Genomic DNA, 56,775 nt, shown 5'->3' with positions numbered 1-56,775 from the left:
CGCCTGCATCAGGGCGTACTCGATGCCGTTGTGGACCATCTTCGCGTAGTGGCCGGCGCCGACCTCGCCGACGTGGACGAAGCCCTCCTCGCGGGGGCCCTCGGGGCGCAGCGCGTCGAAGACGGGCATGGCGTACTCGACGAGCTCCTTCGGGCCGCCGACCATCAGGCCGTAGCCGTTCTGGAGTCCCCAGACGCCGCCGGAGACGCCCGCGTCGATGTAGTGGATGCCCTTGGGCTTCAGCAGCGCGTCGTGCTTGAAGTCCTCGGTGAAGCGGGAGTTGCCGCCGTCGATGACGAGGTCGCCCTCGCTGAGCTTCTCCGACAGGTCCTTGACGACCGCGTCGGTGATCTCGCCGGCCGGCACCATCACCCAGACGATGCGGGGCGAGGGGAGTGCGGCGATCATCTCGTCGAGAGAGGCCGCGTCCGAGACGTCGGGATTGCGGTCGTAGCCGGTGACCTCGAGCCCCTTGGAGCGGAGGCGGGAGCGCATGTTGTCGCCCATCTTGCCGAGGCCGACGAGTCCGATGTGCATGGTGAACCTTCCTGGATTCGTTGTCCGGCGGGCGGGCGCTCGTCGGGAGCGGGGCGGTCGCGGCTCTGCGATCCGGGGAGTGGTCAGCGCAGCAGCAGGTTGGGCTGGAGCAGGTAGCGGTAGCTGTCGCTGCCGGGCTGCTCCCGCGAGGTCTGCGCGGTGATCAGGACGGGGCCGGGCTTGTTGGGGTTCTCGGTCTTCGTGAACGCGATGCGCACGAACTCCGAGTGGACGGCGGCGAGGCCGTCGAGCAGGAACTGCGGCTTGAGCGAGACGACCACGTCGTCGCCGGTCACGATCGCGTCGATGCTCTCGGACGCCTGCGCCTGCTCGGAGCCGATGGCCTCGAGGGTGAGGCCGTCGCTGCTGAAGCTGAAGCGGAGGGCCGCCTCGCGCTCGAGCACGAGCGAGACGCGGCGGGTGGCCTCGATGAGGTCGCTGGTCGACATGACCGCGTAGTTCTCGACGGAGGCGGGGAAGAGGCGCTTCACGGGCGGGAAGTTGCCCTTGATCAGCAGCGACGTGACGGTCTTGCGGTCCGCTGTGAAGGCGATCAGCTCGCGCTCGTCGCGGTTGGTGATCGCGACGGAGACGGTGCCGGAGTGGCCGAAGGTCTTGCCGACCTCCTGCAGCGTGCGCGCGGGCACGAGGGCGGTGAGCGGCTGGGTGGGCGCGGGGTTGTCCCCGTTGTCCCAGTCGATCTCGCGGACGGCGACGCGGTAGCGGTCCGTCGCGACGAGGCCGATCGTGTTCTCGGTGATCTCGAGCTGCACGCCGGTGATGACGGGGGTCACGTCGTCGCGGGAGGCGGCGACCGCCACCTGCGAGACGGCGGCCGCGAAGGCGTCGGCCGGGACGAGGCCGGTGGAGGCGTCGATCTCGGGGATGCTCGGGTACTCCTCCACGGGCATCTGCAGGAGCGTGAAGTGCGCCGAGCCGGCCGAGACCGAGACGCGCGACTCCTCCGTGGCGATGCGTACGGGAGCGTTGGGGAGGCGGTTCGCGATGTCGGCGAGCAGACGGCCCGAGACGAGCACGGTCCCCGTCTCCTCCACATCGGCCGCGATCTGCGTCTGCGCGGACACCTCGTAGTCGAAGGAGGACAGCGTCAGACCCTCGGCGGTCGCCTCGATGAGGACTCCGGAGAGGATCGGCAGGGTCGTGCGCTGCGGAAGCAGCTTGACCGCGAAGGACACCGCCTCGCTGAAGACATCGCGGTTGGCTTGGAACCTCACGAGTACACCCCTGACGAGTCGCGGACGAAGACCGTCGCCCATCGTACCCGCCGGGCTCGGCGAGCTCGGAAGGGGGTGGACCGCCGAGCACTCCCGAGCCGCTGTGGAGAGGTTGCCGGTCGAGGCTTCATTGAAGAGAGAACTGCGTTAACAGTGTTAACACGTGTGGAAACTGTGGAAAACACTTCGGACCCCTTCTCCTGGGTGGGATCGGAGGGACCCGCCCCTGTGGAGGGAGTGTGAGCGGGGCCGTGGACGCCCTGTGGAGGGATCCGAGCCGACCGGTCGCCCTCCACAGGCGGGCTCTCCCGGCGCACAGTCCCGAGGCGGTTGTCCACAGTTATCCACAGGTTCCTCACACTGTGGAAATCGGCCCTCCGGGGCGCGCGAGGCGGCGTGTCCGAGGCGCGCGCGGCAGGTCCGAGGAGTCCGTCGACGACTTCTCCGGTCACGACGGAGACCGTCGAGGGCAGCTGCCGCCGTCCGAGCGGCCCGGAAGACAGTGCGCGCTCCCTCTCCCCCGCGTTGCCCTCCGGGCCAACGCACGGCGGATCGACACCGTCCGATCGCACGCCGGCCGCTCAGCCGCTCACCCGGACCCCTTGAGCACGTGCATTCATGCTGGTCGAGTAGCCGCAGCGCGGCGTATCGAGACCCCCGCCGGCTCCTTCGCCCGATCTCGACGCGCGGCGACACCGACGTCCTGCTGCTCGCGCCGCGACCCCCGTCGCCTCCGCCTCCCCTCACGCGAGGAAGGAGAGCGACTACCCGACCACCGCGCACGGACGCCGATGGACCCCGGGGCACGCCACCCGGGACAGGCGGTCCCGGGGACCGCACGACTGCCGGCTAGCGGTTCGTCTTGATGCGGGTGGTCAGCTCGGTGACCTGGTTGTAGATGCTGCGGCGCTCCTTCATGAGCTCCGAGATCTTCTTGTTCGCGTACATGACCGTGGTGTGGTCGCGGTTGCCGAACAGCTGGCCGATCTTGGGCAGCGAGAGGTTCGTCAGCTCGCGGCACAGGTACATGGCGATCTGGCGCGCGGTGGCGACGGCCTGCGAGCGCGACGAGCCGTAGAGGTCGTCGACCGTGAGCTTGAAGTAGTCCGCGGTGTGGTTGATGATGTCGACCGGCGAGATGACGTTGTCCTCGTCGAGCGTGATCAGGTCCTTCAGCACGGTCTGCACGAGCGACATGTCGACCGGCGTCCGGTTCAGGCTCGCGAACGCGGTGACGCGGATGAGCGTCCCCTCGAGCTCGCGGATGTTGCTCGACACCTTCGACGCCATGAACTCGAGGATGTCGTCGGGCACGAGCAGCTTCTCGCTGACCGCCTTCTTGCGGAGGATCGCGATGCGGGTCTCGAGGTCGGGAGCCTGCACATCGGTGATGAGGCCCCACTCGAAGCGCGAGCGCATCCGGTCCTCGAAGCCCGTCAGTGCCTTCGGCGGCAGATCGGACGTGATCACGACCTGCTTGTTGTGGTCGTGCAGCTGGTTGAAGGTGTGGAAGAACGCCTCCTGCGTCTCCGCCTTCCCCTGCAGGAACTGGATGTCGTCGATCAGGAGGATGTCGACGTTGCGGTAACGGCCGTGGAAGGCGTTGCCCCGGTTGTTCGCGATCGAGTTGATGAAGTCGTTCGTGAACTCCTCGCTCGAGACGTACCGCACGCGGATCCCCGGGTAGAGGCTCATCGCGTAGTGGCCGATGGCGTGGAGGAGGTGCGTCTTGCCGAGCCCGGAGTCGCCGTAGACGAAGAGCGGGTTGTAGGCCTTGGCGGGAGCCTCGGCGACCGCGACGGCCGCGGCGTGCGCGAACCGGTTGGAGCCTCCGATGACGAAGTTGTCGAAGCTGTACTTCGGGTTCAGCCGGGTGTCGGTCGCCGGCACGGTCCGCAGCTCCTCGACCCCGCGGGTCGGCGCGACCGTCGCCGAGGAGGCGGTGATCGGCTCGAACGGGTTCATCGACTCCTGCGACGACGGGGAGCTGAGGGGCTCGTGCTCGATGTCGGGGTTCACCACGAAGGCGAACGTCGTGACGCCGAAGGAGTCGTCGAGCGTCCCGATCGCGCTGAGCAGGGGCACGCGCACGCGCTGCTCGAGCATCCCGCGGGTGAACTCGTTCGGGACCTCCAGGTAGAAGGTGCCCGCCATGATGCCCTTGGGCTCCACGAGCGAGACGAACCCGTAGAGGGGAGCGGTGATCCGCTCGTCCTGGGACAGTGCGCCGAGGATCACGTTCCACGCGTCGACCATCGACGTGTCGTCTGCCATCTGTCTCCGGTCCTGGGTGCTGTCGCTGTGAAGTCGCTGCGGGATCGCCGTCTCCGCCGGACCCGTCGCCGCCCGCTGCAGGGGCGTCGCGGACCGGGCGCGGAGCCGGGTCTCGAGTGCCGCTCTCTCCACAGGGTTGTCCACCGGCCTCGAGCGATGCCTGTGCGGGCGCGGGAGGACGCGGATCCCACCTGTGGATAACTGCGGCTCAACACCGTAACGAACGGAGCCGACGGGAGACAAATCCACCACAGCGACACCCGCGTGTCAATGCGCGGAACCCCGTGTCCCGTGTGCATGATCGAGATTTTGCGCCGTCCACATTTGACCGGTGGCGGAACAGGCCGTAGTTTAAATCAGTTGACGCCTGCCCGGTGTCGTCCGTGCGGCCCTCGCAGGCCGAGCGGATTCCGCAGCCGGGCACCCCTTCTTCCCGGAGGATCCGAGTCTCCGCCCGAGCGGGTGGTGCCGGTTCGCGCCGCGGAACACGTACGTGGAGATCTGATTATGAGCAAGCGAACCTTCCAGCCGAACAACCGTCGTCGCGCCAAGGTGCACGGCTTCCGTCTGCGCATGCGCACCCGTGCCGGCCGCGGCATCCTCAGCGCGCGCCGCGCCAAGGGGCGCACCGAGCTCTCCGCCTAGCAGCGAGCGGTACCGACCAGCGGTGCTGGCCAGAGCCAATCGCATCGTCCACGGAGGCGAGTACCGGACAGTCGTCCGTCGCGGTGTGCGGTCCACAGGACCGCACACCGTCACGTATGTCCGCCGGTCCTCCGCGGGCGATCCGGCGCGGTTCGGGTTCATCGTCGCCAAGACGGTCGGCACCGCGGTGACGCGCAACACCGTCCGCCGCCGGCTCAAGGCCGTGGCGTTCGAGCTCGTCCCCGAGATCGACCCCGGCACCCAGGTCGTCGTCCGCGCGCTGCCCGGCAGCGCCGACGCCCCCTGGTCGGAGCTGCGCTCCGAGGTGTGGTCCGCGATGGCGCGAGCCGCGCGGAAGAGCGGGGCGCCCTCGTGACCGCAGTGCTCCCCCGCCGCGAGGCGACGCTCGCCCGGCTCGGGTGGGCGATCCTCCTGCTGCCGCGGAACATCGGCGTCCTGCTCCTGATCGTCTACCGGGCGGTCGTGTCCCCTCTCTACGGGGACGTCTGCCGTTACTACCCCTCGTGCTCCGCGTACGCGCTCCAGGCGGTCCAGCTCCACGGGCTCGTCCTCGGCTCCGTCCTCGCGGCCCGCCGTCTGCTCCGCTGCCACCCGTGGGCGGCCGGCGGCATCGACGACGTCCCGACCTCGATCCCCCTGCACCGACCGGCTTCCGGCCGGACCCGCTTCGCCGTGACGCGAGCCGGGTTCGTCGTGGGCCCTCGAAAGGACTGACCCCACTCCATGGACCTCCTCGGCACGATCCTCTGGCCCCTCAAGTGGGTGGTCGAGCTGCTCCTCGTCGCCTTCCACCAGCTGCTGACCTTCACCGGCATGGAGGCGGCCGCGGGAATCACCTGGGTCCTCTCGATCGTCGGCCTGGTCATCGTCATCCGCGCCGCGCTCATCCCGATCTTCGTCAAGCAGATCAAGAGCCAGCGCCGGATGCTCGAGGTCGCGCCCCAGCTCAAGAAGATCCAGGACAAGTACAAGGGCAAGCGCGACCAGCTGTCCCGCGAGGCGATGTCCCGCGAGACCATGGAGCTCTACAAGAAGACGGGCACCAACCCGCTCGCCTCCTGCCTGCCCCTGCTGATCCAGATGCCGATCTTCTTCAGCCTGTTCTCGGTGCTGAACGCGGCGCAGCACAGCCAGAAGGGCGTGGGCCCGCTCGACGAGACGCTCGCCCGCCAGTTCGGCGAGGCGAACCTCTTCGGCGTCGCACCGCTGCACCAGTCGATCCAGGGCGCACTCGCCGAGGGCGGCCAGGAGCCGGTCATCATCATCGCGGTGATCATGGTCGTCCTGATGACGGCGTCGCAGTTCATCACGCAGCTGCAGATCGTGTCGAAGAACATGTCGCCCGAGGCGAAGGCCTCGCCGACGTTCAAGCAGCAGCGGATCCTGCTCTACATCCTCCCCCTCGTCTTCGCCTTCTCGGGCTTCGCGTTCCCCCTCGGCGTCATGTTCTACTGGCTGACCTCGAACATCTGGACGATGATCCAGCAGTTCATCGTCATCCGGAACATGCCGACCCCGGGCAGCGAGGCCGCCAAGGCCCGCGAGGAGCGCCTGCGCCGCAAGGGCAAGCTGGTCGAGGAGACCACGGCCGCCGGCGACGTCACCCTCGTCGAGAAGAAGGCCGTGCAGCGCACGCAGCCCGTGAGCAAGAACCGCTCCAAGAAGCAAGCCGGAAAGAAGTAGAGCCGCCATGACCGATCCGATGCAGACCATCACCGAGGACGCGTTCGCACCCGTGGACGTGGACGCGTCCGCCGTCGACGAGGCGCCCGAGTCCACGCTCTCTCAGCTCGAGGACGAGGGCGACGTCGCCGCCGACTACATCGAGGAGTTCCTCGACATCTGCGACCTCGACGGCGACATCGACATCGAGGTCCGCAACGGCCGCGCCTACCTCTCGGTCACCGCCTCCGGCGACACGAACCTCCGGGTGCTCTCCCGCCCCGACGCCGTCCAGGCACTGCAGGAGCTGACGCGCCTGGCGGTCCAGACGAAGACCGGCGCGTTCTCCCGCCTCATCCTCGACATCGGCGGCTCCCGCGACGCCCGCGAGGCTGAGCTCGCCCAGCTGGTCGACCGCGCGATCGAGCGGATCGAGGACGGCGCCACGTCGGCCTCGCTCCCGCCCATGTCGTCGTACGAGCGCAAGCTGGTCCACGACATGGTGGGCGAGCGCGGCTTCGTGTCGGAGTCGCGCGGCGAGGCGCGCGAGCGCCACACCGTCATCACCCGCGGCTGAACGGCGTGGAGTCGACCCTCGAGGCCGAGCCCGCAGCCGCTGCGGCGATCGCCGGCGACCGCCTGCCCCTCCTGCGGCGGTTCACGGAGGCTCTCGCCGACCAGGGTGAGGAGCGCGGCCTGATCGGGCCCTTGGAGCTCCCCCGGCTCTGGACGCGGCACGTGCTCAACAGCGCCCTGGTGGCCCCTCTCCTGCGTCCGGGACTGGTGGGTGATGTCGGCAGTGGCGCGGGCCTTCCCGGGCTCGTCCTGGCCATCGTGCGGCCCGACGTCCGCTTCGTGCTCATCGAGCCGATGGAGCGTCGCGTCGTCTGGCTTCAGGAGCAGGTGGACGGACTCGGACTCGAGAATGTCTCAGTTCTTCGAGCCCGTGCTGAAGAGGCGGAGCTCGCGGAGCCTCTCGACCAGGTGACCGCTCGGGCGGTCAGCGCCCTCTCGAAGCTGATCCCGCTGACCGCGCCGCTGCTGCGGCCCGGAGGCGAGCTGGTCCTGCTGAAGGGCATCAACGCCGAGAAGGAGATCGAGGCGGCGGCCAAGCAGATCCGTCGTTTCCGGCTCTCCCCGCCCGAGGTCGTCGTGCTCGGCGACGGCGTGCTCTCCGAGGTGACGAGGGTCGTCCGGGCTACAGTGGGTTGATCGCCACGACGCCGCAGTGAGCCCCCGACTCCTCGTCCGTCGACTCCTCGGTGCTGATGTCCGTCCCACTCGCTGAGCGAAGGTTTCACGTGAAACAAACCGATTCCGCCGGTCTGACCGGAGGCTTCGATTCCTCGACTCCCCTGGCCCGGGAGATCGCGGATATGACCCGTCGGCGCGCACTGCTGAACGCCCAGCCGCTGCCCAAGCCCGAGTCGACGCGCGTCATCACGATCTCGAACCAGAAGGGCGGCGTCGGCAAGACGACGACGACCGTCAACCTCGCCGCCGGGCTCGCCCGCGGTGAGGCGAAGGTGCTCGTCATCGACCTCGATCCGCAGGGCAACGCGTCGACGGCCCTGGGCATCGAGCACCGCGCCGAGACGGCCAGCGTGTACGACGTGATCGTCAACGACACTCCCCTCGCGGACGTCGTGCAGAAGAGCCCGGAGTTCGCCTCGCTCTACGGTGTGCCGGCGACCATCCACCTGGCCGGCGCCGAGATCGAGCTGGTCTCGCTCGTCGCACGCGAGCAGCGTCTCCGTCGTGCGCTCGACCGCATGCTCGACACCATGGACGAGCCGTTCGACTACGTCTTCATCGACTGCCCGCCGTCGCTCGGTCTGCTGACCATCAACGCGTTCGTCGCCGCTCGCGAGGTGCTCATCCCGATCCAGTGCGAGTACTACGCGCTCGAGGGGCTCAGCCAGCTGCTCAAGAACATCGACTTGATCGAGCGGCACCTCAATCCGAACCTCGGTGTCTCGACGATCCTCCTGACGATGTACGACGGCCGCACGAACCTCTCCCAGCAGGTGGCAGCGGATGTCCGAGAGCACTTCCCGAAGGAGGTGCTGCGCGCGGTGATCCCGCGCAACGTGAGGATCTCGGAGGCGCCGAGCTACGGACAGAGCGTGATCAGCTACGACCCGCAGTCGTCCGGTTCGCTGGCGTATCTGGAGGCGGCCGCGGAGATCGCACGACGCGGAGCCCGGAAGACACCCGAGACGGCACACGAAGGAGAGGCACGCTGATGGCGACCAAGCGCACGGGACTCGGCCGGGGGATCGGCTCGCTCATCCCGACCAGCGACGAGTCGCGCTCCCGGCCTGTCGACGTCTTCTTCCCTGATCAGGTCGGCGATTCGGCCCGTGCCGAGGAGCTCCTCGAGGTCCCCGGAGCGCGCTTGGCGCGACTCCCCCTCGCCGACATCACGCCCAACACGGCGCAGCCGCGGTCGGTGTTCGACGAGGACGACCTCGCGGAACTCGTCCACAGCATCCGCGAGTTCGGAGTGCTGCAGCCGATCGTCGTCCGGCCCGTGACGGCTCGCGGCGGAGCGAAGTACGAGCTCGTCATGGGTGAGCGCCGGTTCCGCGCATCGAAGGCCGCGGGACTGACCACCATCCCCGCGGTCGTCAAGGACACGGCCGACGAGAACATGCTCCGCGACGCGCTGCTGGAGAACCTGCACCGCGCCGACCTCAACCCGCTCGAGGAGGCGTCCGCCTACCAGCAGCTCCTCAGCGACTTCGGGATCACACAGGAGGCCCTGGCGACGCGGCTCGGACGCTCGCGGCCGCAGATCTCGAACACACTCCGTCTTCTGCGCCTCCCGGCTGACGTGCAGGCCCGTGTCGCTGCCGGCGTCCTGACCGCGGGACACGCGCGTGCGGTTCTGTCGCTCGACGACGTCGAGATGATGCGCCGCCTGGCCGACAAGATCGTCAACGAGGACCTGTCTGTCCGCGCCGCCGAGGCTGCCGCCGCGCAGATGAAGGCGCCGCGGACGACCACGCGTCCCGTGGTGGAGGAGCAGGGCGGGCACTCCGGACACCTCTCGTCGATCGCGGATCACCTCGGCGACCGGTTGAACACGCGCGTCAAGGTCACCCTGGGCGCACGTAAGGGCCAGATGGTCATCGACTTCGCCACCATCCAGGACTTGAACCGCATCCTCGCCGAGATCGGGGAGCCGACCGAGGTGTCACTCGCTCCGTAGAGGGTCGGCCTAGCGGCCGCTACTGATCAACCGTGGGGTGGCGAGGGCGCACTCTCGCTGTGGTGTTGGCAGTAATCGCCGATGAGGCGGTATCTGCTCCCCTCGTCAGCATCACGATCACAGAGATCAGCACGCTTGAGGTGACCTACGAGCTGCCGTGTGAGCTCGGCACTCTCGGTCGTCACCATTTCTCTGATTGATAAGCCCTTATGACCGGTACAGCCTGATGAGGTGGCCCCAGGATCTGCGAGGCCCTGCTGACTCCGGGCCTGGTCGCGAATACGGCTGGTATAGCCGAACGGCGACGATCGCCGGGTATCTGGGGCATCGATCTCTGGATAGAGCAGCTTACGATGCGCCTATATGGCGGTTGAGTAGTCGTGGAGCGCCGGATCTAGGGTTGGCTGAGTTCAGACCTCGTTGACCTCCGGAGTTCATGTCGCTTTCGGTGACTCGCTGGCGGGCGCAGGACGGGTGCCTGGGCGGGTCGTACTCGGTGGCGCTCTCCGCTGCCCAGGGCGACGTCATGGTCGCCGATATTCCCGTGCGGAGTGTTTCACGTGAAACATTCCTACGTTGGCCGCTGAGATGAGGATCCCCTCGGCTCTCCGTGCATCCCAAGTCGCCGGTGAGGAGTGCTTCCTGAGCCTCCATAAATTGGCCGGCGGGGGGGGCAAGTTAAGACGGAATGCAGTATCGCTTCGTTCTCGCGGATCGACGCGGATGTGATGAGTGGGTTCGCCGAGGTTTGACGGAGGACCCAGTCGGCGGTCGCCCCCGGAGAGCACTGAAAGAGACGATGGAAGGGCCGTTTCACGTGGAACGGTGCGCTCTAGGGCGGCCTAGCCATTGAAGAGCTACGAGCTTGTCATGTAGGAGGTGAGGCCCTCATCGGCTCGACTCGCTCCAACGGACGCAACATTTCGGATTGAAGTTCCTCAACGGCTGCGGAAGCGTTTCACGTGAAACGCCCCTGCCGAAAACATTGGACGCCCATGCGGATCATCGTGGGACCGACTTCGACCGCAATGCTCGAAAGAGATTGCTCGCCTGACCCGCGGTATAGAGACACCACGCCCCCCCGAGGCGGAGTTGAGGTCGGAGAACCAAGCGAAAAGGGTCCCTTCGGGCCGTGGGTCTCGATACCTCGCGTTGTGGCTACTCGACCAGCATGGCGACGGGTGCCTGGTGTCGATCAGCGTCGATCGACCATGTTGTGTCTCCCCAGAGATGGCGCGGAAGGCGATCGTGGTGAGCCTCGATTCGACGCACTACTGCTCTTCACCGGTATGTCTGCGGATATGGCTAGACAGTTGGCGTGGATACACCGCTCCAGGCAACGCTAACCAGGTACCCACTGGGGGTGGCCAGGTCTCGATACGCGGCAATGGGTCTACTCGACCAGCATGACGACGAGGACCAGGTGGCGATGGTTGCCCGTGGGCCTGGTGAAAAGGTGGCGGCGGGGGCGGGATGTACCACGCTGATCTGCGGATAATCGACCGGCGCGGCGACAGAAGTCCAATGTTGGTGGGAGTCGATACGCGGCCTCGGGTTCTTCCCCGGGTTGGCACTACTGGTCTGCTGATGAGCCGTGGACCCGTTATTGAGCGGCTACTCGACCCGCATTGTAGGGAGAAGGCGGCGATAGAGGGTCCTGATCGGCCGCGACGCAATTACTCATCTGGCATGGATTCGAGCACTCGTTTAGAACTCAGCAGCCACGTGATCAGGAGCGTACGCGCAGCGGACCGTTTCACGTGAAACGGTGAAGGTCAGGAGGCGGCGAGCTTCGCGAGAGTGGAGTAGACGTCGCCGAGGTAGCGGCCGGATGCCTCGATGGCCTGGGGAACGAGTGAGGTCTCGGTCATTCCGGGAAGGACGTTCGCGTCGAAGAACCAGGGGAGTCCGGCGTCGTCGATGATGAAGTCGAGCCGCGACAGGTGGCGGAGTCCCAGCAGTTCGTGGATCGCAACGGCCACGCGGGACACCTCCTCCGTGATCTCCGGCGGGATCCGTGCCGGCGTGTAGAAGTGCGTCTCCCCCGCGTTGTAGCGCGCCTCGAAGGTGTACTGGCCCGCGACGGGTGCGATCTCGACAGGCGGCAGGGCGAAAGCTCCGTCACCGAGGTCGAGAACACCGACGGAGACCTCGGTCCCCTGGATCTGCTGCTCGATGAGCACGACGTCGCCGTAGGTGTACGCCTCCACCATCGCTCGCGGGAGCTGCGACGACTCCGTCACGATGCTGACACCCTGGGCCGAACCGCCCTGGGCGGGCTTCACCACGAGGGAGCCCGGCAGGTGCGCCTCGACCTGCTCCAGGATCCCGGCGGCTCCGAGCTCGCGGAAGGTCTCGCGGGGGAGGGTGACGGAGCGCGGGGTCGGGAAGCCGGCGCGAGCGACGAGCGTCTTCGCGGTCGGCTTGAACCAGGCCAGGCGCGCCGCGTCCGTCCGCGAGCCGACGTAGGCGAAGCCCGCCGCCTCGAGGAGCCCGAGGAGCGCACCGTCCTCACCGCTCGCCCCGTGCACCGCGGGCCAGACGACGTCGGGACGCTTCTGCAGGAGCGTCGAGAGGAGGCTGGCGTCCGGTTCGTGCAGGGAGACGCGGTGGCCCATCGCGGAGAGACGATCCGCCACGCGTCGGCCCGACCGCAGGGAGACGTCGCGCTCGTGGCTGATGCCACCGCTGATGACGACGATGTCGAGAGTACGGTCGAGCACAGAGAAATCGGTCATGACCAGGGCTTTCTTATCGAAGGAGCGGTGTCAGGAGACGTTCGGCGGCAGGACGGCGTCGCGCTTGCTCGCGTCGGCGCTGCTCAGCCGGCCCGTGCCCGCGAAGGTCGACAGCAGATCGAGCTCCCCGTTGATGACCGTGGCGAGGCGGCGGATGCCGTCACCGATGCGCTCCGGCGTCGGGTAGCAGAACGAGAGGCGGATGTTCTGACGTCCGTCTCCGTTGCCGTAGAACGCGGTACCCGGCGTGTACGCGACGAGCTCCTTCACTGCGCGCGGCAGCATCGCCTTGGAGTCGAGCTCCTCGGGCAGCGTGACCCAGACGTAGAAGCCGCCGTTCGGGTTCGTCCAGCTGAGGCCGGGCAGATGGGTCTGCAGGCCCTTCAGCATCGCCTCCTTCCGCTCGCGGTAGACGCCACGGAAGGTGTCGATCTGTCCGCGCCAGTCGGCTGTCTCGAGGTACTTCGAGATGACCAGCTGGCTGAAGGACGACGGACTGAGGACGGCCGCCTCGTTGGCGAGGATCAGCCGCTCGCGGATCGCATGCGGAGCGAGAGCCCAGCCCACTCGGAAGCCGGGAGCGAGCGTCTTCGAGAACGTGCCGAGATAGATCACTCCGTCCTCCTCCAGCGAGCGCATCGCCTTCGGCGGGACGTCCTCGAAGTAGAGGAGGCCGTACGGGTTGTCCTCGAGCACGAGGATTCCCTCGGACTTGCAGATCTCGAGGATCTCGACGCGGCGCTCCCAACTGAGGGTCACGCCCGCGGGGTTGTGGAAGGTGGGGATCGTGTACAGGAACTTGATCGTCTTGCCGGCGGCGCGCACGCGGGCGATGTGCTCGCGGAGGGCGGCGGGGATGAGCCCGTGCTCGTCCATCGGGACGTGCTCGACCTCGGCCTGGTACGACCGGAAGATGACCATCGCCGTGACGTAGCTGGGGCCCTCGGAGAGGACGACGTCCCCCGGGTCCAGGAACAGCTTCGAGACGAGCTCCAGGGCGTGCTGAGAGCCCGTGGTGACCACGATGTCGTCCGCACTGGCGGAGATGCCCTCGAGGGCCATGACGTCGAGGATCTGCTCGCGCAGGACGGGGACGCCCTGGCCCGACCCGTACTGCAGCGCGACGGGTCCCTGCTCCCGCATCACGGTGTCGATGGCGCCGGTCACCAGGTCCTGGGGGAGCGCGGACACGAACGGCATGCCGCCGGCGAGCGAGACCACTTCGGGGCGTGACGCGACGGCGAACAGGGCTCGGACCTCGCTGGCGGCCAGACCGGCCGTGCGCTCCGCATAGGAGTTGTACCAGGGGTCGAGGTTGGTGCCGCGGTTGGTCACGATGGTTCCGCTTCGCTCGGTGGACAGGGTCTCTCCGGCCGGAGCCGGGTGGATCCACAGTACCGGCCGGTCCTGTGCTGCGGCGGGGCGGTCGGTCGCCACCGCAGGGATCGTGGCCTGCGCCCCGGCGGGGCTGTTTCACGTGAAACAGCCTCGGGAACGAGGAGAGCCCCCGTCACGACGTGACAGGGGCTCTCGGAGACCGCAGAGGGCGGTCAGGAGTGCGAACTCAGAGGAACGCGGCCAGGTCGGCCTCGAGGGCCGGCTTCGGCTTGGCGCCGATGACGGTCTTCACGACCTCGCCCTTCTGGTAGACCTTCATCGCCGGGATCGACGTGATCTGGTACTTCGCGGCGGTCTGCGGGTTCTCGTCGACGTTCAGCTTGACGATCTCGATCTTGTCGCCGTGCTCGGCCGAGATCTGGTCGAGGATCGGTGCGACCATGCGGCAGGGGCCGCACCACTCGGCCCAGAAGTCGACCAGGACGGTCTTCTCGGAGTCGAGGACGTCGGACTGGAACGATGCGTCGGTGACGCTCTTCGCGGTGGACATGGTGTTCTCTCCTTCACGAGTCGGCGGGCTGCCGGCTCCGATGTGCGATGACCGGACGGTCAGCGGGTGATGAGCTCGGCCCGGGGTGAGCCTTCGGTGTGGGCGGTGCCATCGGCGAGCGAAGCGAGGTAGTGCTCCGCGTCGAGGGCGGCGACCGTTCCGGATGCCGCGGCGGTGACGGCCTGACGGTAGGTCGGGTCGATCACGTCGCCGGCGGCGAAGACGCCGGGAACGGAGGTCTGGGAGGAGCGGCCGACCACCGAGATGGTGCCCTCGGTGGTGAGGTCGAGCTTGCCGTGCACGACGTGCGTGCGCGGGTCGTTGCCGATCGCGATGAACAGGCCGTCGAGGTCGAGGTGGGACTCGGTGCCGTCGACCGTGTCGCGCAGCTTCACGCCGTCGACGTGGTTCTCACCGGTGATGCCGGTGACCTCGGCGTTCCAGATGAACTCGATCCTCTCGTTGTCGAAGGCGCGCTTCTGCATGACCTTCGAGGCGCGGAGAGAGTCCTTGCGGTGGATCACATAGACCTTCGCGGCGTGCTTGGTGAGGAAGGTCGCCTCCTCCATGGCGGAGTCGCCTCCGCCGACGACGGCGATGGTCTTCCCCTTGAAGAAGAAGCCGTCGCAGGTGGCACACCACGAGACACCGTGTCCCGACAGGCGGTCCTCATCGTGGAGGCCCAGCTTGCGGTAGGCGGATCCGGTCGCGACGACGACGGTCTTCGCCTCGATGCTCTCGCCGGAGCCGAGGTGGACGGTCTTGACCTCGCCCTCGAGATCGAGGGAGGTGACGTCGTCGTAGAAGGTCTCGGCGCCGAACTTCTCGGCCTGCGCCTGCATCGAGGTCATCAGCTCGGGGCCGAGGACGCCGTCGGGGAAGCCGGGGAAGTTCTCGACGTCCGTCGTGTTCATCAGGTCGCCGCCGATCTCGACCGACGAGGCCACGACCACCGGGTGCAGCTCGGCGCGCGCCGCGTAGATGGCGGCGGTCCAGCCGGCGGGGCCGGATCCGATGATGACGATGTCGCGCACGGCAACTCCTCGGGGTCTGTACGAGCGGTGACGGGTGGGGCGGGAGCCGAGCACCCGGAGCCGGTCGCTCGAATCGTTCCGCGGCTCCGTGGGCTACAACACATCCTAGGCGGGCACTATTCCGCGGGCCCGGGAGTGCCGGTGGTGCCACGCGCCGCTCTATGCAGCAGCCCAGGAAATGCGATCTGACCAGGCTTTTACCGGAGCAGCATCAGCGGCCCAGTCGGCGGAGCACCGGAGCGAGGACGGCGCGCAGCTCCGGCACCCGGAGGAACCAGAGGACCGCGAAGTAGACGAGCGCCATCACGGTGCCGATCGCGGCCATCGAGAGCAGCGGCTCCACGTAGTTCGAGACGGCGAAACCGCCCGCGCGCGTGCCGCCGAGGGCGACCAGGACGCCGTAGCCGGCGGCGGCGGAGGGCAGCGCGGCGAGGACGAACTGCGCGAGCCTGACGAGGATCCGCCTGCCTCCGCGGCCGCCGAGCCGGCGGCGCAGGAGGAGGGCCGCCACGAGGGCCTGCACGCAGATGCCGAGCGAGGTCGCAGCGGCGATGCCGACGGCGGTGCGGTCGGCGGGGAGCCGGAGCACGATCAGGTACCCGGCGACCGCCACGACGACCTGCACCAGGGTGAACAGGAACGGCCGCGCTCCGTCGCTCAGGGCGTAGAACGCGCGCTGCATGATGGCGATCGAGGAGAACAGCGGCAGGGCGATCACGTAGGCCATGGCGATCGCTCCGATGGCCTGCGCGTCCGCGAACGAGTCGGTGAAGACGGAGCCGAACGGCACCGCGACCACGACGATCGCGGCGGCGGCGAAGACGAGCATCATCAGCACCAGGCGGAGCGAGGTGGAGACGTCCGAGCGGAACTCCTTCATCTCCCCCCGCGCGGTGTGGCCGCTCATCTTGGTGAAGTACGCCATGGCGATCGAGATCGCGATGACCGAGTGGGGCAGCATGAAGATCAGCCACGCCTTCTGCAGCGCCGCGGCCGAGGGCCCCTCGCCGGACGCGGTGGAGGAGACCTGGCTCTCGACGATGCCGGCGACGATGGTCAGCAGCACCGTGGCGAACGACCACAGCGACATCCGCCCGGCCGTGCCGAGACCGACGCCCCGGAAGCGGAAGTCGGGGCGGTAGCTGAGGCCGACCCTCCGCCAGAAGAGCATCAGGAACAGCGACTGGACGACGATGCCCAGTGTCGCGCTCCCGCCGAGGAGGGTGACCATCGCCGGGGACCACGAGTCGACCGGACGGTTCCCCTCCGGATCGGCGCCGAACAGCACCATGAAGGCGACGAGCCCGGCGATCACCACGACGTTGTTCAGCACGGGCGCCCAGGTGAAGGGGCCGAACGAGCCGCGGGCGTTGAGCACCTCGCCGAGGATCGTGAAGAGGCCGTAGAAGAAGACCTGCGGCAGGCACCAGAACGCGAAGGCGACGGCCAGCTGGTACTGCTCCGGTCCGTAGCCGGGCGCGTAGAGGCGCACGAGCAGGGGAGCGAGGACCGTGGCGGCGATCGTGGTCACCAGGAGCAGGCCGAGCGCCAGGGTCAGCAGGCGGTTGATGTAGCCGCGGCCGCCGTCGGCGTCGAGGCCCGCCCGCACGATCTGCGGGACGAGGACGGCGTTCAGAGCGCCGCCCGCGATGATCGAGTAGATCGTGTTGGGCAGCAGGTTCGCCGTCGTGAAGGCGTCCGCGCCCGGCGCGACCGCGGCTCCGATCGTGTTCGCCATGACGATCGACATGACGAAGCCGAGGATCCTCGAGACCATCGTGCCGGAGGCGAGGACGGCGCTCGCGCGTCCGAGGGAGAAGCTAGCCACGCGGGTCCGATCGCTGGTCGTCGAGGTCGGGCTGGACCTCGAGCACGGCGTTCGGGTCCTCCTCGTCCTCAGGGGTGTCGCCTCGACGGCGACGGCGGATGTTGCGGAGGATGCCGGCTCCGAAGACGACGACGAGCGCGATCCCGATGACCAGGGTGCCGACGGTCTCCCAGTCGGCGCGGACGCTGGTCGTCATGCCCGTGGGGGTGCCGATGGGGACGCCCTGCGCCGAGGTCAGCTGCAGGCCGAGGCTCGTCTCGCCGTTGCCGACCCGGGCCTTCACGGGGATGAGGACGCGGCCCTGCGAGCGGGCGTCGATCTCGGTGGTCTCGATCGCCTCCTCGTCGATGTCGAGGACGGCGTTCGAGGTCGAGGCCTGGATGCGGACGGCGATCGGCCAGGGGAGCTCGTTGCGGACGTACACGGGGATGCTCGAGTCGCGGGAGACCTGCAGGATGCTGCCGGTCGCGTCGATCGACACCAGCGAGAGCGTCCGGTCGGCCTCGGTCATGGCCGCGCCGACGGCGTCGCCCCAGCCGCTGCCGTCTCCGCGCCAGGTCACCGAGAGCAGCGCCAGCACGTCGTTGCGGCTCTTGCCCGACAGCAGCTCCGGCTCCTGCAGCACGGAGGAGAACGCCTCGACCTCGGAGCCGGCGTCGAGCAGGTCGCGCACCCGGTCGAGCCGCGACTCCGACTCCGGCGAGTCGACGACGCTCGCGCCCTCGGTCGCGGGGACGGCGAGGGCGGTGGAGAGGGCGACTCCGCGGGCCCAGGGCAGCGACTCGATCGCGTCGAGGGTCTCGGAGAGGCGCGCGGCGCCGATCGCCGAGCCGCGGCCGAGGGTGAGCACGACGTCCGGCGCGGTCCCCTCCTCCTGCACCTCGGCGAGATCGGTGGCGATCTCGGACATGCGGGCGCGCCACTCGGTGTCGTCGGTGGCGGTGGCGGCCGCGTCGAACGCCTCGGTGAGGCGCGAGTCGGCCACGACCAGGTCCGAGTCGCCGACGGTGGCGCGCGAGGTCGTGGTCACCTCCTCCGGCAGCAGGAGACCGGAGGAGGGGACGACCGTGCGGTTCATGCCGCTGGCCGCGTAGACGTCGAGGTCCGACCCGCGGAGGGTGCCCTCGTCGGGCCAGGCGACGCTGCCGAGGGAGGTGCTCCAGTCGGAGGCGAGCAGCGACTCGGTGCTCGGACGCGCCGGCAGGTCCTCGGCCGGCTGGTCGGAGTCGACGGCGACCGTGGGCGCCGGGCTGGCGGTGCCGGGGACCGCGGCGAAGCGGGTGTCGTCGATCGCGTACTCGAAGGAGGTGGGAGAGAGGAGCGCGGAGAGCCCGGCCTGCGCCTGGGCCGAGACGTCGGCGTCGGCGTACGGCAGGGCGAAGCGCTCGTTCGGCACGGACTGCAGCCGGTCGAGCCAGCCGAGGGCGGACTCCGGAGCGGCGCTGCCGAGAATGCGGATCGAAGCGAGGATGCGCGGGTCGACCCCGATCGTGACGCCCTTCCCCGCGACCGCGTCGAGCTGCCGGGTGAGGGTCCCCGTGCCGTCGGTGTAGTCGGCGAGGGCCTCGGCCGAGAGCAGGCCGTCGGCCGTGTCCGGGACGGTGAGCGGGACGAGGACGCTGACGCCGGTCTCGCGCTCCGGGGCCACCGCGTCGTCGGTCAGCTCGACGGCGGTGCGAGCGGTCGAGACGACACCACCCGGACCGGTGACCGTGACGAGGACGGCGTGGGTGCCGAGCGCGGTCCGGTCGTTGGAGAAGGGGATCTGGTCGACCGGCACGGTGAGGCCGGCCTCGGCGGTGCTGGAGGGCAGCAGGCGCAGCTGGGCGGTCGCACGGACCGGGTCGGTGTCGTTGTCGGCCTCGGCGTCGAGCCAGTCGTGCAGCTCCGCGCGGGTGTCGAGGGTGGCGTAAGAGAGGGCGACCGTCACGTCGGCGCTGTCGATCGCCTCGGTGGTGCCGTTGCGCACGGCGATCGAGAGCTCGAGGTCCTGGCCGGGCCGCAGGACGCCGTCACTGCCGGCCCCGGCGGTCGTGGTGACGGTGCCGGGAGCGGGCGTCGAGGTCGCCGTCGCGGCGGTGACCGGGGCCGCGAGGGCGGGGGAGGCCACGCCGGTCAGGCCGAGCGCGAGGGCGGCAGCACCTGCCGAGCGGAGCAGGAGGAGGGCCGCCCGCGAGCGGCGGGAGCGGAGGGAGGGGTCGCGCCGATGCATCGGACTCACTCGGCCTCCATGCGAGTGATTCTACGGGCAGCCCTCCTCGGGGCAGGCGGTGCGTCCGCTGTGCAGGCGGTTCCCCCGCGTAACCCCCTGGCACGGTCACCCGCTGCCGGGACACCCCCCGCCACTAGGATCGTGCGAATGCACAGCGTCCAGACCGCTCTCGAGACCCTCCGCGCGCTCGCGGGGACGCCCACGGTGGCGCGGCTGGCGGAGGCGTTCGCAGCCCAGGGCCACGAGCTCGCGCTGGTCGGCGGCCCGGTCCGCGACGCCTTCCTCGGCCACGGCGTGCACGACCTCGACTTCACCACCTCCGCACGCCCCGACGACATCGTGCGGATCGTCGCTCCGATCGCCGAGGCGCACTGGGACATCGGCCGGGCCTTCGGCACGATCGGCGCTCGCGTGGCCGGCGAGACGGTCGAGATCACGACCTACCGCAGCGACAGCTACGACGGGGTGAGCCGCAAGCCCGAGGTCGAGTTCGGCGACTCGCTCGAGGGCGACCTGGTGCGGCGCGACTTCACGGTCAACGCGATGGCGCTGCGGCTCCCGGAGGTCGTCCTCGTCGATCCCTCGGGAGGAGTGGAGGACCTGCTCGCCGGCCGGCTGCGCACCCCCTCCCCCGCCGACCTCTCCTTCGGCGACGATCCGCTCCGGATGCTCCGCGGCGCGCGCTTCACCTCGCAGCTCGGCTTCCGCACCACCGACGAGGTCGAGTGGGCGATGGCCGAGCTCGCCGGCCGGATCGACGACGTCTCGGCGGAGCGCGTGCAGGAGGAGCTGCGGAAGCTCCTCGCGACCGCCTCGCCCCGAGCCGGCCTGGAGCTGCTCGTCGACACCGGTCTGGCCGGTCGCTTCCTCCCGGAGCTGCCCGCGCTGCGCCTGGAGCAGGACGAGCACCACCACCACAAGGACGTCTACACCCACAGCCTCACCGTGCTGGAGCAGGCGATCGCGCTGGAGGAGTCGCGGCACCCCGGAGCCGCGCCCGACGTGGTGCTGCGGCTCGCCGCCCTCCTGCACGACATCGGGAAGCCGGCCACGCGGCGGCTCGAGCCGGGCGGAGCGGTGAGCTTCCACCACCACGACCTGGTCGGCTCCAAGCTCGCGATCAAGCGGTTGCGCGCGCTCAAGTTCGACAACCAGACGACGAAGGACGTGGCCCGCCTCATCGAGCTGCACCTGCGCTTCTTCGGGTACACGGACGGCGCGTGGACCGACTCCGCGGTGCGCCGCTACGTGACCGACGCCGGGCCCCTGCTCGAGCGGCTGCACATCCTCACCCGCGCCGACGTGACCACGCGCAACCGCCGCAAGGCCGACCGGCTCGCGCACGCCTACGACGACCTCGAGGCGCGCATCGCGGAGCTCGCCGAGAAGGAGGAGCTCGCCTCCAAGCGCCCCGACCTCGACGGCACGCGGATCATGGAGATCCTCGGCCTCGCCCCGGGCCCCGAGGTCGGACAGGCGTACCGGTTCCTGCTGGAGCTGCGGCTCGAGGAGGGGCCGCTCGGCGAGGAGGTCGCGACGCAGCGGCTCCGCGAGTGGTGGGCGTCTCGCTGAGGCGCTGAGCCGGGCCGCGTGCCCGCCCCGCCCTGCACCCGGGTTGGTGCGCCTCGAGCGGATCCGTCCGGCGCGTCGCGGCGGTCCTGTTGTAGTCTGTACAGGTTGTCCACGACCAGACGCACTCGCGTCCGCGGGAGTGGGCAGATGCTACATACCCTCCTGTCACGGAAATACCGTGGCCGTTCAGTCCGAAGGAGGTGGGTTAGTGACGCATCAGTACGAGATCATGGTCATCCTGGACCCCGAGATCGATGAGCGCACCGTCGCTCCGAGTCTCGACAAGTTCCTCAACGTCATCCGCACCGATGGTGGATCCATCGACAAGGTCGACGTCTGGGGCCGCCGTCGTCTGGCGTACGAGATCAACAAGAAGTCCGAGGGCATCTACGCCGTCGTCGACTTCACGTCGACCTCCGCCGCAGCGAACGAGCTCGACCGTCAGCTGAAGCTGTCCGAGGCCGTCATGCGCACCAAGGTGCTGCGGGCCGAAGAGGGCATCGCCCAGGTCGCGGCCGCCGCGAAGCTCGCCGACGAGAAGGCCGCCCGCAAGGCTGCCAAGGCCTCGGCCGCTCCCAAGGCGTAGCGCTCATGGCCGGCGAGACGATCATCACCGTGGTGGGGAACCTCACCGCCGACCCCGAGCTGCGCTACACGCAGGGCGGGCTCGCGGTCGCGAACTTCACCATCGCCTCCACGCCGCGCACCTTCGACCGTCAGGCGAACGACTGGAAGGACGGCGAAGCGCTGTTCCTCCGCGCCTCCGTCTGGCGCGAGTTCGCCGAGAACGTCGCAGGAACGCTGACCAAGGGCAGCCGCGTCATCGCGACCGGCCGCCTGAAGCAGCGCTCCTACGAGACGAAGGAAGGCGAGAAGCGCACCAGCATCGAGCTCGAGATCGACGAGATCGGGCCCTCGCTGCGCTACGCGACCGCGCAGGTCACGCGCGCCTCCGGTGGAGGCGGACGCGGCCAGGCCGGTGGCGGCCAGGGCAACGGCGGTCAGATCGGCGGCGGCCAGGGCGGCTTCGGCGGCGGCGGTCAGGGGGGCTCCGGCAACGCCGGCGGCAACCGTGGCGGTCAGGCCGAGGAGCCGTGGGCGCCGAGCGCTCCCGCCGGTGGCGACGTGTGGAGCACGCCGGGCAGCTACAACGACGAGACGCCGTTCTGAGCCTCGGCTCGGACGCTCTCCTCACCTGAATCACGCCTCCCCCGCACCGCGATCGCTCGCGGCGGGGCAGGGGCGAACCAGAATCTAAGGAAACCACTATGGCTGGAAAGAGCAGCGGCGACCGCCGCAAGCCGATCCGCGGCAAGGGCGCGAAGAACGCGGCCCCCGCGAAGTCGGTCCGCGTGGGTGTCATCGACTACAAGGACGTCGCGACCCTCCGCAAGTTCATCTCGGAGCGCGGGAAGATCCGCGCCCGTCGTATCACCGGCGTCTCCGTTCAGGAGCAGCGCCTCATCGCCCGTGCCGTCAAGAACGCCCGCGAGATGGCGCTCCTGCCCTACGCCGGCAGCGGAAGGTAGGTAACGGTATGTCCAAGGTCATCCTGACCCACGAGGTCGACGGACTCGGCTCGGCCGGCGACGTCGTCGACGTGAAGAACGGGTTCGCCCGCAACTACCTCATCCCGCAGGGCTTCGGCGTCGCGTGGACCCGCGGTGGCGAGAAGCAGGTCGAGCAGATCAAGTCGGCGCGAGCCGCTCGTGAGCACAAGACCATCGAAGAGGCCCAGCACACCAAGCAGGTCCTCGAGGCCAACCGCGTGAAGCTGACGGTCAAGGCCGGCAAGGACGGCCGCCTGTTCGGCTCGGTGAAGACCTCCGACATCGCGAACGCGGTGGCGGCGGCCGGATTCGGCGAGCTCGACAAGCGCAAGATCGTCATCTCGAACGCGATCAAGCACGTCGGCGAGCACGAGGCCGTGGTGCGTCTGCGTGACGACATCCAGGCCACTGTGAAGCTGCAGGTGGTCGCGGCCAAGTAAGGCCGCGAGAACGCCGCGGAGGGCGGTGCGACGGGACTTCCGAGTCCCCTCGCACCGCCCTTCGTCGTTCCCGTTCTCCACAGCTCCATCCACATACACCCTCCAGCGGGACCAACCTTCACTGTGGTCTTGAGACTCTTTTCCCCACACACCTGTGGAAAGCAGGAAATGCCTGGTCAGGAGCCGGAAAAAACTTACTGAGAGCCGCTGATCCCACAGGGTTGTCCACATGTTGCCCACAGTGGGCCCGGCGTTTCCCCGCGGTTCTGCACAGCTCTCTCCACAGGGCGGTTTGCGTGCCGCGGGCGGCGGTCCGTAGGGTGGCGCAGCGCCCCGCGAGGGGTGCGGGCAGGCGCCCGTGCGCCGCTGTCGGAGGTCGCTGGTAGACCGGATCCCGGCACCGCGCGACCGGACGCGCAGCACCCGACAGGAGGAGGCGAAGGCATGACGATCGCGCACCTGGCGGTACCCGGCTCGGACGGACGGGACGGTCGCGGAGACCGCGGCGAGTCGCGCGGGAACGAGCGGACCCCTCCGCACGACCTCCTCGCCGAGCAGTCGGCGCTGGGCGGCATGCTGCTCTCGAAGGACGCGGTCGCCGACGTCGTCGAGAGCGTCAAGGGCACCGACTTCTACATCCCCAAGCACGAGATCGTCTTCGACGCGATCCTCGCCCTCTACTCGCACGGCGAGCCGACCGACGTCATCGCGGTCACCGACGAGCTCACGAAGCAGGGCGAGCTGCAGCGGGCCGGCGGCGCCGACTACCTGCACACGCTCACCTCGATGGTCCCCACCGCGGCCAACGCCGGCTACTACGCCTCCATCGTCGCCGAGCGCGCTCTGCTGCGCCGCCTCGTCGAGGCGGGCACCCGCATCGCGCAGATGGGCTACCAGGGCGAGGGCGAGGTGCTCGACCTGGTCAACACGGCGCAGGCCGAGATCTACAACGTCACCGGCTCCGAGACGGCGGAGGACTACGTCCCGCTGACCGACGCGGTGACCGTCGCGATCGACGAGATCGAGGCGGCCGCTCACAAGGACGGCAGCTTCACCGGCGTCCCCACCGGCTTCGCCGACCTCGACGACCTGACCAACGGCTTCCACGCCGGGCAGATGATCATCGTCGCCGCGCGCCCCGCGCTCGGAAAGTCGACGCTGGCGCTCGATTTCGCCCGCGCCGCCGCGATCAAGCACAACATGGCCACGATCTTCTTCTCCCTCGAGATGGGGCGCAGCGAGATCGCGATGCGCCTCCTCTCGGCCGAGGCGTCCGTGCCGCTGCAGCACATGCGCAAGGGCACGGTCGACCAGCGCGACTGGACGACCATCGCCTCCACCCGCGGCCGGATCAACGACGCGCCGCTCTACATCGACGACTCGCCCAACATGACCCTCGTCGAGATCCGGGCGAAGTGCCGCCGGCTCAAGCAGCGGGTCGGGCTCAAGATGGTCGTCATCGACTACCTGCAGCTGATGACCTCCGGCAAGAAGGTCGAGAGCCGCCAGCAGGAGGTCTCGGAGTTCTCGCGTGCCCTCAAGCTCCTCGCGAAGGAGCTGCAGGTGCCGGTCATCGCGCTCTCGCAGCTGAACCGAGGCCCCGAGCAGCGCGCCGACAAGCTCCCCGCGATCTCGGACCTCCGCGAGTCCGGCTCGATCGAGCAGGACGCCGACATGGTGATCCTCCTGCACCGCGAGAGCGCCTACGAGAAGGACAACCCGCGCGCGGGCGAGGCCGACCTCATCGTCGCCAAGCACCGCAACGGCCCGACCCGCACGGTCACCGTGGGCTTCCACGGCCACTTCTCGCGCTTCGCCGACATCCCGGCGGTCTGACGTGTGCTACCGACAGGGGCGAATCCCGGTCATGATCTTCCCAATTTGACCTACTCAGTGCGAGGTGCATGTAAGGGCACCGAGGCAAGACCGAACTGCGGCTGGAACCGTACTGTTCAGCGTACAGTGCAATAGCATCGATGACGGCAGACTGCTTCCGATCGCGTCCGAATACAATCGGCGTCGGATCGATCTCGGCCACTCCCCACACTTGCCGGTGAGCCAATTGCCGAAGCGCTCTCCTTGCATCGAAATTGTCGGCGCTCCTCAGCGGGAATGCCATCATCGGACACGCCGCCTCACCGGAACAGCAGGTGAACGCCAGCCGCGCCGTGCTCTGAACGGATCCGAACCGGTTGTCGAGAATCCGAGATGTCGCGTCACTCGATCAATAGGTCAAGGGCGCTCCTGGCAACATCGATGAACTTCGATCGATAGAGCTCCAGTGGGTCACCGGGTTGTTCGGATACGCCCAGGGCAACCACGGAATAGACGGCACCGTCGCTCCCCACGGCAACCAGCGTGACCGCCACGACGCCTGGCGAGCTTCCGATCTTCTCCGAGAGTGTCACCAACCCGCGTTCTACAAACGGCGAAGAAGACGCGATCTCGGGTGACCGGAGGATCTGCGACATGCGCGGATCGTCGCGTCCCAGCTCCACGACCGCCCGGTGCGCACTCGCCACGTCTTCAGCGTTCGCGAACCAATCGATGTCGCGTGGCCAGAACGGCGCGCGCTCGATCCATGCCGGGTCCACTGTCAGCGGCTGACTGCTCAACTTCTCAAGAATGCCATGGCGAGCCGCGCTGGATGCCTCGTTCCAGTCGTTCGCGAGCGACGTGTCGCCGCCGAGCGTCAACTGGAACATTTTCCTCGTCGTCGGGAACGGTTCGAGGAGGTCAGGTTGGTGATGCCCGAGATCGCGCACCGCGGCCGACAACCGCTGGGCTCCGACAGCGTCCATGAGAACGTCGGCTGCTGTGTTGTCGCTGATCTGCATCATCAAACGTGAGAGCTCGAACACGCTAATTTCTGTTCCGTCCGGCTCGAGGTGCAGCCGACCGGTTGGGAGACTCTTCTTCCTATCGTCGATCATGAGCACGTCCTCCCAGGAGAGATCCCCTTCTTTGATCGCTTCCACTACAGCTGCCAGAACGTACAGCTTCATCACCGATCCAACCGGACGGAGAACGTCGTGCGCCCGCTCGTGAACCGACTCCGTGTGCGACCCGCGTGTCACCTGCATGAGCAGTGATGACGCAGGAACGAGCGCTTCGAGACGAGCCGCTGCTTCGGCAAAGGATGCAATCGATGGTGATGCAGTGGCAACCGCCGCGTTCACGACGAGCGCTCTGAGCTCTCCGTTCGCGTTCGCGGTGATCTGCAGATCGAGGAGAATGCCAAGCCGATTGCGGACGACAGCAAGAGCTCCCTCGGGTCGAAGTTCGAAGGACTTCACCGTGTATGGGCCCAGGGGCCGAAGGCTCGAATTCACCATGGTGACCAAATGCGCGGTGGACTCCGAGTCGAACGCACCCGCGTCCGATTTCGACTCGACAGCCTCAGTGGTCAAGTCCTCCTCTGCGTTCAGCCGTTCGACCGCCCACAGCATCAGATCTTGGGTCCGGAGTTCCTTAGCGGTCAGGTCTGTGCCCGCTGTCGGAACAGTTTCTCTGAGATTCAGGCTGCATCCGACCAGCACCGAGCACAGGAGGAGCGGAACGGCGAGCTTGCGCCAGTAGGCGTGATCCGTGCGGACTGCGCGCCGGACGCAACCACCCGTGCTCGGCGCCTCACGCCTTTGCCGCGGCCTGGCCGACCGGAGGAATCGCAGCATCACAACACCTCCGATCGCCGAACGGCATCGTCGTCTCCGAGGATCGATGGAGAGTCGTCCTCGTCACTCGCAGAACCGGGCGAAGCGGAGGGCGGGACGAGCTTCATCGTCGCGATCCCGACGGTTGCGATCATGATGATCCCGAAACTCCACAGCCCGATGCTGAGGATGATCCCGACGTGCAATGCGACCGCCATAATGAACGCGATCCGTCGACCGAAGTCAATGGTCACAACGAGAATTCCGATGCAGATCTCTGCGACGATGACACCCCAGGTGATGACGGCTAAGAGGAGCGGGACTGACGTCGCCCAGTGCAGCACATCTGCGATGAGGCCGCTTGCGCCAAACATGTACCCGCGAGAGATGTAGTACTCGGCCGATCCGTTGGACCAGTCATCGACGTTGAACTTCTCAAATGCACTATTGAGATAGATCAAGGTCACCTGGAGTCGCAGGGCATAGATCCCAGCGAGTGCAACACCTCGACCGACTGGTCCGACGGGCCGGCGCTCCTTGGACCATGCCCATCTCCGATCATCCGCAGCCATGATGAAGATGATGATCACCGAGACGATCGCGGCCACAGAATCGCCGCCATCGGGCAATGAGATTCCGGTGGAGATGGAGATGGCGATCCAGGCATGAACGAACGCCATCACCCTCGGCAGGAACCCGACGAGCACGAGGCCCAGCAAAACAATCATGACGATGACCCGCACGATCGAGGGCACCTCTGGACCACCGATGCAGAAGGCGGAGATGATCCGCGCCCCAGCACAGTAAGGCGCCGGTTCGGCTCCTCCGACCGTTTGCATCAGTGCGCTGAACGGCGTGAAAACGAGGATGGAGATCTGGGCGGCCGCCAGAGCGCCGCGGCCGAGCGTGAAGGCACGCTGCCGAACCTCCAACGATTGCAAGGCGATCTGGAGCCGTAGCGCTGGCCCGGGTCGCTCGTGCATCAGCACACCGCGTCCACGGTCGTGAAGGTCTCGATGGAGTGCATGGGGAGATCGAATTCTCGGTATTCGAAGGGCGTGAACGTCTCTGTGGTCAGAATGATCGGGCCGCAAAGCGTACGGTGAGCGAGGTTCACGGTGATCTTCTGTGGCTGCAATGAACTGGCCTCGGCGAGGCAGTGTTCGCGGGTCTGGCCAGTTTCACACTCGTGCCACTGCCCGACGGCTTCGGAGAGCTGTGCGAGCTCGGGCCCCTGCGCCCGCTGCGCCCTGCTGAGGCCGAAGAGATTCTCCACCCGCCCTTGAGGTGCAAGCATCAACGACGCCATCGTCTCCGCGTCATATGCGGCGATCTCAGTCGCCTGTGGTGCGTTCGTGAAGAACCCCCACCCCTGTGGGGAGACCGTTGTGAATGCCAGCTGCAGGTTCTTGTGCACGTCCGACTCACTTGACAGAACATTGGGCGGGAGCACGAAGTACACGCTTGCCCCGATCCAAACAGCGAGCACGGCCAAGGCTGCCCCGAAGAACCAGACAGCCTTGTCCGCGATCACTCCCCTCTCCCTCGAGCGCGGAGGCAGCCTCACCTACTTGCCGAGAGCCGCAGCGAACTGGGCCGCGCGCTTCTCATGCGAGATCGGGCTCTGCTCAGTGCTCGTCCCCCAGAAATCGATGGTGTTCCAGACCCATCGCACGTTCCCCGCCCCGGCGACCGTCGCCACGGCCGCTCCGGCGACAGCAGCCACGACGACGACGAAGACGATCGATCGCGCCGAGACGAACTCCTCCTTGTCGGGCACGTTGAGCCCCATGACCTCCGCTACGCCGTAGGAGATCTCGGAGAAGTTCTCGAGAGCAACGTCGACGAGACGAGGATCACCGGACTGCAGCGGCACGGTAACGAGCTCGTTGAAGTTCGGTTCGACACCCATGAACAGGGCGTACATCTCGTCTCGTGCTTCGACGGTGACGCTATCCACTTCCGGCGCATACGGCGAGAGTGCCTTGTGGTCCTCGTAGACCGGACCCGAGCCGAGCACCAGGAAGCTGATGATGTCGTGGTCCGTGTACGACGTCGTCGTCGCCGCCTCGTGCTGTGCAACAAGGCTCGCGCCGGAGGGCGCCGCAACCGCAGGCAGGTTCCCCGCGAGTACCAACGCTGCCGCACACAGCACCGAGACAGCCGACTTCATCCTGATAGCCAATGTTCCCCCAAGAGTGATGGCCTCGAGCGCCAGGGACGGGCTCGTGGACCAGTGGAGCGGAGGCGAGTTGCCAGCGCCACATCGCGAGCTGCACTTCGCAGACTCGTCGAATCAAACCAAACATGTACGGTGCTTTGTTTCTGGGCGCGAAAATTGGCGCGACGACCGACGGCGCGAACGACGACATACAACCGTGCATGTATGTTTGGTTCATGGTTTTCGGAGTGCTCATCCTCGTGTTCGCTGCTGCTGCCGTCGTCGCAGCCGTCGAATGCGCCGCCCGAGGGCGACTCGGCCCGAACAACCTGGTCGGGATCAGAGCAGCCTCGGTCATGGCTTCCGATGAAGCCTGGCAGCGGGGCCATCAGGCAGCCCGACCCTGCGTGTGGATCGGCGCATTCTTGGCGGTCACGGGGGGCTCGCTCAGCCTCGTGGTCGACCCCACGCACTCGAACGCGTTCGTGCTCGCAGGCCTGTCGGCGTTTCTGATCTTCGTGCTGCTCGGAAGCGCGATCGCCGTGCGCGCGGCACGCCAGGTCCCCCCGCCGGGCGTCGACGACGACCGGCGAGCAGCGCCCCTCCCCTAGCGTCCAGCACGATGCACTCCGGGAGAGCACCATCCCTGTCGATCCGGTGACACCTTGCCTGATCTACGGCACGGGCTCGGTTGCAGCGGAACTCGCGATGCAGGCAAGGCGCCGGGGCATGCCGTTCCTCCTCGCCGGGCGCGACGGCGCGAGTCTCGACATGCTGGCTGACCGGTACGGCGTCGCGAGGATGCAGCTCGACCTCCGGCAGCGTGCGAGCTCCCTGACGCAACACCTCGACGGCGTCAGCGGGGTGATCAACGCAGCCGGACCATAGTCCTCCACCGCGAAGCCGCTCATGGAGGCCAGCGCGGAAGGTTGCGTCTCCTACGCTGACCTGTCGAATGAGGGCCGCACTCACGAGTACGCGTGGAAACGGGATGCCCACTGGCGAGAATGCGGCATCGCCGTGGTAACCGGCGCGGGGTTCGGCACGTATCTGGCCGAAGTGCTCGCCGAGCATGCGCTCCGAACGATAGACCAGCCGCAGAAGGTCAGCCTGACGAGCCTCGCGAGTGGCAGGACTTCGAAGTCACCAGGCGTCACAGCTTCGTCGCAGGCAGTTCTCGCTTCAGGAAGCTGGCGCTTCCGGTCCGGGACGCTGGTCAGGCTGAGAGTTGGAAGAGCAGTTGAGACCTCTGAGACGAGCTCTCACCTGACACTGCACACCGGCGACCTGTTCGCTCTGCGGAGGACGACGGCGGCGACCGACATCCAGGTGTTCGCCGAGCTCGGGTTGCCTCGCGGCCAGCTCCTCCTGCTACTCCCGCTCCTGCGAGTGCTGTCTTCGCTGCACGGAGTTCGCCCTCTCAGGCTTCCATCACATCGGCGAACGCGGCCTCGGATGCTCACGTCGACCGCGAGCACCATCATCAAGCCTCGTCTCCGAGTCACCGTGGAAGGCAGCGCCGGCGATCGTGCATCGTTCGTTCTGACTGCTGGGTCTGGAACAGCCTTTGCGGCTGCGATCTACCTGGAAGTACCGGCAGCCCTCGCAGCCGAGGCACGGTCCGGGTGCATGACGCCGCTCGAGATCCTGGGATCGAATCCGGCGAGACACCTTCCAGGCGTGCACATATCACCAGACCGATCAGAAGATCCGAAGGGACGAGATGCACCACTTTGATGGGCGGCCATTAAAGGAGATACTCGGCAAGGAGTCCGGCCGATACTTCGGTTCGGGTCATCGACACATCAGGCATACCGTCAGCCAGGTGGCCGAACACGTCGACGGTGACAGGATCCGACTTTCGGCGGTTAAGCAGGCGGTCTATCCGCGCCGCTGGTCGCTGGACGCGGCAGGAGATCCCCGCGAGGTGCATCTCAGTTCTATCGATGCGATCAGCCTGGCGCTGAAGACCATCAGCTTGTGTGAGAACACGAATCGCGGCGCTTGGTGGGAAGGGCCGTTCGATGTCACAGGGTTCTCAGTCGTCGCCGGACGTGTGGCGACAACTGATGTGGGCTCTGTCCCCATCGGCATCACGACCGATCACGGCGGACCGCTCGTCAGCACCAAGTCATTGCGGGCTTGTATCGGCGGACTGGACGTCGACTTGGAGTGCGCCCCGAGCCGAGCCCGACCGGGCGCAGCCGAGGCGGCACCCGGCCTCACCCATGCGGCAGCAGGCGACTCGAACCAGATGTCGTCCCACGTCGATCGCGTGGACCTCGTCGATGGACACCTCGAGACGTCCCATTCCGTCACATCATCCCAGGCAGGGTACTCAGCCGCCCCGCCCCGCCTTGACGCCGTCGATGAACTCGTCATGTTCGGTCAGTTGGCGCAAGTCCTCATCTACGCCGTCAATGACACCAGCCGCTCCGCTGTACCGAACCTCTGGCTCAGGCGCGCCTCCGTCTCTCGGACGCCCGCTCCGTCCGGCGGCCAGGCTCGATTCTCCGCTCGCACGTCCGTGCGCAGGAACGCCGAGGTCGTCATCGGCGGCCGAACCCTCCGCGACGTGAGGTTGGTCTCGACATCCGAGCACGGTGCGAGCGCCAGCGCGGCGTTCGGCTACTCAGCGTGAACCCTCCCGAACGGGGACCAGACGGCAGAGACGCTGAACCATGGGCCGATAGAGTGGCTTTGGGATCAGTCGGAGGTGCGCGTGGCACAACAGGAACGCGGGATCGCCACACGAGAGGCGATTATTCTCGGTGGGGCGAAGGTGTTTGCGCGCCTGCACTACTCGACCGCTCGCGTCGCCGATATCCTAGAAGCAGCATCCGTCACGCAGGGTGGTTTCTACTTTCATTTCCGCAGGGGCAAGATCGAGGTGGCGGAGGAGATCATCCGCCGCCAGGACCAGGGCTTCATCCTCCTCCGGGATTCGATTCTGGAGTCGGGCGACGACGGCCTCGCTTCACTGCTCACGCTGTCCCGGTCCCTCGCGAGAGCAGTGCAGCACGATCCAACGGCGCAAGCAGGCCTGCGTCTCGTCGCACAAGCCTCATCTGAATTCCCCGGCGTTGCGAAGTTGCCGGATCCAGTCTGGCTCGACGCGATAGCGTTGTTTCTCGAACAGGCACGAGCTGAAGGCAATCTTCGCGCCGAGGTCGATATCCCGACTGCCGCTCGAGCCGTCGTCTATATGTTCACCGGCGCGCAGACGAGCTCGTTCGTCTCGAACGGTTGGCGACACCTGGAGGCGAGCCTCGAGGCGACACATTGGTTCTCCATGCAAGCGCTCGCCACGCCGGAGTACCTGGCGACCACGAAGAACACCCTCTAGTGCTTCGCCCGCAGGCATGCATGCGAAACAGCCGCACCGACATCGCCCTGACGCCTCGCTTGTTGCGGCTGTTCCGGCAGCCAGCCCGTTCGAGCAGGCCGCGCAGGGCGGCAGCTCCGACGCCGACCGCGACGCCGAGGAAGGCTTCGTGGAGACTGAACCCGAAGTCTGTGCCAACCCGACCTCGTATGGCCGCCGGGCACTTCCTGCGCGGCGAGGGGCCACCGAATGACCCCATCGAGGCCTCAGATCCGCGGAATCACGCGGGCATGTTCGGAGCGACACGTTGTGCTGGAAACTGCGGCGACACTTACGTGGGAAACCCGCTGATCCAGGGGGCCTGCGGCGACATTTCGCGGGCGCGTTCACAGACGTGAAGGGCGCCGCTGCCGTCCCCGAGCCCGTCGACGTCCCGCTGGGCGGCGGGTCGATCCGTCTGGGCCAGTTCCTCAAGTTCGCGGGGATCCTCTCGGGCGGCGAGGCCAAGGAGGCGGTCGCCGAGGGGATGGTGACCGTCAACGGCGAAGTGGATCTGCGCCGCGGGCGCCAGCTCGCCGTCGGCGACGTCGTCGGGTTCGATCGGAACCGCTTCCGCGTCTGCGAGTGAGGGCGGCCGCCCCTCGGCGGGTGCGATCGGCCGAGACGGCGCGGAACCGATGAGACGCCGCTCAGAGGCGGACGCGTCGGCGTGTTGAGCGGTGGCTCGGCGCACACTGGCTCCTGGACATCCCGGGACGACAGGAGACGCGCGTGCAGCTCGGCATTCACTTCATGGACTTCACCCTTCCAGGCGGGAGCGCGGGGATCGCGCCGATCCTCGGAGCGACCGCGCGGACGGCCGAGGACGTCGGCTGCGCGTGGTTCACGCTGATGGACCACTACTTCCAGATGGAGCACTTCGCGACGAGCGAGGATCCGATGCTCGAGGGCTACACCTCGCTCGGCTTCGTCGCCGGCCGGACGGAGCGGATGCGGCTGGGGCTCCTCGTCACCGGCGTGACGTACCGCCATCCGGGACTGCTCGCGAAGATCGTCACCACCCTCGACGTGCTCTCCGGCGGGCGCGCGATGCTCGGCATCGGGGCCGCCTGGTACGAGCGCGAGCACCTCGGGCTCGGCGTGCCGTACCCGCCGCTGAAGGAGCGGTTCGAGCGGCTGGAGGAGACGCTGCGGATCTGCCGTCAGATGTGGAGCGACGACGACGGGCCGTTCGAGGGGACGCACTACCGGCTCGCCGAGACGCTGAACCACCCGGCGCCGATCCAGCAGCCCGGCCCGCCCATCCTCATCGGCGGCGGCGGAGAGAGGAAGACGCTGCGGCTGGTCGCGCAGTACGGCGACGCCTGCAACCTGTTCGGCACCGGCGCGGACGACGTGGCGCACAAGCTCGACGTGCTGAAGCGGCACTGCGACGACCTCGGGCGCGACTACGCGACGATCACGAAGACCATCACCGGGGGCGGCGATCCGATCGGCGACCCCGACGGCTTCGTCCGCGCGATGGAGGAGTACGCGGCGCTGGGGATCGACCACGTGCAGCTGGCGCCGGCCGGGCCGGATCCGGAGGGGTACGTCGCCCGGCTGGGCGAGGGCGTGATCGAGCGGGTGGCGGCTCTCGGCTGAGGGCTCCCGGGACGCACAGCACTCCGACCGGTTCGGGTGCCGCGGGCGTCACCGCTGATCCGCTCCGCCGGCCGGGTCCGCCGTCACCGGCGCGAAGACTCCGGTGGCGGGCATGTCCCGGGTCGGGGGACGCCGTCGGCGGATCCTGCCCCCCGTCAGGGTCGCGGCGTAGACGCGGGCGAGGAGCGCGACCCACGGTTCGAGCCTCCCACCTCGGGTTATTGAGCTCACGCTGACGTGGGCAGATCGCTGGCCTCATTGCCGCACGTGTCCTCTCGTACCTCGCTCCGCCGTCATCGGCAGAACCGCAGAAGAGGGGCGATCGGGACGGGTGTCGTCCTCGCCGTCGTCGGCGCCGCGCTCTTCGCCGGCGTCTCGGCGCACGCGGCCACTGCTCCCGACCTCGGCACGGCGGAGGACTACTCGGTCCTGGCCGCGTCGACCGTGACGAACACGGGGTCGAGCGTCCTGGACCAGAGCGTCGGGGTCAGCCCGCTGACCGCCGTCACCGGGTTCCCGCCCGGACGGACGGACGGAGTGATCCACCGCGGAGACGCGGAGGCGGCTCAGGCCCAGGCCGACGTGGGCACCGCCTACGGACAGCTCGCCTAGCAGGCGACGACCGCGCAGATCGACGCCGAGATCGGCGGCAGGACGCTGAAGCCCGGGGTCTACACCGCGGCCGGACCGGTCGGAGTGACGGGGACGCTCACGCTCGACGCCGAGGGCGTCAACGAGGCGGTCTTCGTGATCCGCGCCGCGTCGACGCTGACGACGGCGTCGTCGAGCACGGTGGCCCTGATCAACGGAGCGCAGGCCTGCAACGTCTACTGGCAGATCGGCAGCTCCGCGACGCTCGGCACCGACTCGGACTTCGTGGGCTCCGTGCTCGCCTCGGTCTCGATCACGGTGACGACGGGCGTCTCCGTCGAGGGCCGCGCACTGGCCCGCACGGGAGCGGTCACGCTCGATTCCAACGACTTCACCGAGCCGGGCTGCGAGCCCACCGACGGCGGATCGTCGCCGACGGCGACTCCGACCGTGACGCCGACGGTCACGCCGCCCGTGACGCCGACCGTGACTCCGACGGTCACGCCGACCGTGACGCCGACCGTGACTCCGACGGTCACTCCGACCGTGACGCCGACGGTCACTCCGACGGTGACCCCGACCGTCACGCCGACCGTGACTCCCACGGTCACGCCGACCGTGACGCCCACGGTCACGCCGACAGTGACCCCGACCATCACTCCGACCGTGACCCCGACGGTGACCCCCTCCGTCACGCCGACCGTCACGCCGACCGTGACTCCCACCGTCACCCCGACGGTGACTCCCACCGTCGTGCCGACTGTGACGCCGACTGTGACGCCGACGGTGACTCCCACCGTCACCCCGACGGTGACTCCGACTGTCACGCCCACCGTCACTCCGACGGTGACTCCGACGATCGCGCCCACCGTGGCTCCGACGGTCACGCCGACGACCACGCCGACGGCGACCCCGACCGTGGCTCCGACGGCGACCCCCACCCCCACGCCGACCGCGACGCCCACGGCCTCGCCGACTCCGACCGCGACCACAGCGCCGCGACCGGCGCCCTCCCACGCCGCGGTCGTTCCCGTGTCCGGGTCGAACGGTCCCCGCGGTCCGGCTCTCGCCTCGACCGGAGTGGACGCCGCAGCGACGGCGACCGCCGGAGTGCTGGGCCTGCTCGCCCTGGTCGGCGGCGGTCTGATGCTCCTCACCCTCCGACGCCGCGGTGAGCACACCGGCAGCTGATCCCGGCTGATCACCGGAAGCTGATCACCGCCAGGCCGTGCGCCGGACTCCCGAGGGGTCCGGCGCACGTCTGCGCCCTCGATCGCGCTCCGCCCGTCTCTCGGGTGTCCTCGCCGATGCGCGCAGGCCCGCTCGTGCGTCGAGACGCCGCTCCGAGCGTCGGGACACCGCTGAGCAGGCGGTGTCCTCCGCGTTCTCGCGGAGGGCGGGGGCGTCAGCCGGAGGACTCCCGCGGCACGAAGCGGACGGGCATGGCCTGCACGCCCGCGGTCGGACGTCCGTGGATCGCGTTCGAGAGCTCCTCCGCGGCGGCGCGGCCGAGCGTGTCGAGCATCATGTCGATGCTCGAGAGCGGCGGGCGGGCGGCCTCGACGAGGAGGTCCCAGTTGTCGAAGCCGACGACGGCCACGTCCTGCGGCACCCGCCGGCCGGTCTCGCGCAGGTAGTCGAGCGTGCCGCGGGCGATCTGGTCGCTCGCGCAGATGATCGCGTCGAGGTCCGGATGCGCCCGCAGCAGCGTCTCGGCGCACTGACGCCCCCAGCTCTCGGACCACTGCCCGAAGAGGACGCCGCCGCCGACCAGCGGCAGCCCCGCCTCCGTCAGCGCCTGCTCGACGCCCCGGGCGCGGTCGTGCGCGGCGGTGTAGCTCGGCTCGCCGTTGACGAGGGCGATCCTCGTCCGTCCGCGCTCGATCAGGTGGCGGGCGGCGAGGACGCCGGCCTGCACGTTGTCGGGCGTGAAGGAGGAGTCGCGCGGATCCTCCGAGGGCGCATAGGCGTAGACGACCGGCACCGGGATGGTGCGGGTGATCGAAGGGCGCGGGTTCGTCGTCCGGCCGAGCACCACGATCCCGTCGACGCGCTTGGCGAGCAGGTTCTTGATGTGGTGCTGCTCGCGGATCGAGTCGCCGCGGGCGTCGCAGAGGAGCACCGACGTCGATCCTGCGCCGAACGCGTCCTCGGCGCCGAGCAGCACGGGGAGCACGAAGCGGTTGTCGAGATCGTTGGTGAGCATCCCGATGGTGCCCGTGCGCCGGGAGTTGAGGGCCTGCGCGAACGGGTTCGGGGTGAAGGAGAGGGCCTCGGCGGCGTCCAGCACGCGCTGGCGGGTCTCGGCGCGCACCTGGTCGCGGCCGTTGAGCGCCTTGGAGGCGGTGGCGATCGAGACGCCGGCGGCGGCCGCCACGTCGGTGAGCGTGATGGTGCCGGTGGGCTTGCGTGGTGGCACCGCGCCTCCGTTCCGGGCCCGGCGGGCCGCCGCGTCGATCCTCGCACGACTCCGGCGAAAAACCGAAAAGACCGAAAAGGTCGCATCTCTTGACGCGCTGACCGCCCCTGCCTAGGTTTACCCGACAGAAAGTAGTTTCGGCCCGGCGTAGACGATCGGGACGACTGCCGAGGAATCCGTCAACGACGAAGGGATCATCCGTGAAGACGAGGAAGCACGCTCGGGGCCTCGCCGCCGCCGTCCTGCTGGGGACGGCCGCCGCCGCACTGACCGGCTGCGCGAGCGGCTCCGGGGGAGACTCCGGCTCCGCCGCGGGAGGCAGCTACACGTTCTGGGACCCGTACCCCCAGTTCGACGAGTCGTCCGACTGGGCGAAGCTCATCGACTCCTGCGGGACCGAGGCCGGCGTCACCGTCGAGCGCACCGGCTACGACACCACCGACCTGACCAACAAGGCGCTGCTCGCCGGCCAGCAGGGCAACTCGCCCGACCTCCTGCTCGTCGACAACCCCGTGGTCTCGACGCTCGCGGAGTCGGGCATCCTGACCACGACCGCCGAGTCCGGGCTCTCCACCGACGGGATCGACGCGAACATCCTCGCGGCCGGCCAGACCGGCAGCGACACCTTCGGCGTGCCGATCGGCGCCAACACGCTCGCGCTGTACTACAACAAGGCCGTGCTCGAGAAGGCCGGCGTGGACGCCGCCTCCATCACCGACTGGGCCGGGCTGACCGACGCGCTCGAGAAGGTCACCGCCTCCGGCGGCAAGGGCATCACGTTCTCCGGCATCGGCACGGAGGAGGGGACCTTCCAGTTCCTGCCGTGGTTCTGGGGCTCCGGCGCCGAGCTGACCGACCTCGACTCGCCCGCCGCGGTCGACGCCGTCTCGCTCTGGAGCGACTGGCTCGAGAAGGGCTACGCGCCCAACTCCGTGATCGGCAACACGCAGACCACGAGCTGGCAGGAGTTCGAGACCGGCGAGTACGCGTTCGGCGAGAACGGCACCTGGCAGCTGGCCAACGCGAAGGCCTCGGGCATCGACTACGGCGTCCTGACCATCCCGTCGAAGGACGGCGGAGCGGCCCCCGCACCGACCGGAGGCGAGTTCCTCACCCTCCCGGTGCAGTCGGATACGGCGCGCTACGAGACCTCGAAGCAGATCGCCGAGTGCCTGACCTCGACGGAGAGCCTGGTCACGACCGACAACACGCTCTCGTACATCGCGCCGACGGCCGAGGCGCAGCAGGAGCAGGTCGCCGGCAACGCCGACCTCGAGCCGTGGGTCACCGCCGTGCAGGCCGCGAAGGGCCGCACCTCGGACGACCTCGGCACGAAGTACCCGAAGATCTCGGAGCAGCTGTGGGGCGCGGTGCAGACCGTGCTCAGCGGCTCGCAGTCTCCCGAGGACGCCCTGAAGGCCGCCCAGTCGGCCGCCGAATCCGCCACGAAGTAGGACGACCGGGGGCTCCCGCTCCCCGAACGAGGTCCCCCCGGCCGGTGCTCCGCGCACCGGCCGGGGGGACGGGAGAGACCATGACCACTGCCACCGAGACCGCCCGCCTTCTGCGGCGCGGCACCGAGCCGCCGGCCCCGCCCGCCCCGGCCGCCGAGAGCCGTCGGCGCCGCTGGCGACCCGAAGGCGGCCGCCTGGTCGCGTGGGCGTTCCTCGCCCCGCTCGTCGCCTACCTGCTCGTCTTCTACGCGTTCCCGCTCTACCGCAACCTCGAGCTGAGCCTGAAGGACTACACGGTCCGCTCGTTCGTGCAGGGGAACGCGCCCTTCGTCTGGTTCGACAACTACGTCCAGGTGTTCCAGGACGCGACCTTCGGCCCGGCGCTGCTGCACACGGCGGTCTTCACCGGCGTCTCGCTCCTCTTCCAGTTCACGCTGGGGCTGGCGCTCGCCGTGTTCTTCTACCGCCGCTTCCCCCTGGCGAGCACGCTCCGGGCGCTGTTCCTGGTGCCGTGGCTCCTGCCGCTGATCGTCTCGGCCTCGACCTGGTCGTGGATGCTCAACAGCGACTCCGGCATCGTGAACGCGTTCCTGGAGTCGTTCGGGATCGGCCAGATCAACTGGCTCACCTCGCCGACCACCTCGCTGATCGCGGTCCTGATCGCGAACATCTGGATCGGCATCCCGTTCAACCTGGTGATCCTCTACTCCGGCCTGCAGAACATCTCGCAGGACCTCTACGAAGCGGCCTCGCTCGACGGCGCGACCGGCGCCCAGCAGTTCTGGCGGATCACGCTGCCGCTGCTGCGCCCGGTGTCGGCGATCACGATCCTGCTCGGCCTCGTCTACACGCTGAAGGTGTTCGACATCATCTGGATCATGACGAAGGGCGGCCCCGCCGACTCCTCGACCACTCTCGCCACCTGGACGTACCAGCTCGGCTTCGGCTCGATGCTGCCCGACTTCGGACCGGCCGCGGCCGTCGGCAACCTGCTGATCATCCTGGCCCTCGTCTTCGGCCTCGTGTACATCCGCGTCCAGCGGAAGCAGGCCGACTCGTGACCGCCCGACGCCCCTGGTACCTGACGGTGGTCGGGATCGCCCTCACGGCGGTCATGCTGTTCCCCGTCTACTGGATGATCAACGTCTCCCTCACTCCGACCGGCTCGATGCGGAAGGATCCGCCGGACTGGTTCCCGTTCTCGCCCACGTTCACCGGCTACCAGGCGGTGCTGAGCGAGCAGCTGCCCTACCTGGGCACCAGCCTCGTCGTCGGCCTCGGCACGGTGCTGCTGACCGTGGCGATCGCCGCTCCCGCCGCCTACTCGCTGGCGAAGCTGCGGCCCCGCGGCGGGCAGGCCCTCTCGTTCGTGCTGCTGATCGCGCAGATGATCCCGGCGATCATCATGGCGATGGGCTTCTACGCCATCTACCTCAACCTGGGACTGCTCAACTCGATCCCGGGCCTGATCGTGGCCGACTCCACCATCGCGGTGCCGTTCGGCGTGCTGATCTTCACGGCCTTCATGTCGGGGATCCCCGACGAGCTCACCCAGGCGGCGCGGATGGACGGAGCGAGCGCCTGGCGCACCTTCACCTCGGTGATCATGCCGATCAGCCGCAACTCCGTGGTCACCGTCTCGCTGTTCGCGTTCCTCTGGGCCTGGTCGGACTTCATCTTCGCCTCGACGCTCGACAGCGGAGGGAAGCTCCAGCCGATCACCCTCGGCATCTACAAGTACATCGGCAACAACAACCAGGAGTGGAACTCGATCATGGCGACCGCCGTGGTCGCCTCGCTCCCGGCCGCCGTCCTCCTCGTCGTCGCCCAGCGGTACGTCTCGGCGGGAGTCACCGCCGGCGCCGTCAAGGACTGACCCGTCCCTCCAAGGAGACACCGTGACCCTCACCGCCCCCACCGCCACCGCCCTCGGCGGCCCGGTCGCCCCCTCGCGGAGCGCGCTCCGGCCGCTGCGCCAGGACGAGATCCGCCTCACCGGCGGCTTCTGGAAGCACTACCAGGACCTCAACTCCTCCGCCGTCATCGAGCACTGCCGCTCGTGGATCGAGCGCGTCGGCTGGGCCGGCAACTTCGACCGTGCGGCCGACGGCTCGATCTCGTCCGCCGAGGGCGGCGACGCGCACGCGGGCATCGAGTTCGTGGACTCCGAGGTCTACAAGCTCCTCGAGGCCATGGCCTGGGAGCTCGGCCGGAGCGACGACGCCGGGCTGCAGGAGCGGTACGATGACCTCGTCTCGCGGGTCGCCTCCGCCCAGCACCCGGACGGCTACCTGCACACGAGCTTCGGCCGGCCCGGCCAGCGTGCGCGCTACTCCGACCTGGAGTGGGGCCACGAGCTGTACAGCTTCGGGCACCTGATCCAGGCCGCCGTGGCGCGGCTCCGCACCGGGCACGACGACCTCCTGCCGCAGGTCGCCCGACGGCTGGCCGACCACGTGCACCGCGAGTTCGGGCCCGAGCGGAGGGTCGCCGTGTGCGGCCACCCCGAGATCGAGCCGGCGCTCGCCGAGCTGGCGCGGGCGACGGGGGAGGAGCGCTACCTCGAGCTGGCCCGCCTCTTCGTGGAGCGGCGCGGGACGGGGACGCTGAAGCCGATCGCGTTCGGCGCCGAGTACTTCCAGGACGACGTGCCCGTGCGCGACGCGGAGGTGCTGCGCGGCCACGCGGTGCGGGCCCTCTACCTCGCCTCCGGGGCTCTCGATGTCGCGGTCGAGACCGGCGACGCCGAGCTGGAGGAGGCGGTCCGCCGCCAGTGGGAGGCGACCGTCGAGCGGCGCACCTACGTCACGGGCGGGATGGGCTCGCACCACCAGGACGAGGCGTTCGGCGCCGACTACGAGCTGCCGCCGGACCGCGCCTATGCCGAGACCTGCGCGGCGATCGGCTCCACGATGCTCAGCTGGCGGCTCCTGCTCGGCTCGAACGAGCACCGCTACGCGGACCTGATGGAGCGGACGCTGCTGAACGCGGTGCTCCCCGCCACCCGCGACGACGGCCGCGCCTTCTTCTACACGAACACGCTGCAGCAGCGCGTCGACGGAGTGGCGCCGGACGAGTCGCGCGAGACCGACCGCGCGCAGTCCAGCCTCCGCGCGCCGTGGTTCTGGGTCTCGTGCTGCCCGACCAACACCGCCCGCACCCTCGCGAGCGTCGAGCTCGGCTTCGCGACCGCCACCGACGACGGGGTGCAGCTCCACCAGTACGGCGCGTACGAGGTGCGCACCGGAGGCGTCGCGCTGCGCGTCGAGACGGAGTACCCGGCAGACGGCGAGATCGTCGTGCGGATCCTCGAGGACGCGGAGTTCGCGCTGACGCTGCGGGTGCCGCCGTTCGCGCGGGGCTCGGCGCTGCTCGACGGCGAGCCGGTCTCGACGCCGACCGTCACCGTCCGCCGGGCGTTCTCCGCCGGCGACACCGTGCGGCTCTCGCTGCCGATGTCGGCCCGCTTCGTCGCCCCGCACCCCCGGATCGACGCGGTGCGCGGCCAGGTCGCCCTCGAGCGCGGGCCGTTCGTGCTGGCGATCGAGTCGCTCGACCTGCCCGAGGGCCTGGACACCGAGCACATCGCGGTCGACGCCTCGGTGCCGCCCGTCGTGACGGCGGAGGGAGCGCGCGTGTCCCTCGTGGCGCGCGAGGCGGCTCCCGGTTGGCCCTACGGCTCCGTGCCGATGGAGGAGGGGCGCCGCTTCGAGGCGGAGTTCCGGCCGTACCACCGCTGGGCGAACCGCGGACCGTCGACGATGCGGATCTGGACGCCGACGGCCTGACCCGGCGGCGCTCGCGAGAACGCAGAAGTCGTCGCACTCGTGTGTGAGTGCGACGACGCCTGCGTAGTGGCTGCCGTTGCGGCGCCGTGCGCTCAGATCCAGCCGCGCTCGCGGGCCTCGATCACCGCGCGCTGGCGGGTGTCGACGTCGAGCTTGCGCAGGATCGACGAGACGTGGTTGCGGACGGTGCCGGAGGAGAGGTGCAGCGCCGCGCCGATCTCGCCGATCGTCTCGCCGCGGGAGCCGGCGCTGAGCACGTCGAGCTCGCGGTCGGTCAGCGGGCTGCGCGTGCTCGCCAGGGCGTCGGCGGCGATCTCCGGATCGACGTAGCGGCGTCCGCTCGCGACCTGGCGGATCACCTCGGCGACGTCCTCGACCCGGCGCGACTTCGGCAGGAAGCCGCTGACGCCCGCTCCGAGCGCTCGCCGCAGGACCCCCGGCCGCGCGTGCCGGGTGACGACCACGACCCGCGTCGCGGAGACCCGGCGCAGCCGCTCCGCCGCCTCGATCCCGTCGAGCCCGGGCATCTCGACGTCGAACAGGCACACGTCGGGCTGCAGGCGCAGCGCCTCCGCGACCGCCTGCTCGCCGTCGCGGCACTCGCCCACGATCTCGAGGTCCTCCTCGAGGCGGAGGAGCGCGGCCAGAGCCGTGCGGATCATGTCCTCGTCGTCGGCGATCAGCACCCGGATCACGAGTCGCTCCCCACCGGCAGGCGCGCGTCCAGCTCGAAGGAGCGGCGGACCGCCGCGGCGCGCAGCGTCCCCCCTGCCCGCTCGACCCGCTCCGCCATGCCGAGGACGCCCGAGCCGGTCCCGTCCGCCTCCTCCGCGTCCGGTGCCAGGTCGTTCACCGCCTCGAACCGCCACTCGTCCTGCTCCCGCGCGAGCCGCAGCCGCGCGCTGGAGCCGCCGCCGTGCTTGAGGATGTTCGTCGTCGTCTCGCGGACCACCGGCCCGAGCGTCTCCGCCGGCGCGTGGGACGCCGCCGGGTCGACCTCGAGCTCGACGCGGAGCCCGGCCGAGCGGAGCAGGTCGGCGGCGTTGGCCAGCTCGTCGACGAGCGGGACGCTGCGGAAGCGCGTGGCGAGCTCGCGGGTGCCGGTGCGGGCGCCGTCGACCGAGCGCTGTGCGGCGCGCAGCTGCTCGAGAGCGGCCTCCGGGTCGCTGCCGAGGACGCGCTCGGCGAGCTCGAGCTGCAGCGCGATCACCTGGAGGTGGTGGCCCTGGAGGTCGTGCACGTCGCCGGCGAGCAGCAGGCGCTCCTGCGCGGCGGCGAGACGGCCCTCGGCGGCGCGCGCCCGGTCGAGCTCGCGGACGATGTCCCACCACCACAGCGCGCTGACGACCGTCAGGGGCAGCAGCGTCGCGAACAGCAGGAGGGTCGAGAGCGCGGCCGACGCGTCCGGCGCCGCGCGCGTCTGCTCGAGCACCGCCGCGACCGCGAGGACGATCGTGCAGAGCACCATCACCCGGAGCCGCACGCCGCTCTGCCAGGGCAGCACGGCGACCAGGGTCGCGGCGAGCGAGAGCCCGAGCGCGAGGCTCCCGGCGGCCGTGCCGGTGAGCGCGGCGGCCGCCACTCCGAGGCAGAAGACCAGGGTCGGCGCAGCCCGGAGGCGCACCGGGCCCTCGCGGTCGGCGCGCCGGTACACGAGCGCGGTCGGCGAGAACACCGCGACCCAGGCGGCCGCACCCAGGAAGTAGGCGCCCTTCCGCCACTCCTCGGCCTCGGCGCTCAGCACCGCCACGGACCAGACGGCCAGGACGATCACCACGAAGGAGGCGGCCGACGCGAGCGTGTACCACCAGGTCACGGCGACGCCGCGGCCCGCGCGCACGGGCGGATCCGCCTCGGTCGAGTTCACCATGCGGCCCAGGCTACGACCATGACACTTGTCACCCCTCGGGCCGTCGATCCTCCCGGGACGCGGTGACCCGGCGGCACTGCCGCAGCGGGCGCGGACACGGTCGGATGGAGGAGTCCCGAGAGCCGGGGCCACGTACCGGAAGGCACGACCATGACGATCATCAGCGACGCGATCCTCGGATTCCAGGACCTGATCGGCCGCGTTCCCGAGCTCGTGCAGCCCCTCGTCGTCGCCGCGGCCGGGGCCGTCCCCTTCATCGAGGGCGAGGGAGCGGCGAGCATCGGGATCATCGGCGGCATCCACCCGGTCGTCGCCGGGCTCGCCGGGGCGATCGGCAACTTCGTCTGCGTGGCGCTGCTCGTGCTGCTGGGCACCGGCGTCCGCTCGGCGATCACGGGCCGCTCGGAGGCGAAGCGGACGACTCCGCGGCGCGAGAAGTTCCAGCGGGCCTTCACCCGCTACGGCGTCCCGGGCGTGAGCCTGCTGGGGCCGCTGCTGCTCCCGACGCACTTCACCGCGGTGATGCTGGCGGGCGCCGGAGTCGGCCGCGGGCGGATCCTGCTCTGGCAGGGCGTCGCGATCGCACTGTGGACGACGGTACTGACGGTGATCGTCGGGCTCGCGGTCTCGGGCGCGACGCAGGCGGGCTGAGCGGGCCGGACACGGTCCTGAAGCGTGCGACCCCGGTGGCGCAGAGGCGTTCGCGCCACCGGTCAGTGCCGGATGCGCCGTCCCGGTCCGCCGTCCGGATCCGCCGGGCCGGCGGACTGCAGGTGCGTGTGCAGGCGGATGAGGGTGTCGCGCAGCCGGGTCTTGACGGTGCCGAGCGGGATCGACAGCTCCTCCGCGATCTCGGAGTGGCTGTACCCGCGGACGTAGGCGAGGTAGAGGACGTCGTGGTGGATGGCGGCGAGCTGCCGGATCGCGCCGGCCGCGGGCGCCAGGGCCAGCCGGACGTCCGAGCGCTCCCACTCGTGATCGCGGGGCCGGTCGAGGACCGTGTACTGCAGCTCCCGGCGCCGCGCCGACCGGTCCGCCCGGGCGCGGTCCACGGCACGGCGGTGCGCGACCTGGGCCAGGAAGGCGAGCACGGGACGGCCCGGGTCGAGCGAGCGCGCGGTGCGCCAGAGCTCGAGGTAGACCTCCTGCGCGACCTCCTCGGTTGCGGCGCGGTCGTCGAGCACGGCGTCCGCGACGGAGACGACCCGGCCCGCGGTGAGCGAGTAGAGCTGCCGGAAGGCGGTCCGGTCGCCCGCGCAGACCCGCAGCAGCAGGGCCGCTGACCGCGCAGGGCCGTCCCCGGGCTCACGCCGCTTGCCCGTCATCGTCGACACAGGGCTCAGCCTGGCACCGCGGACGCGCTCCTCCCGGGGTTACTCCCTGTGAGGTGGCCCCCGTTAGAGGCTCACTTTCACAGGAGTCCGCCGATGCGCGCCGCACGCCCGCCGATGCGCGGCCCCGGTCGCGCACGGGGCCCGTGCGGCGGCGTCGACGGACTCGGCCGCCCGTCAGGCGGCGACGCGCGCGTTCGACTGCGCGAGGAGCGCGACCGAGCGCAGGCGCGCCTCCGTCTGCAGCGACGCGTGAGCGACGATGACCTCGTCGGCGTCGGCGGAGCGGGCGAAGTCGGCGGCGTAGTCGGCCACCTGGTCGCCGGTGCCGACACCGGTGTAGGTGGTCATGCTCGCGACGTGGGCGCCGATCGGCGCGCTGAGCAGGGCGTCGAGCTCCTCGTCGTCGAAGGTCTGGCCGACGGGGATCTGCCCGCTCTGGCGCAGCAGCATCATCAGGCGGGCGCGCTTCATCTGCGCGAACTGCTCCTGCGCGTCCTCCTCGGTGTCGGCGGCGATGGCGTTCATCCCGGCGATCACGTAGGGGGCGTCGAGCTGCTCGGAGGGGCGGAAGCCGCGCCGGTACTCCGCGACGGCCTGGTGGAGCGCGTCCGGAGCGAAGTGCGAGGCGAACGCGTACGGCAGGCCCAGCGCGGCGGCCAGCTGCGCGCCGAAGAGCGAGGAGCCGAGGATGTAGAGGGGGACGCGGGTGCCGGCACCGGGCGTCGCGCTCACTCCGGGGATGCGGGACTCGCCGGCGAGGAAGGCCTGCAGCTCCAGCACGTCCTGCGGGAAGCGCTCGGAGGAGTCGGGGTCGCGGCGGAGCGCGCGGAAGGTCGCCTGGTCGCTGCCGGGGGCGCGGCCGAGTCCGAGGTCGATCCGTCCCGGGTGCAGCGTCTCGAGGGTGCCGAACTGCTCGGCGATGGTGAGCGGGGAGTGGTTCGGCAGCATGACGCCGCCGGAGCCGAGGCGGATCGTGGAGGTCTGCGAGGCGACGTGCGCGATGAGCACCGAGGTCGCGCTGGAGGCGATGCTCGCCATGTTGTGGTGCTCGGCGTACCAGACGCGGCGGTAGCCGTTCCGCTCGGCCTCCTGGGCCAGGGCGACGGAGGCGGCGAAGCTGTCGCGAGCGGTCTCACCGGGGGCGATGGGGGCGAGGTCGAGGATGGAGAGGGGAACGCTCATGGTGAGGGCAACGCCCGCGACGGCTCCGGTGTTCCCGTCGCGGGCGCCTTCCTCACGCCTCGGGGATGTCGCGGCCGTACGCGTCCAGCGTCACGGCCTCGGGCTCCGGTCCGCCGCGCACGCCGGCCTCGAGGGCGTCGATCCTTGCGAGCTCCGAGCCGGAGAGCGCGAAGTCGAACACGTCGATGTTCTCGGCGATGCGCTCGGGGCGGGTCGACTTGGGGATGACCTGGCGGCCCTCCTGCAGGTGCCAGCGCAGCATCACCTGCGCGGCCGTCTTCCCGTACTTGGCGCCGAGCTCGAGGAGCACCGGGTCGTCGAAGCTGCGGCGCGGGGAGTCGCGGTAGGCGGTGATGCCGCCGATCGGCGACCAGGCCTGGGTGAGGATGTCGTTCTCGCAGCCGAAGCGCTCGACCCGCCGCTGCTGGAAGTACGGGTGAACCTCGAGCTGGTTCACCGCGGGGACGACGTCGGTCTCGGCGAGGAGGCGGGTGAGGTGCTCGACCATGAAGTTGCTCACGCCGATCGCCCGCACCCTCCCGTCGGCGAGCAGCCGCTCGAGCGCCCGGTAGGCGTCGAGGGTGCGGTCGAAGGCCTCGGGCAGGGCCTGGTGCAGGATCAGCAGGTCGATCCGCTCGACGCCGAGCTTGCCCGCGCTCTTGTCGAAGGCGTGCAGCGTCTCGTCGTAGCCGTAGTCGCTGATCCACACCTTCGTCTCGAGGAAGACGTCGTCGCGGCCGGCGATCGCCTCGCCCACCTCGCGCTCGTTGCCGTAGGCCGCCGCCGTGTCGATGTGCCGGTACCCCGCGTCGAGCGCGGCGGCGACGGCGGCGCGGGTCTCGTCGGGCGGAGTCTGGAAGACGCCGAGTCCGAGGGCGGGGATCTCGACACCGTTGTGGAGAGTGAACGTGTTCATGAGCCCACGCTACGTCCGCAGACGCCGAGTCGCCCGAGAAGCCGCGCGCGACTCCTCAGGCGACCCCGTCGCTCCGGCCCTGTTCAGCCGTCGATCGGCAGCAGGATCCCCTTCACCGTCTCGTCCGTGGCGAGGAACTCCTGCACGGCCGGGTCCTGGAAGGCCTGGACGAGCTTCTTCACGTTCTCGGTGTCGCGGTACTTCGAGCCGATGGTGAGCTGCCCGGCGAAGTCGTCGGGGGCCTGCGGGGCGAAGATCTGCTGCTCGATCGGGATGCCGGCGGCGAGGTAGTACTCGGTGTAGCCGACGGCCGCGTCGAGGTCCGGCAGCGCGCGCGACTGGGCGGCGAAGTCGAGCAGCGTGAACTGCAGGTTCTTCGGGTTCTCGGCGATGTCGTCCTGGGTCGCGGTGCCCGGCTCCGTGCCCGGCTTCAGCGTGATCAGGCCGGCGTTCTGCAGCAGCCAGAGGCCCTGCGCCTCGTTGGCGGGGTCGGAGTAGAGCGAGACCGTGCCGCCGTCGGGGATCTGGGAGACATCGGAGTACTTGTCGCTCCAGAGCCCGAAGCCCCAGCGGAAGACGGGGGTGGCCGCCTCCTCCTCGAAGTCGGGGTTGGCCTCGAGCACCTGTCCCAGCCAGAGCTTGTGCTGGTACACCGTGGCCGCGACCTCGCCCTCGCTCACCGCGCGGTTGATGGTGTTGCTGTCCGAGAGCCCCTTGAAGGCGACGGTGATGCCGTAGCGCGGCGCCACCTCCTCCGCGACGAAGTCGACCAGGGCCTGCTCGGAGGCGTTGCCCTCGGCGGTCGCGACGTAGAGCGTCGCGCCCTCCTGCTCGTTGGCCGAGACGGCGGGGGAGAGGAGCGGGACGGCGATCGCGGAGGCGACGCCGACGACGACGACGGCCGCTCCGGCGATCCAGGGCCAGCGGCGCTTCTTCTTGAGATCGAATCCGAGGTCGTCGGGAGTGGACATGGCGATGCCTTTCGAAGAGGGGGTGCGCGGGCGCGCGGGATGGACGCCCGAGGGCGCAGGAGGAGGAGGAGGAGTGGAGGTTCTAGACGGCGGCCGCGACCCGCGGCGCTCGCCGCGAGCGGGAGGCGCCGGGCGTGGTCGCGCGGACGAGGGCGTCGCCGGTGAGCTGCACGGTCGCGACGGTGGCGACCAGGATCACGATGGTGGCGAGCATGACGGTGGTGTCGAAGCGCTGGTAGCCGTAGGTCACCGCGACGTAGCCGATGCCGCCGGCGCCGATCGTGCCGGCGATCGCCGAGTACTCGATCATCGCGATCGTGTTGATCGTCAGGCCGCCGATGATCTGCGGCACCGCCTCGCTCAGCTGGGCGGTCCGCACCACCTGCAGCCGCGACGCTCCGGAGGCGCGGGCGACGCGGGTGAGCGAGAGCGGCACGCTGCGCAGCGCGTTCTCGACGATCCGGGTGAAGAAGGCGATCCCCGCGATCGACATCGGCACGACGGCGGCCGCGATCCCGATGTTGGTGCCGGTGATCAGGCGCGTGAACGGCATGATCGACGCCATCAGGATGAGGAACGGCAGCGAGCGGCCGACGCTGATGACGGCGCTGAGCACCTGGTGGGCGGCCCGGTTCTCGGCCAGCCCGCCCGGAGCGAGGTTGTGCACGAGAGCGCCCAGCGGCACGCCGACCAGCACCACGATCGCCATGACGATGCCGACCATGATCAGCGTCTCGCCGAGCGCCGGCAGCACCAGCGCGGGGATCTGCTCGAGCGGGACCTTGTTGTCGAGGTGGAGGATCATGCCGCCACCTCCTCGGCGAGGACGCGCACGCCGGCGGGCCGGACCGACAGGCCGAGCTCGGCCGCCGCACGGGTGAGCCGCGCCTCGTCGACCGGGCCGAGCCCGATCGTCGCGTGGCCGACCGCCTGCCCGTCCACCGTCTCGATCGCCGCGCCGAGCAGCGAGACGGGGCCGACCGCCTCCGCGAGCCGGGTGACCCAGTCGGTCGGCACTCCGGAGCGGGAGTAGCCCACCACCCATTCGCCCAGACCCGGGCCGGGCGCGACGGAGGGGCGCACCGGGTTGAGGGCGAGGCCGAGCGGGGACGCGGGGTCGCGCAGCAGGTCGACGAGGCGCCCCGACTCCACGATGCGGCCGTGGTCGAGGCGGGCGACGGAGTCGGCCACCTGGCGCACCGTCTCCATCTCGTGGGTGATGAAGAGGATCGAGAGGCCCAGGTCGTCGCGCAGCTCCTTCAGGAGCGTGGTGATCGCGGTGGTCGAGGCGGGGTCGAGGCCCGAGGTGGCCTCGTCCGAGAGCAGCACCGAGGGGCGGAGGGCGAGCGCGCGGGCGATGCCGACGCGCTGGCGCTGACCGCCGGAGAGCTGGTGCGGGTAGTAGCGCGCGCGGTCCGAGAGGCCGACGCGCTCGAGCAGCTCCGCGACGCGGCGCTTCGTCTCGGCGGCGGTGACGCCGAGGTACTCCAGCGGAAGGGCCACGTTCTGCTCGGCCGTGCGGCGGCTGAAGAGTCCGTCGGACTGGAAGACGGTGCCGATGCGGCGGCGGGCGACGCGCAGCCGCTCCTCCGAGAGCTGCGAGAGCGCCTCCCCGTTGACGACGACCGTGCCCGAGGTGGGCCGTTCCAGGAGGTTCACGCAGGCGGCGAGCGTGCTCTTGCCCGCACCGCTCGGGCCGACGACGGCGAAGATCTCGCCGGTCGCGACCGAGAAGTCGAGGCGGTCGAGCACGGTCGCCGGACCGTACGACTTGCTGAGCTGCTCGAGCCGGATCATCGCGTTCCTTCGGACGGGTCGGGCGGCCGCGGCCTCTCCGCGTCGTCCCGGACACGATGATGGAGCACCGCGGGCCCGCCCGTCCCGGCCCGCGTCGCCCGGCGTAACCCTTCGTCGCCGGGCGTAACAGTGCGCGGGGCGGAGGGGGTCGCTCACGCCGGTCCCGCCGCTGCCGGGCGCGGCAGGGCGCTCCCGCTCAGCTCGCGGCGGCCGCCGCGCGGGGGCTCTCGGCGCTCGCCTCGCGGTCGAAGCGCTCGCGGCTGAAGACCTGGTCGGCGGTCGTCAGTGCGAGGCCGATCACGCCGGCCAGCTCGCCCAGGTCCGACGTGTGGATGGTCAGGTGCCGCGTGGCGAGCGGGTGGGTGCGCAGGTAGACGCGCTCGCGCAGGCCCGACATCAGCACCTCGCCGCAGTCGCCGAGCTGGCCCGAAATCACGATGGTCCGCGGGTTGAGGATGTTGACGAGGTCGGCGACCGCCTCGCCGAGGACGCGGCCGGCCTGGCGCACGGCCTGCGTCGCGCGCATGTCGCCGCGGAGCACGCGGGCCGTGACGTCGGCGACGTGCTTGATCGAGGGGTCGTCGGCCGAGAGGTCGCGGACGAGGGCCCAGCCGCTCGCGTACGCCTCCACGCAGCCGGCGTTGCCGCAGCGGCAGGGCAGCGGATCCGCGTCGACCGTGCCCGTGACCGCGCGGGTGTGGCCGATGTCGCCGGCCGCGCCGACGGCTCCGCGGATCGTCGCTCCGTTGAAGACGAGGCCCGAGCCGATGCCGGTGCCGAGCTTCAGGCTGATCAGGTTGTCGGAGCCGTGGTGGCGCGACTCGGCGAGGGCGCGGGCGTTCGCGTCGTTCTCGATGACGACCTGCACGCCCTCGTACGGCTCGGCGAAGTAGCCGGCGATGTCGAAGTCGTCCCAGCCGGTCATGATCGGCGGGTTGCGCACGCGCCCGGCGGCGAACTCGACCGGCCCCGGGACTCCGACGCCGATGCCGGCGACCGCGTCGCCCTGCTGCAGCCGCTCGAACGCGGCGATCACCAGCGAGAGCACGGCGTTCGGTCCCTCCCAGACGTCGACGACGCCGCTCTCGTGCCGGAGGGGGGTGCCGCGCAGGTCGCAGGCGGCGGCGACGAACCCGCTCGCCCCGATGTCGGCGGTGAGGAACACCGTGCCGACGAGGTTCATCGCGAACATGCTCGAGGGGCGCCCGCCGGTCGACTCGCCGCCGGTGGTGGGGGCGATCAGGCCGAGATCCACGAGGGTCGCGAGGCGCTGGTTGACGGTGGAGCGGGAGAGCCCCGTCTGCTCCATCACGGCGTTGCGCGAGACCTCGCCCTGCTCGCGGAACAGCGCGAGGACGTCGGCCACGTGCGAACCGGCCTCGCCGGTGGAGTACCCCGTCATCGCTCCCCCTCTTGTCACGGTCAGCGTACATGCCTGCCGACGGGAAACCTGAAGTTCCCCGACTTTCGTATTGCGGTAACGCGAAAGCCCCGGTAGTTTTCACACACCGGCACGCAGTGGTGCCACTGATCCTCAAGGATGACGATGAACCGCACAGCACGCCGCCTCCTCCCGGTTCTCGCACCGGTCGGCGCCCTCGCACTCCTCCTCACCGGCTGCGCCTCGGGTGGCGACACGGCCGCCGGCGGCTCCGGATCGACCAAGGTCGCCGCGGTCATCAAGGGCCTCGACAACCCCTTCTTCCAGGCGATGGAGAACGGCATCGAGGACACCGCGAAGGACGACTCCGTGGACGTCTCGGTGCAGGCCGCCGCCGACATCGGCGACACCACCGGCCAGGCCGACAAGCTCACCACCGTCGCCGGCCAGGACTTCGGCTGCCTGATCGTCAACCCGATCAGCGGCACGAACCTGGTGCAGGCCCTCGCCTCCGCCACCGGCAAGACGATCGTCAACATCGACAGCCCGCTCGACCCCGACGCGGTCGAGGCAGCGAACCTCGACGTCACCACCTACATCGGCACCGACAACGAGGCCGCGGGCGGCAAGGCCGGCGACTTCCTCCTGCAGCAGCTGCCCGCCGGCTCCGAGGTCGCCGTCATCGGCGGAGTCTCGGGAGACGTCACCAGCGCCGCCCGCGTCGACGGCTTCACCGCCGCGATCGGCTCCGACCTCACCGTCGTCCAGGAGGCCGCGGCCGACTGGAAGCGCGAGGTCGCGCTGACCAAGGCGACCGACATCCTCGCCGCGAACCCCGACGTGAAGGCGTTCTTCGCCGCGAACGACGACATGGGCCTCGGCATCGTCAAGGCCGTCGAGAACGCGGGCCTCACCGGCTCCGTCCAGGTGGTCAGCGTCGACGGCAACGAGGACGCGCTGCAGTCCGTCAAGGACGGCGGCCTCACCGCCACCGTCGCCCAGTACCCCTTCGCGATCGGCCAGCTCGGCGTGCAGGCGTGCGAGGCCGTCGGCGCCGGCGAGGAGATCCCCGCCGAGATCGAGTCGCCCACCGCGCTCGTGACCTCCGAGACCGCGGAGCAGGCCCTCGGCGCCTTCCCCCAGCCGTTCGAGGAGTTCGACAACCCGCTCGCCGCGCTCGTCCCCGGCAAGTAGGACCTCCCGCCCATGGCAACCCAGGAAGCGACCATGACCTCAGTCACCGCCCGACCCCCGGCCAGCGCCTCCCCGCTGCTGGCGAACCTCCGTCAGCTCAGCTTCTGGGCCGAGAACGCCGCACCGATCGGGCTCGTCGCCCTGGTGATCGTGTTCTCGATCGCGACGCCGACGTTCCTCAGCCTCGGCAACATCAAGGCGATGCTCGTCGCCGCCGCGATCCTGGTCATCCTCTCGATCGGCCAGTCCTTCGTCATCACCACCGGCGGCATCGACCTCTCGATCTCGGCGACGATGACCGTCGGAGCGGTCGGCTTCGGCATCGGCTGGAGTGCCGGCTGGGGCTTCTGGCTCTCGGCGCTCGCGGCCCTGCTCTTCGCGGGGCTGATCGGAGTGATCAACGGCTTCCTGATCGCGAAGGGCAAGGTCACCGACTTCATCGCGACACTGGGCACGCTCTCGGTGGCGACCGGTCTCGCGCTGATCGTCTCCGACGGCAAGCCGATCACGGTCGGCAGCCCCGAGCTGCTCCGCCTCACCACCGGCTCGATCGGGATCATCGGCTACCCGATCATCCTGGCCGCGGTCATCGGAGTCGTCGCCTGGGTCGTCATGTTCCGCACCCGCTTCGGCCTGCACGTGCAGGCGGTCGGCGGCAACGAGGAGAGCGCGGTCGCCAACGGCATCAAGGCCGGACGCGTGCGCATCGCGGTGTACATCATCGCCGCCGTCCTCGCCGGAGTCGGCTCGCTCCTCCTCGTCGCCCGCGTCGGCGCCGCGGAGCCGGCCATCAACACGCAGTACCTGCTCAACTCCATCGCGGCCGTCGTGCTCGGCGGAGTGAGCCTCACCGGCGGCAAGGCCAAGATCGTCGGCCCGATCATCGGAGCGTTCCTCCTGACCGCGCTGACCAATGGCCTGACCCTGCTCGGCGTCTCGCAGTTCTACCAGCCCCTCGCCGTCGGCCTGGTGGTCGTGCTCGCCGCCCTCATCACCCGCTACCAGAAGAAGTGAGCCCAGCCATGACCAGCGACATCCTGCTCGAAGCGCGGGACATCAAGAAGTCCTTCGGCGGCGTCCACGCTCTCAAGGGAGCGTCGATGTCGATGCGCCGCGGCGAGATCACCGCCCTGATCGGCGACAACGGCGCGGGCAAGTCCACCCTCGTCCGCTGCCTCTCCGGGGTGCACCCCGCCGACTCCGGCACCATCACCCTCGACGGCGACGTGGTGCACTTCACCACTCCGCTCGGCGCGCGGGACGGCGGCATCGAGACGGTGCACCAGACCCTCGCCCTGGTCGAGGACCTGACCGTGTGGCAGAACTTCTTCCTCGGCCGCGAGCTCACCAAGGGCGTGCCCGGGGTGCGGTTCCTCGACCGCACGCAGATGAAGAAGACTGCCCAGGAGCTGCTCGGCGACCTCGCCGTGAACGTCCCGCCGGTCACCAGCAAGGTCCGCCGCCTCTCGGGCGGCCAGCGCCAGGCGGTCGCGATCGCCCGGGCCGCGGGCTGGGGCAGCAAGATCGTGATCATGGACGAGCCGACCGCGGCGCTCGGCGTCCAGGAGACGGCGCGCGTCGAGAAGATCATCCTCAAGCTGCGCGACGCCGGAGTGGCCGTGCTGCTGATCAGCCACAACTTCGACCAGGTGATGCGCCTGAGCGACCAGGTGTGGGTGATGCGCGCGGGCCTCGCCGTCGCCGGCCGCCGCACCGCCGAGACCAGCGGCGACGAGCTCGTCTCGCTGATCACGGGCGCGAAGGCCGCCTGATGCACCCCGAGTTCCTGCACCGCGGGAGCACGGAGCGCTCGTCGCCGATCGGGGTCCACGCGGGCCTGCTCGTCGGCGACTGGACGCCGGAGTCGGGGCGCCTCGCGATCGGCGCCGCCGCCTCGATCGGCTTCGACCTGATCGAGATCCCGGCTCCCGCCGACCCCGACGCCTCCGCGTGGACCGCCGACCTGCTCGACGAGCACGGGATCGACGCGGTCGTCTCGCTCGCGCTGGACGCCGACTCCGACATCACCGACCAGGCCACGGCCGGCCGCGGCGAGGAGCGGCTGCTGGCGGGGGTGCGGTTCGCCGAGGCGATCGGCGCGCGGTACGTCGGCGGAGTCACCTACTCCGCCATGCGCAAGTACGAGCACGCGGCCGACATGGCTGCCCGCTCGCGCTCGCTCGACGTGCTGCGGCGGGTCGCCACGGCCGCCGCTCCCGCCGGCGTCGTCGTCGGAGCGGAGTACGTGAACCGCTACGAGAGCAACCTGCTGAACACGGCCGCCCAGACCGCCGCGTTCCTCCGCGAGCTCGACGCGCCGAACGTGCTCCTGCACCTCGACACCTTCCACGCCCACCTCGAGGAGGTCGACCTCGCGAGCGCCGTCCGCGACGCCGGCGACCTGCTCGGCTACCTCCACGCCTCCGAGAACCACCGCGGAGAGCTGGGCACCGGGAGCACCGACTGGACCGGGCTCGCGGCGGCGCTCGCCGACTCCGGCTACCGCGGCCCGCTCACCCTCGAGAGCTTCTCGCCCGCCGTCCAGCCCCCGGCCTCGGCCGAGGGCATGGGCCTCTGGCGCGAGCTCTGGCACGACCCCGTCGCCCTCGCGACCTCCGGCCACGCGTTCCTCGCGGACCTGCTCGACACCGACCCCGCGGCCCGACGCCGCCTCTGAACCTCTCGAACCAAGGAGCACCACCATGACCACGAACCCTCTCGGAGTGCACGCCCTCGTCTTCGCCGGCGGCACCACCCCCGACGAAGTGACCGCGACGATCGAGCAGACCAAGGCGGCCGGATTCGACCTGCTGGAGCTCTCGCTGCACGACGTGCAGAACCTCGACACCGCCTCCGCCCGCGCCGCCCTCGAGGCGAACGACCTCGGCATCGTCTGCTCGCGCGGCCTCGCCTTCTCGGCCGACGTCTCCAGCGACGACCCGGAGGTGGTGGCCCGCGGCGCGAAGCTGCTCGCCGACTCCCTCGAGACCACCCACGCGCTCGGCGGCACCCACTTCACCGGCGCCCTCTACAGCGCGCTCGGCAAGTACAGCGCGCCCCTCTCGGCCGCGGGCCGCGCGAACGTCGTCTCGGTGCTGACCGACCTCGCCGCCGAGGCTGCGACGAAGGGCATGACTCTCGGCCTCGAGATCTGCAACCGCTACGAGACCAACGTCATCAACACCGCCGCGGACGCCCTGCGCCTCGCCGACGACATCGGCGCCGACAACGTCCTGATCCACCTGGACACGTACCACATGAACATCGAGGAGGACGACTTCTTCCGCCCGGTGCTGCTGGTCGGGGATCGTCTCGGGTATGTCCACATCGGCGAGAACCACCGCGGCTACCTCGGCAGCGGCCACCTCGACTTCACGACGTTCTTCCACGCCCTCGCCGCGATCGACTACCGCGGACCCATCACCTTCGAGTCCTTCTCGTCGGCCGTCGTCTCGCCGACCCTCTCGAACGACCTGGCCGTGTGGCGGAACCTCTGGAACGACGGCCCCGCGCTCGCCCGCCACGCCCACGGCTTCCTGGTGAACGCGCTGGAGAGCAGCCGTGGCGAGGCCTGAGACCGAGGTCGCGCCCGACGCGGTGCGGCCCGGCCTCGACGAGTTGGCCGGGCGCGCGCTCGCGCTGACCTCGCCGGGCCGCCGCGCGATCGTCGCGATCGCCGGCAGCCCCGGGGCCGGCAAGACCACGCTCGCCCGGGCCGTGGTCGCCCGCGCGAACGAGCTCGCGGGGGAGGGGACCGCCGCCTTCGTGCCGATGGACGGCTTCCACCTCGCCAACGCCACGCTCGACGAGCTCGGCCGCCACGACCGCAAGGGTGCCCTCGACACGTTCGACGGCTGGGGCTTCCTCGCCCTGGTGCGGAGGCTGCGCGCCGAGACCGACCACGTCGTCTACGCGCCCACCTTCGAGCGCACCGTCGACGAGGGAGTGGCCGGCGCGCTGGCCGTGCACCCCTCCGCCTCGCTCGTCGTGCTGGAGGGCAACTACCTCCTCGTCGACGAGGGCCCGTGGGCGCTGCTGCGCGCCGAGTTCGACGAGGCCTGGTTCTGCGCGACTCCCGAGACCGAGCGCTTCGAGCGCCTGGTCGACCGCCACGTCTCCTTCGGCCGCGCCCCCGAGGCGGCCTCCGCCTGGGCCTCCGAGGTCGACGGGCGGAACGCGCTGCTGATCGAGGCCACTCGCGACCGCGCCGACCTGATCGTGTCGGGGACGGCGGCGGGGGTGGTC

General features: G+C 69.6%; 55 protein-coding genes and 1 pseudogene (2 of these 56 running past the window's edge). 32 read left to right on the top strand and 24 right to left on the bottom strand.

Annotation, left to right across the window (positions count from 1 at the left end; genetic code table 11):
- The 3 genes from gnd to dnaA all read right to left on the bottom strand — a co-directional run.
- A protein-coding gene (gene gnd / locus C5C63_RS03770; protein ID WP_104222677.1) for a phosphogluconate dehydrogenase (NAD(+)-dependent, decarboxylating) crosses the window boundary here: on the bottom strand, nt 1–537 show its 5' portion. The gene continues 351 nt to the left of window position 1, outside the view; 537 of the gene's 888 nt are visible here — the first part of the coding sequence; it begins with the start codon at nt 535–537; its stop codon lies beyond the left edge, outside the window.
- An 83-nt stretch (nt 538–620) separates the two neighbouring features.
- On the bottom strand, nt 621–1,772 hold the full coding sequence (dnaN, locus tag C5C63_RS03765; RefSeq protein WP_104232992.1) for a DNA polymerase III subunit beta: 1,152 nt from the start codon (nt 1,770–1,772) through the stop codon (nt 621–623).
- An 849-nt stretch (nt 1,773–2,621) separates the two neighbouring features.
- Nucleotides 2,622–3,926, bottom strand: a complete 1,305-nt coding sequence (dnaA, locus tag C5C63_RS03760) for a chromosomal replication initiator protein DnaA (protein ID WP_374952921.1) — start codon at nt 3,924–3,926, stop codon at nt 2,622–2,624.
- Between the two features lie 627 nt (nt 3,927–4,553).
- Between dnaA and rpmH the strand changes: the two genes are divergently transcribed.
- From rpmH to C5C63_RS03720, 8 genes are all read left to right on the top strand, one after another.
- Complete coding sequence (gene rpmH / locus C5C63_RS03755) at nt 4,554–4,691, top strand: 50S ribosomal protein L34 (RefSeq protein ID WP_055784512.1); 138 nt, start codon at nt 4,554–4,556, stop codon at nt 4,689–4,691.
- A 22-nt stretch (nt 4,692–4,713) separates the two neighbouring features.
- Nucleotides 4,714–5,067: a ribonuclease P protein component gene (gene rnpA, locus C5C63_RS03750; RefSeq protein WP_104325503.1), complete on the top strand. Its 354-nt coding sequence runs from the start codon at nt 4,714–4,716 to the stop codon at nt 5,065–5,067.
- A 5-nt stretch (nt 5,068–5,072) separates the two neighbouring features.
- Nucleotides 5,073–5,426, top strand: coding sequence for a membrane protein insertion efficiency factor YidD (yidD, locus tag C5C63_RS03745; RefSeq protein WP_258065381.1), 354 nt, complete (start codon nt 5,073–5,075; stop codon nt 5,424–5,426).
- Between the two features lie 9 nt (nt 5,427–5,435).
- A complete protein-coding gene (gene yidC, locus C5C63_RS03740) occupies nt 5,436–6,395 on the top strand; it encodes a membrane protein insertase YidC (RefSeq protein ID WP_104222681.1) in 960 nt (319 codons plus the stop codon).
- A gap of 7 nt (nt 6,396–6,402) precedes the next feature.
- A complete protein-coding gene (locus C5C63_RS03735; RefSeq protein ID WP_104325502.1) occupies nt 6,403–6,951 on the top strand; it encodes a R3H domain-containing nucleic acid-binding protein in 549 nt (182 codons plus the stop codon).
- Between the two features lie 5 nt (nt 6,952–6,956).
- The gene (gene rsmG / locus C5C63_RS03730) at nt 6,957–7,586 is read left to right on the top strand and encodes a 16S rRNA (guanine(527)-N(7))-methyltransferase RsmG (protein WP_104268815.1); all 630 of its coding nucleotides are present in this window, start codon (nt 6,957–6,959) and stop codon (nt 7,584–7,586) included.
- A 164-nt stretch (nt 7,587–7,750) separates the two neighbouring features.
- Complete coding sequence (locus tag C5C63_RS03725; RefSeq protein ID WP_104247021.1) at nt 7,751–8,620, top strand: ParA family protein; 870 nt, start codon at nt 7,751–7,753, stop codon at nt 8,618–8,620.
- On the top strand, nt 8,620–9,588 hold the full coding sequence (locus tag C5C63_RS03720; protein ID WP_104222684.1) for a ParB/RepB/Spo0J family partition protein: 969 nt from the start codon (nt 8,620–8,622) through the stop codon (nt 9,586–9,588). Before C5C63_RS03725 ends, C5C63_RS03720 begins: the two co-directional genes overlap by 1 nt.
- Nucleotides 9,589–11,363: 1,775 nt before the next feature.
- Here C5C63_RS03720 and C5C63_RS03715 read toward each other — a convergent pair.
- The 6 genes from C5C63_RS03715 to C5C63_RS03690 all read right to left on the bottom strand — a co-directional run bounded on the left by C5C63_RS03715 (nt 11,364) and on the right by C5C63_RS03690 (nt 19,288).
- The gene (locus C5C63_RS03715) at nt 11,364–12,326 is read right to left on the bottom strand and encodes an ATP-grasp domain-containing protein (RefSeq protein ID WP_104325501.1); all 963 of its coding nucleotides are present in this window, start codon (nt 12,324–12,326) and stop codon (nt 11,364–11,366) included.
- Between the two features lie 30 nt (nt 12,327–12,356).
- Nucleotides 12,357–13,688 carry a PLP-dependent aminotransferase family protein gene (locus C5C63_RS03710; RefSeq protein WP_374952920.1) on the bottom strand — a complete coding sequence of 444 codons (1,332 nt, stop codon included), beginning with the start codon at nt 13,686–13,688 and terminating at the stop codon, nt 12,357–12,359.
- Nucleotides 13,689–13,890: 202 nt separating this feature from the next.
- A complete protein-coding gene (gene trxA / locus C5C63_RS03705; RefSeq protein ID WP_104222687.1) occupies nt 13,891–14,214 on the bottom strand; it encodes a thioredoxin in 324 nt (107 codons plus the stop codon).
- A gap of 59 nt (nt 14,215–14,273) precedes the next feature.
- The gene (trxB, locus tag C5C63_RS03700) at nt 14,274–15,248 is read right to left on the bottom strand and encodes a thioredoxin-disulfide reductase (RefSeq protein WP_104225794.1); all 975 of its coding nucleotides are present in this window, start codon (nt 15,246–15,248) and stop codon (nt 14,274–14,276) included.
- A 211-nt stretch (nt 15,249–15,459) separates the two neighbouring features.
- Entirely contained in the window at nt 15,460–17,076 is a 1,617-nt protein-coding gene (gene murJ / locus C5C63_RS03695) for a murein biosynthesis integral membrane protein MurJ (RefSeq protein WP_258065375.1), read from the bottom strand.
- Complete coding sequence (locus tag C5C63_RS03690) at nt 17,069–19,288, bottom strand: DUF6049 family protein (protein WP_104325500.1); 2,220 nt, start codon at nt 19,286–19,288, stop codon at nt 17,069–17,071. The genes murJ and C5C63_RS03690 overlap by 8 nt, the downstream gene beginning before the upstream one ends.
- 147 nt (nt 19,289–19,435) lie before the next feature.
- On the opposite strand from C5C63_RS03690, the gene C5C63_RS03685 reads away from it, so the two are divergent.
- The 6 genes from C5C63_RS03685 (at nt 19,436) to dnaB (ending at nt 24,686) form a co-directional block, all read left to right on the top strand.
- Complete coding sequence (locus C5C63_RS03685) at nt 19,436–20,860, top strand: CCA tRNA nucleotidyltransferase (protein ID WP_104325499.1); 1,425 nt, start codon at nt 19,436–19,438, stop codon at nt 20,858–20,860.
- 208 nt (nt 20,861–21,068) lie between these two features.
- Nucleotides 21,069–21,446 (top strand): 30S ribosomal protein S6, encoded by a 378-nt coding sequence (rpsF, locus tag C5C63_RS03680; RefSeq protein ID WP_068207796.1) that lies wholly within the window; start codon nt 21,069–21,071, stop codon nt 21,444–21,446.
- Between the two features lie 5 nt (nt 21,447–21,451).
- On the top strand, nt 21,452–22,030 hold the full coding sequence (locus C5C63_RS03675; protein ID WP_104222691.1) for a single-stranded DNA-binding protein: 579 nt from the start codon (nt 21,452–21,454) through the stop codon (nt 22,028–22,030).
- Nucleotides 22,031–22,128: 98 nt separating this feature from the next.
- On the top strand, nt 22,129–22,389 hold the full coding sequence (gene rpsR / locus C5C63_RS03670) for a 30S ribosomal protein S18 (RefSeq protein WP_055784551.1): 261 nt from the start codon (nt 22,129–22,131) through the stop codon (nt 22,387–22,389).
- Between the two features lie 8 nt (nt 22,390–22,397).
- A complete protein-coding gene (gene rplI / locus C5C63_RS03665) occupies nt 22,398–22,850 on the top strand; it encodes a 50S ribosomal protein L9 (protein WP_104222692.1) in 453 nt (150 codons plus the stop codon).
- A gap of 444 nt (nt 22,851–23,294) precedes the next feature.
- On the top strand, nt 23,295–24,686 hold the full coding sequence (gene dnaB / locus C5C63_RS03660; RefSeq protein ID WP_104225797.1) for a replicative DNA helicase: 1,392 nt from the start codon (nt 23,295–23,297) through the stop codon (nt 24,684–24,686).
- A 380-nt stretch (nt 24,687–25,066) separates the two neighbouring features.
- On the opposite strand, the gene C5C63_RS03655 is transcribed toward dnaB, so the two are convergent.
- The 4 genes from C5C63_RS03655 to C5C63_RS03640 form a co-directional block, all read right to left on the bottom strand.
- On the bottom strand, nt 25,067–26,299 hold the full coding sequence (locus tag C5C63_RS03655) for a serine hydrolase (RefSeq protein ID WP_181110548.1): 1,233 nt from the start codon (nt 26,297–26,299) through the stop codon (nt 25,067–25,069).
- Nucleotides 26,300–26,523: 224 nt separating this feature from the next.
- Nucleotides 26,524–27,486 (bottom strand): sporulation-delaying protein SdpB family protein, encoded by a 963-nt coding sequence (locus tag C5C63_RS03650; RefSeq protein ID WP_146078446.1) that lies wholly within the window; start codon nt 27,484–27,486, stop codon nt 26,524–26,526.
- Nucleotides 27,486–28,037, bottom strand: coding sequence for an SdpA family antimicrobial peptide system protein (locus C5C63_RS03645; protein WP_181065488.1), 552 nt, complete (start codon nt 28,035–28,037; stop codon nt 27,486–27,488). The genes C5C63_RS03650 and C5C63_RS03645 overlap by 1 nt, the downstream gene beginning before the upstream one ends.
- A gap of 33 nt (nt 28,038–28,070) precedes the next feature.
- Nucleotides 28,071–28,676, bottom strand: coding sequence for a hypothetical protein (locus C5C63_RS03640; RefSeq protein WP_104295087.1), 606 nt, complete (start codon nt 28,674–28,676; stop codon nt 28,071–28,073).
- 134 nt (nt 28,677–28,810) lie between these two features.
- Between C5C63_RS03640 and C5C63_RS03635 the strand changes: the two genes are divergently transcribed.
- The 7 genes and pseudogenes from C5C63_RS03635 to C5C63_RS17340 form a co-directional block, all read left to right on the top strand.
- Complete coding sequence (locus tag C5C63_RS03635; protein WP_104325497.1) at nt 28,811–29,275, top strand: SdpI family protein; 465 nt, start codon at nt 28,811–28,813, stop codon at nt 29,273–29,275.
- Between the two features lie 118 nt (nt 29,276–29,393).
- On the top strand, nt 29,394–29,552 hold the full coding sequence (locus tag C5C63_RS16900; RefSeq protein ID WP_181068330.1) for a hypothetical protein: 159 nt from the start codon (nt 29,394–29,396) through the stop codon (nt 29,550–29,552).
- A gap of 835 nt (nt 29,553–30,387) precedes the next feature.
- Entirely contained in the window at nt 30,388–31,305 is a 918-nt protein-coding gene (locus C5C63_RS16650; protein ID WP_146078445.1) for an AvrD family protein, read from the top strand.
- Nucleotides 31,306–31,386: 81 nt separating this feature from the next.
- Nucleotides 31,387–32,010 (top strand): TetR family transcriptional regulator, encoded by a 624-nt coding sequence (locus C5C63_RS03620; RefSeq protein WP_104257791.1) that lies wholly within the window; start codon nt 31,387–31,389, stop codon nt 32,008–32,010.
- Between the two features lie 373 nt (nt 32,011–32,383).
- Entirely contained in the window at nt 32,384–32,617 is a 234-nt protein-coding gene (locus C5C63_RS03615; protein WP_104222694.1) for an RNA-binding S4 domain-containing protein, read from the top strand.
- A 143-nt stretch (nt 32,618–32,760) separates the two neighbouring features.
- Complete coding sequence (locus tag C5C63_RS03610) at nt 32,761–33,633, top strand: LLM class F420-dependent oxidoreductase (RefSeq protein WP_181068329.1); 873 nt, start codon at nt 32,761–32,763, stop codon at nt 33,631–33,633.
- A 237-nt stretch (nt 33,634–33,870) separates the two neighbouring features.
- A pseudogene (locus C5C63_RS17340) lies at nt 33,871–34,557 on the top strand (ice-binding family protein); the annotation flags it as partial.
- Here the strand turns inward: C5C63_RS17340 and C5C63_RS17335 are convergent.
- Both C5C63_RS17335 and C5C63_RS03600 read right to left on the bottom strand, forming a co-directional pair.
- Nucleotides 34,461–35,216 carry a hypothetical protein gene (locus C5C63_RS17335; protein ID WP_258065382.1) on the bottom strand — a complete coding sequence of 252 codons (756 nt, stop codon included), beginning with the start codon at nt 35,214–35,216 and terminating at the stop codon, nt 34,461–34,463. The pseudogene C5C63_RS17340 and the gene C5C63_RS17335 sit on opposite strands and share 97 nt — an antisense overlap.
- Before the next feature lie 413 nt (nt 35,217–35,629).
- Nucleotides 35,630–36,643, bottom strand: a complete 1,014-nt coding sequence (locus tag C5C63_RS03600; RefSeq protein WP_104291938.1) for a LacI family DNA-binding transcriptional regulator — start codon at nt 36,641–36,643, stop codon at nt 35,630–35,632.
- Between the two features lie 200 nt (nt 36,644–36,843).
- Here C5C63_RS03600 and C5C63_RS03595 point away from each other — a divergent pair, with 200 nt between their 5' ends.
- From C5C63_RS03595 to C5C63_RS03580, 4 genes are all read left to right on the top strand, one after another.
- Nucleotides 36,844–38,097, top strand: a complete 1,254-nt coding sequence (locus C5C63_RS03595) for an extracellular solute-binding protein (RefSeq protein WP_104291937.1) — start codon at nt 36,844–36,846, stop codon at nt 38,095–38,097.
- 80 nt (nt 38,098–38,177) lie between these two features.
- The gene (locus tag C5C63_RS03590; RefSeq protein ID WP_104225802.1) at nt 38,178–39,158 is read left to right on the top strand and encodes a carbohydrate ABC transporter permease; all 981 of its coding nucleotides are present in this window, start codon (nt 38,178–38,180) and stop codon (nt 39,156–39,158) included.
- A complete protein-coding gene (locus C5C63_RS03585) occupies nt 39,155–39,973 on the top strand; it encodes a carbohydrate ABC transporter permease (RefSeq protein ID WP_104222699.1) in 819 nt (272 codons plus the stop codon). Before C5C63_RS03590 ends, C5C63_RS03585 begins: the two co-directional genes overlap by 4 nt.
- Before the next feature lie 22 nt (nt 39,974–39,995).
- Entirely contained in the window at nt 39,996–41,885 is a 1,890-nt protein-coding gene (locus C5C63_RS03580; protein WP_104325496.1) for a glycoside hydrolase family 127 protein, read from the top strand.
- A 92-nt stretch (nt 41,886–41,977) separates the two neighbouring features.
- Here the strand turns inward: C5C63_RS03580 and C5C63_RS03575 are convergent, their stop codons facing one another.
- Both C5C63_RS03575 and C5C63_RS03570 read right to left on the bottom strand, forming a co-directional pair.
- Nucleotides 41,978–42,580 (bottom strand): response regulator transcription factor, encoded by a 603-nt coding sequence (locus C5C63_RS03575; protein ID WP_104222701.1) that lies wholly within the window; start codon nt 42,578–42,580, stop codon nt 41,978–41,980.
- Nucleotides 42,577–43,755 carry a sensor histidine kinase gene (locus tag C5C63_RS03570; RefSeq protein ID WP_104325495.1) on the bottom strand — a complete coding sequence of 393 codons (1,179 nt, stop codon included), beginning with the start codon at nt 43,753–43,755 and terminating at the stop codon, nt 42,577–42,579. The genes C5C63_RS03575 and C5C63_RS03570 overlap by 4 nt, the downstream gene beginning before the upstream one ends.
- Before the next feature lie 150 nt (nt 43,756–43,905).
- Here C5C63_RS03570 and C5C63_RS03565 point away from each other — a divergent pair, with 150 nt between their 5' ends.
- Nucleotides 43,906–44,406 carry a small multidrug efflux protein gene (locus C5C63_RS03565; protein ID WP_104225805.1) on the top strand — a complete coding sequence of 167 codons (501 nt, stop codon included), beginning with the start codon at nt 43,906–43,908 and terminating at the stop codon, nt 44,404–44,406.
- Nucleotides 44,407–44,468: 62 nt separating this feature from the next.
- On the opposite strand, the gene C5C63_RS03560 is transcribed toward C5C63_RS03565, so the two are convergent.
- From C5C63_RS03560 to C5C63_RS03530, 7 genes are all read right to left on the bottom strand, one after another.
- Nucleotides 44,469–45,080, bottom strand: coding sequence for a sigma-70 family RNA polymerase sigma factor (locus tag C5C63_RS03560; protein ID WP_258065380.1), 612 nt, complete (start codon nt 45,078–45,080; stop codon nt 44,469–44,471).
- Between the two features lie 183 nt (nt 45,081–45,263).
- A complete protein-coding gene (locus C5C63_RS03555; protein ID WP_104232972.1) occupies nt 45,264–46,271 on the bottom strand; it encodes an LLM class flavin-dependent oxidoreductase in 1,008 nt (335 codons plus the stop codon).
- Nucleotides 46,272–46,323: 52 nt separating this feature from the next.
- Complete coding sequence (locus C5C63_RS03550; RefSeq protein WP_104325493.1) at nt 46,324–47,187, bottom strand: aldo/keto reductase; 864 nt, start codon at nt 47,185–47,187, stop codon at nt 46,324–46,326.
- Nucleotides 47,188–47,270: 83 nt separating this feature from the next.
- Nucleotides 47,271–48,158: a MetQ/NlpA family ABC transporter substrate-binding protein gene (locus C5C63_RS03545; protein WP_104225807.1), complete on the bottom strand. Its 888-nt coding sequence runs from the start codon at nt 48,156–48,158 to the stop codon at nt 47,271–47,273.
- 82 nt (nt 48,159–48,240) lie between these two features.
- Nucleotides 48,241–48,963: a methionine ABC transporter permease gene (locus C5C63_RS03540; protein WP_104222708.1), complete on the bottom strand. Its 723-nt coding sequence runs from the start codon at nt 48,961–48,963 to the stop codon at nt 48,241–48,243.
- On the bottom strand, nt 48,960–49,955 hold the full coding sequence (locus tag C5C63_RS03535) for a methionine ABC transporter ATP-binding protein (RefSeq protein WP_104222709.1): 996 nt from the start codon (nt 49,953–49,955) through the stop codon (nt 48,960–48,962). The genes C5C63_RS03540 and C5C63_RS03535 overlap by 4 nt, the downstream gene beginning before the upstream one ends.
- A gap of 196 nt (nt 49,956–50,151) precedes the next feature.
- Nucleotides 50,152–51,357, bottom strand: coding sequence for an ROK family transcriptional regulator (locus C5C63_RS03530; protein WP_104325492.1), 1,206 nt, complete (start codon nt 51,355–51,357; stop codon nt 50,152–50,154).
- 144 nt (nt 51,358–51,501) lie between these two features.
- Between C5C63_RS03530 and C5C63_RS03525 the strand changes: the two genes are divergently transcribed.
- The 6 genes in view from C5C63_RS03525 to C5C63_RS03500 are tightly spaced (at most 33 nt apart) and all read left to right on the top strand, a layout consistent with a single transcriptional unit that may run on beyond the window.
- On the top strand, nt 51,502–52,530 hold the full coding sequence (locus C5C63_RS03525; protein WP_104257780.1) for a substrate-binding domain-containing protein: 1,029 nt from the start codon (nt 51,502–51,504) through the stop codon (nt 52,528–52,530).
- A 33-nt stretch (nt 52,531–52,563) separates the two neighbouring features.
- Entirely contained in the window at nt 52,564–53,544 is a 981-nt protein-coding gene (locus tag C5C63_RS03520; protein ID WP_104222714.1) for an ABC transporter permease, read from the top strand.
- Nucleotides 53,545–53,552: 8 nt separating this feature from the next.
- The gene (locus C5C63_RS03515; protein WP_104222715.1) at nt 53,553–54,302 is read left to right on the top strand and encodes an ATP-binding cassette domain-containing protein; all 750 of its coding nucleotides are present in this window, start codon (nt 53,553–53,555) and stop codon (nt 54,300–54,302) included.
- Entirely contained in the window at nt 54,302–55,207 is a 906-nt protein-coding gene (locus C5C63_RS03510) for a sugar phosphate isomerase/epimerase (RefSeq protein ID WP_104257779.1), read from the top strand. The genes C5C63_RS03515 and C5C63_RS03510 overlap by 1 nt, the downstream gene beginning before the upstream one ends.
- A gap of 25 nt (nt 55,208–55,232) precedes the next feature.
- The gene (locus C5C63_RS03505; RefSeq protein WP_104222717.1) at nt 55,233–56,105 is read left to right on the top strand and encodes a sugar phosphate isomerase/epimerase; all 873 of its coding nucleotides are present in this window, start codon (nt 55,233–55,235) and stop codon (nt 56,103–56,105) included.
- Nucleotides 56,092–56,775 carry the 5' portion of a nucleoside/nucleotide kinase family protein gene (locus C5C63_RS03500; RefSeq protein WP_208543338.1) on the top strand. It continues 3 nt past the right edge of the window, so only the first 684 of its 687 coding nucleotides appear in the window; the start codon lies at nt 56,092–56,094; its stop codon lies off the right edge, out of view. Before C5C63_RS03505 ends, C5C63_RS03500 begins: the two co-directional genes overlap by 14 nt.

This window comes from Rathayibacter sp. AY1B8 (assembly GCF_002932775.1).
Taxonomy (GTDB): Bacteria; Actinomycetota; Actinomycetes; order Actinomycetales; family Microbacteriaceae; genus Rathayibacter.
Note: the sequence above shows the minus strand (reverse complement) of the source record. Positions and strands in the feature narration are given on the sequence as shown.

Bases quoted from the DNA above. Each gene is read 5' to 3' on its own strand.
- dnaA (WP_374952921.1), bottom strand. From the start codon at position 3,926: ATGGCGGGCACCTTCTACCTGGAGGTCCCGAACGAGTTCACCCGCGGG.
- rpmH (WP_055784512.1), top strand. From the start codon at position 4,554: ATGAGCAAGCGAACCTTCCAGCCGAACAACCGTCGTCGCGCCAAGGTG.
- yidC (WP_104222681.1), top strand. From the start codon at position 5,436: ATGGACCTCCTCGGCACGATCCTCTGGCCCCTCAAGTGGGTGGTCGAG.
- C5C63_RS03735 (WP_104325502.1), top strand. From the start codon at position 6,403: ATGACCGATCCGATGCAGACCATCACCGAGGACGCGTTCGCACCCGTG.
- C5C63_RS03725 (WP_104247021.1), top strand. From the start codon at position 7,751: ATGACCCGTCGGCGCGCACTGCTGAACGCCCAGCCGCTGCCCAAGCCC.
- C5C63_RS03720 (WP_104222684.1), top strand. From the start codon at position 8,620: ATGGCGACCAAGCGCACGGGACTCGGCCGGGGGATCGGCTCGCTCATC.
- C5C63_RS03715 (WP_104325501.1), bottom strand. From the start codon at position 12,326: ATGACCGATTTCTCTGTGCTCGACCGTACTCTCGACATCGTCGTCATC.
- trxA (WP_104222687.1), bottom strand. From the start codon at position 14,214: ATGTCCACCGCGAAGAGCGTCACCGACGCATCGTTCCAGTCCGACGTC.
- C5C63_RS03690 (WP_104325500.1), bottom strand. From the start codon at position 19,288: ATGCATCGGCGCGACCCCTCCCTCCGCTCCCGCCGCTCGCGGGCGGCC.
- C5C63_RS03685 (WP_104325499.1), top strand. From the start codon at position 19,436: ATGCACAGCGTCCAGACCGCTCTCGAGACCCTCCGCGCGCTCGCGGGG.
- C5C63_RS03675 (WP_104222691.1), top strand. From the start codon at position 21,452: ATGGCCGGCGAGACGATCATCACCGTGGTGGGGAACCTCACCGCCGAC.
- rpsR (WP_055784551.1), top strand. From the start codon at position 22,129: ATGGCTGGAAAGAGCAGCGGCGACCGCCGCAAGCCGATCCGCGGCAAG.
- rplI (WP_104222692.1), top strand. From the start codon at position 22,398: ATGTCCAAGGTCATCCTGACCCACGAGGTCGACGGACTCGGCTCGGCC.
- dnaB (WP_104225797.1), top strand. From the start codon at position 23,295: ATGACGATCGCGCACCTGGCGGTACCCGGCTCGGACGGACGGGACGGT.
- C5C63_RS03655 (WP_181110548.1), bottom strand. From the start codon at position 26,299: ATGCTGTGGGCGGTCGAACGGCTGAACGCAGAGGAGGACTTGACCACT.
- C5C63_RS03650 (WP_146078446.1), bottom strand. From the start codon at position 27,486: ATGCACGAGCGACCCGGGCCAGCGCTACGGCTCCAGATCGCCTTGCAA.
- C5C63_RS03640 (WP_104295087.1), bottom strand. From the start codon at position 28,676: ATGAAGTCGGCTGTCTCGGTGCTGTGTGCGGCAGCGTTGGTACTCGCG.
- C5C63_RS03635 (WP_104325497.1), top strand. From the start codon at position 28,811: ATGTACGGTGCTTTGTTTCTGGGCGCGAAAATTGGCGCGACGACCGAC.
- C5C63_RS16900 (WP_181068330.1), top strand. From the start codon at position 29,394: ATGCCGTTCCTCCTCGCCGGGCGCGACGGCGCGAGTCTCGACATGCTG.
- C5C63_RS16650 (WP_146078445.1), top strand. From the start codon at position 30,388: ATGCACCACTTTGATGGGCGGCCATTAAAGGAGATACTCGGCAAGGAG.
- C5C63_RS03590 (WP_104225802.1), top strand. From the start codon at position 38,178: ATGACCACTGCCACCGAGACCGCCCGCCTTCTGCGGCGCGGCACCGAG.
- C5C63_RS03570 (WP_104325495.1), bottom strand. From the start codon at position 43,755: ATGGTGAACTCGACCGAGGCGGATCCGCCCGTGCGCGCGGGCCGCGGC.
- C5C63_RS03565 (WP_104225805.1), top strand. From the start codon at position 43,906: ATGACGATCATCAGCGACGCGATCCTCGGATTCCAGGACCTGATCGGC.
- C5C63_RS03560 (WP_258065380.1), bottom strand. From the start codon at position 45,080: ATGACGGGCAAGCGGCGTGAGCCCGGGGACGGCCCTGCGCGGTCAGCG.
- C5C63_RS03555 (WP_104232972.1), bottom strand. From the start codon at position 46,271: ATGAGCGTTCCCCTCTCCATCCTCGACCTCGCCCCCATCGCCCCCGGT.
- C5C63_RS03550 (WP_104325493.1), bottom strand. From the start codon at position 47,187: ATGAACACGTTCACTCTCCACAACGGTGTCGAGATCCCCGCCCTCGGA.
- C5C63_RS03545 (WP_104225807.1), bottom strand. From the start codon at position 48,158: ATGTCCACTCCCGACGACCTCGGATTCGATCTCAAGAAGAAGCGCCGC.
- C5C63_RS03540 (WP_104222708.1), bottom strand. From the start codon at position 48,963: ATGATCCTCCACCTCGACAACAAGGTCCCGCTCGAGCAGATCCCCGCG.
- C5C63_RS03535 (WP_104222709.1), bottom strand. From the start codon at position 49,955: ATGATCCGGCTCGAGCAGCTCAGCAAGTCGTACGGTCCGGCGACCGTG.
- C5C63_RS03530 (WP_104325492.1), bottom strand. From the start codon at position 51,357: ATGACGGGGTACTCCACCGGCGAGGCCGGTTCGCACGTGGCCGACGTC.
- C5C63_RS03525 (WP_104257780.1), top strand. From the start codon at position 51,502: ATGAACCGCACAGCACGCCGCCTCCTCCCGGTTCTCGCACCGGTCGGC.
- C5C63_RS03520 (WP_104222714.1), top strand. From the start codon at position 52,564: ATGACCTCAGTCACCGCCCGACCCCCGGCCAGCGCCTCCCCGCTGCTG.
- C5C63_RS03515 (WP_104222715.1), top strand. From the start codon at position 53,553: ATGACCAGCGACATCCTGCTCGAAGCGCGGGACATCAAGAAGTCCTTC.
- C5C63_RS03510 (WP_104257779.1), top strand. From the start codon at position 54,302: ATGCACCCCGAGTTCCTGCACCGCGGGAGCACGGAGCGCTCGTCGCCG.
- C5C63_RS03505 (WP_104222717.1), top strand. From the start codon at position 55,233: ATGACCACGAACCCTCTCGGAGTGCACGCCCTCGTCTTCGCCGGCGGC.